Raw genomic sequence first — 50,080 nt, forward strand, 5'->3', positions numbered from 1 at the left:
CTGTTTATTGGTGGCCGCTGGCGTAGAGGTTCGGCGAGTGGTGATGTGTATGCTGCTAATACGCCAGCCTCAGCTAGGGCGACCAGCATCATGAACAGGGTGCGCCAGCTCGAAAAGGCCGCAAAATAACGCTGCGAATTTACAGGTAAGCGCGGTTAACCATTGTTGCGCTTAACAATTTCCCTCAGACATATCCGATTGAAAGATAAAAAAACATTTCACTTCCCAAAGTTTTTTATATACTGTGAATATATACAGTATTGTTGTGAGGGGGGGATTATGATTCTGGAAGATTCAAGTCGTGCGCATAAGTGGGCCTGCGTGCAGTTCATTGCCGAAGTATCGTTGTTAGCCAATTGCAAACCGTCCGATCTAAAGTTGGCGCTGAGCCTTATCGCCGATTTAGCTCATCAAGAAAATGAAGAAACGGAAAGCAATATTTTTTACGAAGCAAAATGAGATAAGCCCATGAATAACAAAACTTAAGTTTTGATTTTCATGGGGTTGAACAACGAGCGAAGCGAGGCGTTAGTTATGGGATTTCCTAGCCCGGCACAGGACTATGTAGAGACTGTCCTGACTCCAAACAGCTTATGCGGCATCACAGCTAACAGTCGTATTATTGAAACATCAGCAGGTTATGCGGTGATTAACCCCGCATTAAAATGCCCGCCTGGTGCGGACGTTCTGATCCAGGCATTCGGGCGTACGCATTTCGCAAAAGTTGCCGGTCACTCTTTTATAACATCCGACGGCGAAGCGCTGGAAGGTGAAGCACTGGACGATGTGGTTGTTTTAGGCAGGGTTACGCACCTCATCAACCGCACAATCAGCGATGATAACTGCCCTGTGATCTGATGGTTTTATCATTGCCGCGCCGTTCACGCGGTTGTGCATGTCTATGGTGCATGAAAATGAAGGATCGTTAGAGGATCGTTTATGCCCCGGCCCGCCAGTTCTGACGGGCTTTTTCATATCTCATGCACCTGCATGAAAACTATTACATAAAGCGCGCAGGCGTGGCGGGGCTACGAGCGCGCGCTTTGAGGTTAAAGCGGGGTCAGAAGGCCATTTTTGACCCCGGCAGGCATGCCGGGAAGGGGGCAATTCGTGCGCGTGCGGGCCGCTGTGGGTTGCAGCGAAGCGAAGCGCTGCGGAGGAGATGCCAAAAATAGAGTCGCTCAGAGGGCCTTAGAAGCGTGCTGAGTGGGTCAGCACCTGAGGAGGCAGGTCGTTTAAGGATTGAAAGCCAAAAAAAACCGCCCTGACGGGCGGTCTGCTGGGTTAGCTGGCGCTGTCGTCTCCCAGGTCCAGGCTGTACGGTTCCCAGCGGATCACCTGCTCCCCGATCCAGTCGTTCAGCTCTTCCATGCGCTTCTGCAATGGCAGCAGCTCGTTACGAACAAAGACGCGGGCGGCCTTCTCCACATCACCAAACCCGCCGGTGTTAGTCGGAATAATACCCATCAGCTGCGGCGGCACACGATGGGCGGCCAGCATGTCATCGCGGCTTACGTTCTTGATGTTCAGAAACTCATCCTTTGCCGCAACTTCTGACAGCGGGATGATCTGAATGCCGTCTTTCTTCCCGTTCGGGCTGTACATAAACAGGTTGCGGAAGTTGCCCGGCCCTTTCGATTTTTTCAGCGCCTCGCGGATATTATCCACGTCCTGCTGGTTAGCCGCGGGATCTGACATGTACATGATAAAGCCCGCGTGGCTTCCGTTCAGGTAATATTTCCGGCGGAACATGGTCGCGGACTCGTTCAGCAGTGTGGACGGGATGGCGGACAGGTAATCCGGCAGGCCGTAAATCTCCTGGTTCAGATCAGCCTCCATCAGGTGAAAAACCCGGCCCGGCGCAAACTCATAGGGCTGCTTCTGGTAGCCGTACTGCACAAACCAGTAATGATCCGGGTCAATGCCGCGCCGGGTAAACTTGGCAAGCGAAGCCTCAAGCGTCAGCGTGTCGCCTAACCGGTTCACCCGCTTTTCAAGGTAGGCGTTACCAAAGACAAGAAAATCCTGGACGAAACGGCCAAATGCCTGCTTGGACAGCAGGCGGTGCGGCTTAAAAGTGCTGACCAGAATGTTACGTTTCACCTGTATTGCGCTGCTGTGATGGACTGCTGCGCGGTACGTTCGCGCCAGCCCGTCCAGGCTGATGGGCGGCTCGTACCACCTGTCGACCTGAACGCATTCCAGATAGTCCAGCAGTTCGCGGCGATCGAGCACTGGCACGGGGTCCCCGAATGAAAACGCCTCGGCATGAGCGCCGCCGGGCTGCTCGGTCATGGTCTGCGCGGCAGACTGGCGGTGCAGCTCCTGCGCGCGGGGCTTACGTTTACCCATCAGTAAATCTCCACAATAGTGCTGTTATTCGCCGTTGCGCCTTCCAGCGGTTCGTTAAAGAGTGCGTGCATGGTTGCCCAGGCCAGGTCTGCATGGCTGGCTTCCTCGCTGCGGCTGGCCTCATACGTTGGCCGGTTTCCGCTGGCCGTGGTGCTTTTGCGGATCGCCATGAATGACTGGGCTACGTCGGTCATGCCCGCGTCAAACTCCAGACGGCGACTCGCGATGATGTCGTAGGCTTTGAGCACCAGGGCATTCTTGACGTTGGGGTTGTAGACAAACTCACGGACACCGGGATAGAACGCCTTCACGTTCTCATAGACGCCGTGGCCCACGCCGGTCGAGTCGATGCCGATATAGGTCACGTTAAACTGCAGGGTAAGCTGCCGGATGGCTTCTGCCTGGGCGCGGAAGTCCATCCCGCGCCACTGGTAGCGCTGCAGGATGCGGAACTTGCCGCCCGGCACCAGAGGGGGCGCGATCACCACGCACCCGGCGCTGTCGCCGTTCGTTGTCCCTTTCGCCGGGTCATAGCCGATCCATACCGGGCGGTTAGCGAATGGGCGAATCATCAGCGGCTCAAAGTCGTCCCAGACTTCCCAGCTGTCCACCATGCAGCCCTGCATAAGGGCCAGATTGAATACAGACGCCAGATCGTCCATAAACACGCACATCAGCAGGTTCTGGTAATCTTCCGGGCTGTAGCGCTGGCGCAGCTGCTCCAGGTCGAAAAGGTCACAGCCACCGCGCACCGCATCTTCCACGGTGATGATCTGGCGATACTGGCCGTCAGCACAGAGTGCGCCCCGCGCCAGATGGCTGTGGGAGAGGTCGATCTCTATCCTGTCGTGCTTTGTCCGGCCCTTGTTAAACTGTGCACCGGACCAGAACGGATAGGCGCTGTGCGTCAGGCTGGACGGCGTGGAGAAGTAGGTTTCACGCCATTTTTTATGCAGCGCCATACCGGACGCCACTTTCTGCAGCTCCTGGAATTTTGGTATCCAGAAATATTCGTCCAGATAGAGGTTTCCGTGATAGCTCTGCGCGGTCCGGGCGTTGGTTCCGAGGAAATACAGCGTCGCCCCGTTCGGCAGTACCATCGGATCGCCGCGCAGCTCTACATCTACCTCTTTCGCAAACTCAACAATGTACTGCTTGAAAACGTGAGCCTGGGCTTTACTCGCTGAGAGGAAAATCTGGTTGCGGCCGGTGATGAGCGCATCAATCAGTGCCTCACGGGCAAAAAAGAACGTCGCCCCGATCTGGCGTGATTTCAGCAGGTTCCTGACGGCGTATTTATTCCCGGCTTCCCACCACTGGCGCTGGTAGTCGAACATGGTGGAGTGGAAAATTTCTTCCAGCTTCTCGATCTGGTTATCGCTGAAAACATTTTTCTCTGGCGGCCTGCGCGGGCCTTTGTTGCGGTTGGCTACCTTAGGATTGAGGTCGGCTTCGTTACCGCCGTCGTTAAATTTCCCGATCCGGGCGTGGCGTTCTGCCTGACGGGCCAGCAGGTCAATTTCCTTAAAATCTCGCCCCTCCTTTGCGGGCTTCATGATGAGCTGGCAATAGCGCGCCGCCGTGGTCAGCTGCATCTGATCCAAGGGGCCGATTTCGCTCCACTTGTCGCGCTTTTTCCAGCTGTGAACGGTTGCGGGTTTCTCTCCCAGCATTTCAGCAATGCGGGCGATGCGTATACCGCTGAAATACAGAAACATCGCCTGTTTTCGCGGGTCGAGGTCCGGGTTAATCGTCGTCATGTTCATGGCGTCAGACTACGGCCCCGCGTTCACCTGCGCCGCTTCGCCCTGTTGTGCCATTTTTCCCACAATGGCCGCGCGTTGTTTCTCCCTCCCCTGAAACGCAAACATAAAGCCTCTCGACACGTCCAGAACAACCGGAGCCGGACAGATGGCAAAAAAATCAAAGCGTTTTCGTATTGGGGTGGAAGGTGCCACCACTGACGGGCGCACCATTGATCGCGTATGGCTGACCCAGATGGCAGCGAATTACAGCCAGCAGGTCTACACCGCTGTAGTCAATATGGAGCACATCAAGGGCTATACGCCTGACAGCGCTTTCCGCCGTTTCGGCATCGTGGAAGCGCTGGAAGCGGAGGAAATTAGTGAAGGTCCGCTGAAAGGCAAGATGGCGTTATACGCCTGGATTGTCCCGACCGACGAGCTGGTTTCCATGACCGCGAAGCTGCAGAAACTCTTCACCTCAATGGAGGTAAACCCGAAATTTTCCGACACCGGGGAAGCCTATCTGGTCGGCCTGGCTGTCACTGACGATCCGGCCAGCCTGGGCACGGAAATGCTGCAGTTCAGCGCCAGCGCTGAGGCTAATCCGCTGGCGCGTCGCAAACAGGATCGCGACAACCTTTTCACCGCTGCCGAAGAAACTCTCTTCGAATTTGAAGACCTGCCGGAAGAAAAGCCGAGCTTTTTCGCCAGCATCAAGGCGCTGCTTTCCCGTAAATCCGCTGACGACGCCGCCCGTTTTGCTGATGTGCATCAGGCCGTTGAAGAGGTCGCGGGAGCGCACCAGTCGCTGTCTGAATCTGTCGCTGAGTTCGGACAAAGCCTCGGCGATCTGAAACGTGATTTTTCACAGCGCCTTGATGGCATGCAGCAAAAGCTGTCCACGGCAGAAACGGAGCTTTCTACCCTGCGCGAGAAGTTATCCGAGGAAGACAGCCGCAGCGATCGCCGTCCGTTCTCTTCCGGCGGTAACGGCAGTTCAGAACAATTAACCACCTGCTGACGGAGCACAAAACCCGATGAAAAAGAAAACCCGCTTTGCCTTTAACGCTTACCTGCAGCAGCTGGCGAAGCTTAACGGAATCGACGTAGGCGATATTGGCTCTAAGTACACCGCTGAGCCATCGATCGCGCAGACGCTGGAAACTAAAATCCAGGAGTCGTCCGCGTTCCTGACGCGTATCAATATCGTGCCGGTGGATGAGCAGTCCGGTGAGCGTCTGGGTCTGGGCATCGGCTCGACGGTGGCCGGAACCACGGACACTACCAAAAAAGAGCGCGAGCCGACCGATCCGACCTATATCGACGGCGAAGGCTACAAGTGCACCCAGACTAACTTTGATACCGCTCTGGGCTATGAAAAGCTGGACCTGTGGGCGAAGTTTGAAGACTTCCAGATCCGCATCCGTGACGCGATTATCAAGCGTCAGGCGCTTGACCGCATCATGATCGGCTTTAACGGTGAGCGCCGGGAAAAGACCTCTGATCGCCTGACCTATCCACTCTTGCAGGACGTGAATATCGGCTGGCTGGAGAAAATCCGCCGTGAAGCGCCGGTGCGCGTACTGAACCGGATTGTGGGCAGCGATGGCACCGTTATTTCTCAGACGGTGCGTATCGGCAAGGGCGGCGATTTTAAAAATCTCGACGCACTGGTTATGGGCGCGGTCAGCGAGAAAATCGAGCCGTGGTACCAGGACGATACTGAGCTGGTCGTTATCTGTGGCCGTTCGCTGATGGCCGATAAATATTTCCCTATCGTCAACCGTGACCAGCCTAACAGCGAGGCGCTGGCCGCCGATCTGATTATCAGCCAGAAGCGTATCGGCGGCCTGCCCGCTGTGCAGGCTCCTTTCTTCCCGGCTAACGCCATCCTGATCACCCGTCTGGATAACCTGTCGATTTACTGGCAGGACGGCACCCGCCGCCGCGCGGTTATCGATAATCCGAAGCGCGATCGCATTGAAAACTTCGAATCTGTCAACGAGGCGTACGTGATTGAGGATTACGACTGCGTGGCGCTGATTGAAAACATCGAGGTGCTGGAAAACGAAGACGCACCGGCGCAGCAGACTGCAGCGGCGGATATGTCAGATGAGCAACTTGCGCGCATCGTGGCAATGGCGGCGACCGTCGTGCAGAGCATGAACGCATCGACAGCACCGCAGGCGGCTGAGGATCCGGCAGGCGGCGGGGCATAACCATGAACCCATTCCGCGCACATACGCGCTTTGTCCAGGCACAGGAGGCCGCCCGTCCGGGCGGCAGTGCTGCCGGGGCCAGCGGCTATGAAAAAATGCTGATGCAGCTCGGCGAGCACATGCGCCGCCTGAAAACGGTGCAGGGAACGGAACGCAAGATTGCCCTGAAACGTGAGTTTCTGCCTGTCTATGACGCCTGGATTGCCGGGGTGCTGGCGGCGGACTCTGCACGGCAGGACGATGTGGCGATGTTCGTTCTGATCTGGCGCATCGATACCGGTAATTACACCGGTGCGATGGAGATTGCCCGCCACGCCCTGCGGCATGGCTGGGTACTGCCGCAGCGATTCAACCGCACCACGGCGACTGCCATTGCAGAAGAGTTTGCCGATGCCGCTATGCGGGCGTTTGCAGGAGGTGAAACGTTCAGCGCTGCCCTGTTGACGCAGGCGCTGGAGCTGGTTGAGCCGCACGACATGCCGGATCAGTCCCGCGCCCGGATTTACAAGGCGCTGGGGTTTGCCCTGCGTGACAACGATCAGGCCGTCGCGGCGCTGAATCACCTTAAGCGTGCCCTGCAGCTGGATATGAACTGCGGCGTGAAAACAGAAATTAAGCAGCTGGAAGCCCGGCTGAAAAAAGCCGTCAACGGCGGCTAACCGAACGTGCCCACGCGCGGGGCGGCACGGGGTGGCGACAGGCTATAGGCCGCATCAAAACCCCGTCCACCGCCCACCCATCAGGGAGTAGTGAATGAACATGAAATTTGTTTCGCCGGAGCCGGTGAAAGAAAGCGCGCAGGACATTATCCAGAACACCTTTTTTTGGCCCGATCTCGATCTGGCAGAGTGCCGTCGTGAAATGCGCCTAGACGGAACGGTAACAACGGAGCGGCTGAGGCAGCAGGCACTGACCGCCGTTTCTGAGGTAAACGCGGAGCTGTTCAGTTTTCGCCAGAAACAAATGGACCGGGGCTGTGCTGTCCTGGCTGATGTTCCGGCGGAAAAAATCGATGGTGAAAGCGAGCGCGTGCAGCTGTACCGCCGCGCTGTCTGGTGCTGGACAAAGGCGCTGACGGTTGAGAAGTACCGGGATTTTGACAGCACGGCGGAAGGGAACAAAAAGGCGGACGAAATGGAAAGCGGCCTGGGTGAGTTGTGGCGCGATGCACGCTGGGCGATCGCCCGTCTGCAGGACCTGCCACACATGACGGTGGAGCTGATCTGATGAAAGTCCGGGCGCAGCAGTATGACACGGTAGACGCGATTTGCTGGCGTCACTACGGGCGTACGCTGGGTATGACAGAAGCGGTGCTGGCCGCCAATCCGGGGCTGGCCGCTGTTGGCCCCGTTCTGCCGCACGGTTTAGAGGTGGAGCTGCCTGAGCTGGTCAGCAGCCCCACGGCGCAGACCGTGCAGCTCTGGGAGTGAATATGACTATCGAACGGGTAACAGCGGCCATGACCTACTGGATAGCGGTTTTCCTCGCCTGGCTGGGTAACTGGGATATCCAGGACGTGGGAACCGTATTCGGAATGGTGCTGGGTACGGCGGCGCTGGGGATCACATGGTATTACCGGCGCAAGGCGTTTCAGTTGCTTGAGGCCGGAAAAATCAGCCGGGAGGCTTATGAGCGCGTCAATCGTTAAGCGTTGCCTGATTGGTGTGGTGCTGGCGATCGCTGCCACGCTGCCACAGTTTGAGCTGCTGAAAACCTCCCCGCAGGGTCTGCAGCTGATTGCAGATTATGAGGGCTGTCGCCTGACGCCGTACCAGTGCGACGCCGGGGTGTGGACTAACGGGATCGGGCATACCGCCGGAGTGGTGCCAGGCAAAACCATCAACGAGCACCAGGCGGCCAGCAACCTGATCGGCGATGTGCTCAACGTTGAGCGCAGGCTGGCAGTCTGTGTGCCGGTAGCCATGCCGCAGCAGGTTTATGACAGCCTTGTGAGCCTGGCGTTTAACGTCGGTACGGGTGCGGTGTGTAAATCAACAATGGCGGCGTTCATTAGGCGCGGTCAATGGCTGCAGGCGTGCAATCAGCTTCCACGCTGGGTGTACGTCAGCGGAATAAAAAACAGCGGGCTGGAAAACCGCCGCGCGCGGGAACTGGCATGGTGCGTAAAAGGGGTGACACTGTGAAAACCAAACTGATTGCATGGGTGGTTCATGTTCTGTTTCTGGGAGCACTGGCATGGGGGCTTTTTCAACCGGAGAGCGTGGTAATGAGTGCGGCGGCCTGCTTCGTTTACTTACGGTCGCTTGCCTCCGCCGGTCTGCTGATGCTTGGCCTTTTCGGCTATGTCATTTATGCGTTCTGTGAGCGCGACGTGGTCAGGCCAGGCAGCGAATCAATGCCGCCAATCCTCTGCAAAATGTTCGGACTGGATAAGCCGTCGTCGGGCTGGGCGGAGGTAAGGTGGGTTAACAATCTTGTGTTTGTAGTCGCGGCCCTGCTCCAATCCGGCTGGTTTGCAACCGCAGTCGTTTACCTGATTAGCGTGGTCCTGGTCAGCTGTATGCGCTGGATGCTGGCTGAGCTGCTGAAAGACTGGCGTGAAGGTGCGCAACCATGCCCCGCAGCGTAACGATCACCGGTGTGTTGTTACTGGCCCTGACGCTTTGGCTGGGCTGGCAGTTACGGGAGGCCCGGCGGGATATCAGCGACAGGGATCGTGATATTGCCGGGCTAAATGTGGATCTGGGCCGCGCCCGTAGCCAGCTGGCTGCGGTTGACCTGATGGCCAGGGCAAACGACAGCTTTCAGCTGGCCTATCAGCAGGAACAGGATGCAATCACTCTCGCTGCAGTGGCGCGGGCTGAACAGATTAAGAGGCTGACCAATGAAAACCCTGACGTTAAAAAGTGGGCTGACACTCCTTTGCCTGCTGATGTTATCCGGCTGCAACAGCGCCCGGCAATTACCGGAGCGGCCGGTTATCGCGCTTTCCTGTCCGAAGGTGACGCGCTGCCAGCTGCCAGCGAGCGGGCCGACCAATAACGGCGAGCTGCTTGCCGCTAAAGAGGCGGCGGAAACGGGCTGGGCGCAGTGTGCGGCCAGGGTGGATATGATTGTTGACTGTCAGGAAAACCATGAACAAACCCTCATCCCTGCGATCGGCGCTGAATAGCATCCCTTACCTGAGTGCTAACCCGGACGCGCTGCATCTGTTCGTTGACGACGGAAAGGTTGTGAGCACAGGCGTGCCGGGGCTTGGCTGGGAGTATCAGTACACACTGAATATGGTCGTTACTGATTTCAGTGGCGATCAGAACCTGCTGACGGCGGTGGTGCTGCAGTGGCTGACGGAAAACCAGCCGGACGCCCTGCATAACCCGGAGCTGCGCGAACGGCTGTTTCGTTTTGAGGTGGAAATACTGAAAAACGATCTGGTTGATATCAGCATTTATCTGGCTCTGACGGAGCGTGTGCTGGTTACGGTCCGTGATGGTGTGGCAACGGTGGAGGCAGTGGCGGAGCCGGACGGCCCTGCCAGCCACGATGAGCACTGGTTAGCGCATCATGGCTGAGCTGAAACAGATGGATGACTGGCTGAACGCACTGATTAGCCAGCTGGGAACGGCGCAGCGGCGAAAGCTGATGCGTGATGTGGCCGTGCAGCTGCGACAGCAGCAGCAGCAAAATATAAAGCTGCAGCGCAACCCGGACGGCAGCGCCTACGAACCCCGGAAAGCGAAAGGCCGGGCGAAGTCGGGCCGCATCCGTCGGCAGATGTTCAGCAAGCTGCGGACAGCCCGCTACCTCAAAACCCGGACCACAAACGACGCTGCAGAGGTGGCCTTTGAAGGCAGGGTGCAGCGTATAGCCCGCGTCCATCACTATGGCCTGCGCGATCGTGTCAGGAAGTACGGGCCCGAAGTTACCTATGCCCGCCGTGAACTGCTCGGCATAACCGACGCATCTGAAGAGATGGTGCGCGATCTCATCATGGAACACCTGTCCCGCTGACGGCACATTGTCTGGCGCATCGCACAACGCCCGCGACTCATCACCCGGCGGCAAAAATGGAAAACTGACCCCATGAAAAATCCCGAATTTAACCTTGCTGAGCTGTACCGCCTGCTGCTGAACCTGGTCAGAACCGGGGTGGTGATCGAGGTGGACGCTGAAAACTGGCAGTGCCGCGTGCAGACCGGCGAACTGCAGACGACGTGGCTTAACTGGCTGACGATGCGCGCTGGCCGGTCCAGAACATGGTGGCGGCCGTCCGTGGGTGAGCAGGTTGTTTTGCTGTCCATCGGCGGCGATCTCACCACGGCGTTTGTGTTACCGGCGATTTACTCAAACGACAACCCGCCGCCCTCTGTATCAGAGGATGCACAGGTAACGACGTTCCCGGACGGCGGCTGGATTGAGTACGAGCCGGAAACCGGGCGCTACCTGCTAAAAGCCGGGGCAAAGATTGTTTTAGAAGCACCGGAAAGCATCCAGGTAAAAACGGGTGAGTTTGTCGTTGAAGCCGCCCGGACGAGTATCAACAGCGAGGTCGTGATCAACGGTGAGGTTACGCAGTCCGGCGGGGCGATGAGTTCAAACGGCGTTGTAGTGCACAGCCACAAACACAACGGCGTTCAGAGTGGCGGCAGTTTAACGGGAGGGCCAGCTTGATGATGTATCTGGGTATGAACGCGCAGACAGGCGGCGCGCTGACGGACGTTGAGCACATCCGTCAGTCTGTGCGCGATATTCTGGTGACGCCGGTTGGTTCGCGTCTGGCGCGCCGGGAATATGGCTCGCTGATGGCTGAACTGATAGACCAGCCGCAGAACGCCGTTACCCGGCTGCAGGTTATGGCGGCAACATACAGCGCCCTGTGCCGCTGGGAACCGCGTATCAGGCTGACGGGCGTGACTACGGAAACGAGCATGGACGGCAAAATGGTTGTTAACCTGACGGGCTACCGTGCAGATAACGCCCCTCTCAGCCTCTCGGTAGACGTGGGGGCTGTCGTATGAGTTCCGTCGATCTCTCCCAGCTTCCCGCCCCGGAAATTGTTGATGTGCCGGATTTTGAAACCCTGCTGGCCGTGCGTAAGGCGGCGTTTATCGCCCTTTATCCGGCTGACGAACAGGACGCCGTGCGGCGCACGCTGGCGCTGGAGTCCGATCCGGTGGTGAAGCTGCTGCAGGAAAATACCTACCGGGAAATTCTCTTACGCCAGCGCATCAACGAGGCCGCCCAGGCTGTCATGGTGGCCTATGCGCTTGGCAGCGATCTGGATCAGCTGGCAGCTAACTATGGCGTCGGGCGTATGGTCGTCACGCCTGCAGATGATAACGCCGTGCCGCCGGTTGCGGCGGCGATGGAAACCGACGACGAGTTACGGCTGCGTGTACCGCAGGCATTTGAGGGCCTGTCCGTGGCCGGACCTACAGCGGCTTATGAGTTTCATGCGCGCAGCGCAGACGGGCGAGTTGCTGATGTGTCGGCAACCAGCCCCACCCCTGCAACGGTGGTTATCACTGTGCTGAGCCGCGACGGGAACGGCGCTGCACCTGCCGATCTGCTGGCCGTCGTGGATGCGGCGCTGAACGATGAAAGTATTCGACCCGTGGCGGACCGCGTGACGGTGCAGAGTGCGGCGATCGTGCCCTATGAGATTAACGCCACGCTGTATTTCTATCCCGGACCAGAAGCGGAGCCAATTCTTGCGGCCGCGCGCGCGCGGCTTGAAAAGTATATCGCCAGCCAGACACGGCTGGGCCGTGATATCCGGCGCAGCGCTATCTTTGCTGCCCTGCACGTCGAGGGTGTACAGCGCGTGGAGCTGGCAAGCCCGGCGCAGGATGTGGTGCTGGATAAAACGCAGGCCGCATGGTGCGAAAGCTGGTCTGTGCTGAAAGGTGGTACGGATGAATAGCCTGTTACCGCCGGGGTCGTCCGCGCTGGAGCGCCGCCTTGCCGCCGCGTGCAGTGATATCACCGGGCTGAATGTGCCGCTGCGTGACCTGTGGAACCCTGCCACGTGCCCGGTAAAGTTTCTGCCTTATCTGGCCTGGGCGTTCTCTGTTGACCGCTGGGACGAAAGCTGGGTGGAGGACGTGAAAAGGCAGGTAGTCCGGGATGCATTTTTTATTCATCAGCATAAAGGAACTATCAGCGCTGTGCGCCGGGCTGTGCAACCGTTCGGTTTCCTGATCCGTGTTATCGAATGGTGGAAAACCGGAGAGGCGCCGGGCACGTTCCGGCTGGATATTGGCGTGCAGGACCAGGGCATAACGGAAGAAACCTATCTGGAGCTGGAGCGGCTGATTAGTGATGCCAAACCGTGCAGTCGTCATCTGGTGGGGATGTCCATAAACCTTCAGACCAGCGGTGATCTTTGGGTGGGCGCTGCCACCTATACGGGCGAAGAAATCACGGTTTATCCGTACATCAACGAAACCATTATTTCCGGCGGTACCGCCTATGAGGGCGGTGCGGTCCATGTTATTGATACTGTGAGAGTGAATTCATGAGCGCAAAATTTTATACCCTGCTGACGGAGATCGGCGCGGCGAAACTGGCAAGCGCCGCCGCGCTCGGTGTCCCGCTGAAAATTACTAAGATGGCGGTGGGAGATGGCGGCGGCGTGCTGCCGACCCCGGACGCAAAACAAACGGTCCTGGTTAATGAAAAACGCCGCGCTGACCTCAACATGTTGTATATCGACCCGCAGAACAGCAGTCAGATTATTGCTGAGCAGGTGATCCCCGAAACGGAGGGCGGGTGGTGGATTCGAGAGGTTGGGCTTTTCGATGACACCGGTGCGCTGATTGCCCTCGGTAACTGCCCGGAGAGTTACAAGCCGCAGCTGGCTGAGGGAAGCGGCCGCACACAGACGGTGCGCATGGTGCTTATCACAAGTAGCACTGAAAACGTCACCCTGAAAATTGATCCGGCAGTAGTGCTGGCAACCCGCAAATATGTGGATGACAAGGTGCTGGAGCTAAAGGTGTATGTAGATGACCTGATGGCAAAACACCTTGCTGCAGTGGACCCTCACACTCAGTATGCGCCAAAAGAAAGCCCTACGCTGACCGGCACGCCGAAAGCGCCAACTGCAGCGGCAGGAAATAACTCAACCCAGATTGCTAATACGGCCTTTGTGCAGGCGCTGGTAACGGCGTTAAACAATGCGCTGGCGCTTAAGGCCCCTCTGGCAAGTCCTGGCCTGACCGGAACGCCAACAGCACCGACAGCTGTGCAAACTGCCAATAATACCCAGATTGCTACCACGGCGTTTGTAAAATCAGCTATTGCTGCACTGGTCGCATCATCTCCGGCGGCACTGGATACCCTCAGCGAGCTGGCGGCGGCCCTGGGTAACGATCCAAATTTCTCTACCACCGTACTGAATGCGCTGGCTGGTAAACAGGCAGCAGACGCAACACTGACCGCGCTGGCTGGCTTGCTAACGGGCGCTAATAAGCTTCCGTATTTTACTGGTGTGGACACTGTAGCCCAGACCGATTTAACCCAGACAGGCAGGGATATCATCGGCAAGGGCGGCATTGCTGACGTTCTCGAATACCTTGGTTTAGGAGGAGCTAAATTTGTAACGAGTCGAGGCAGGAACGCAAACGGTGTATGGGTGATATGGTCTGATGGTGCCATTGAGATGATGGGATCTGGTGTAGCCATAGATAATGGCTTAGCCACAGTTAATTACCCCATAGAGTTACCTGATTTGACGCGTTATATCAGCATCGCTGAGCGCCTTTCTGGGGATCCTGGTGCTACGGTCAATCTTGCTCATACATCTATGGTCATTGATCCATTAACAACAAAAGCTGGCTTCAAAGCCCGTTGCACTATGTCCGCAACGGGTAGTCCATCAAATTCAGGTTTCTCCTGGAGAGTTTATTATGCGCCTGTTTAATCCGATAACGTTGACCGAAGTTATTCCAGGCTTTCATGACATCACTGATGCAACTGAACTGCCGGATGATAACTGGTTTTTCAAAACAACTGAAATACCTGCAGGAAAAATGCTCGCCGCCAATGAGAAAGGCGAGCCTGTTTTGATTGATGTTACTGTAAGGGAGAAATAGGCCTGTCGATATCTGGCGCTCTGGAAGTACTTACAGCCTCCAGGGCATTGGATAGTGGCTGGCCTGCGCAACCAGAATCATGATGATCGCCCCGCAATGCGGGGCTTTTTTCTGTCTTCTGGTAACGGCACGCACGGTTAATTCTGACCGTGCCGGCCATCAACCGTAGCACGGTCAGAAGTGACAATACCCGATACAATCTTTACGCGTTTTTCCTCCTGCTGTTGTGCGAAACACCATACAACCCCCCCCGACTGACCTGACGGCGCGATGCCTGCAACATGGTCCTGACCCATTCTCTGGAGAAACTTTATGGCTCAGGATTCATATCATCACGGCGTCCGCGTGCAGGAGATTAACGAAGGCACGCGCACGATCAGCACTGTCAGCACGGCTATTGTCGGGATGGTCTGTACAGCAGACGACGCTGACCCCGCCGCGTTTCCGCTGAATAAGCCCGTTCTGTTAACTGACGTACTGACGGCCAGCGGCAAGGCAGGCGAAAGCGGCACGCTGGCCCGCGCGCTGGACGCTATCGGCGATCAGTCAAAGCCGGTAACGGTCGTTGTCCGCGTCCCCCAGGGCGAAACAGAAGCGGAAACCACCTCTAACATTATCGGCGGCGTGACCGCAGAGGGCCGCCGTACTGGCATGAAAGCCCTGTTGGCTGCACAAAGCCAGCTTGGCGTTAAGCCCCGCATTCTCGGCGTGCCGGGCCATGACACTAAAGCGGTCGCCACGGAGCTGCTGAGCGTGGCGCAGTCCCTGCGCGGCTTTGCCTACCTCACTGCATACGGCTGCAAAACCATCGAAGAGGCGATTGCCTATCGCGCCAATTTCAGCCAGCGCGAGGGAATGCTGATCTGGCCTGATTTTGTCAGCTGGGACACCACCACGAACGCAGAGGCGACGGCATACGCCACCGCCCGCGCCCTCGGCCTGCGCGCCAAAATCGACAACGATACGGGCTGGCACAAATCCCTGTCTAACGTTGGCGTAAATGGCGTGACGGGTATTTCTGCGGACGTGTTCTGGGATCTGCAGGACCCGGCAACCGATGCGGGCCTGCTGAACCAGAACGATATCACCACGCTGATCCGCCGTGATGGTTTCCGCTTCTGGGGTTCCCGCTGTCTGAGCGACGATCCGCTTTTCGCGTTTGAGAACTACACCCGCACCGCCCAGGTGCTGATGGACACAATGGCAGAAGGCCAGATGTGGGCGGTAGATAAGCCGCTGACCCCTTCACTGGCCCGCGACATTATCGAAGGTATCCGCGCCAAAATTCGCAACCTGGTGAATCAGGGTTATCTGCTCGGCGGCGATTGCTGGCTGGATGATTCGGTGAACGATAAAGACACCCTCAAGGCCGGTCAGCTGATGCTGGACTATGACTACACGCCAGTCCCGCCGCTGGAAAACCTGATGCTGCGCCAGCGCATCACCGATCGTTATCTGATGGACTTTTCAAGCCAGGTAAAAGGCTAAGGGGAAAAAATGGCACTGCCACGCAAACTTAAATACCTGAACCTGTTTAACGACGGGGAAAACTACATGGGTCTTGTGGAGTCCCTGACCCTGCCGAAATTCACGCAGAAGTTTGAAAAATACCGTGGCGGCGGTATGCCGGGCGCGGTGGATGTCAACATGGGCCTGGACGATGGCGCGCTTGATACTGAGTTTGAGATCGGGGGCACTGAGGCCCTGCTCTTTAAACAGCTGAAAGCAACCACTGTCGACGGCGTGCAGCTGCGCTTCGCAGAGTCCATCCAGCGCGATGATACCGGTGAAGTGCAGGCGGTGGAGCTGGTTGTACGTGGCCGCCACAAGGAGCTGGATTCCGGCACGCATAAGCAGGGCGACAGCAGCACCACAAAAGTCAGCAGCACCAACAGTTACGCAAAGCTGAGTATCAATGGCGAGGTCATCTATGAAGTGGACCTGGTGAACATGGTGCACATCGTGGACGGCGTGGATCTGATGGAAGCGCACCGCGCCGCCATCGGCCTGTAATGTATGGCGCGGGTAGCCGCGCCTTCTCTTAACTCTTTTTTAACGCGGACTCATCATGAAAAACGAAAAAAACGAACTGCCAGAAAACGCACAGCCTGAAATTAAAAACGAAGCCACCGTAACGCTGGATGCGCCGGTTGTGCGCGGCAAGTCGGAAATTACAGAAATCGTTGTGCGTAAACCTAATTCCGGGGCGCTGCGTGGCGCACGTCTGCAGGCGCTGATGGATATGGATGTGGATTCGATGATGCTGGTACTCCCCCGCGTCACCACCCCGGCGCTGACCCGTGCAGAGGTAATGATGCTGGAGCCGGGCGATCTGCTGCAGCTGTCGCTGGAGCTGGTCAGTTTTTTGTTGCCGAAGTCGGCGATGTCAGCTTTCCCGCAGAGCTGACCATAGAGGACCTGGTGGCGGATATCGCCACCGTGTTTCACTGGCCGCCCTCCGCCACGGCTGATATGACGCTGACGGAACTTCTGGAGTGGCGGCACAAAGCCATTTTGAGAAGCGGGGCATCAGATGAGTGATCGTAACCTGCGCCTGCAGGTTGTTTTAAACGCGGTGGACAAGCTCACCCGTCCTTTCAAACAGGCGCGCGCCAGCACTCAGGAGCTGGCCGCCGCCGTCAAAAAATCCCGCGACGCCCTCAAACAAATTAACCAGACCAGCTCGCAGCTGGACGGATACCGCAAGCTGCAGGCAGAGAGCCAGAAGCTGGGCGATCGGCTGAGCTATGCCCGTCAGCGCGCCAGCATGCTGAGCAATGAGCTGGGCCAGATGGGGCCGCCGTCACAGCGGCAGATTGTGGCGCTTGAACGCCAGCGGCTGGCAGTACAGCGGCTTGAAGAGCGCCACGGCAGGCTGCAGCAAAAAGCCGGGCAGGTTCGCGCAGAACTGTACCGGGTCGGGATATCTGCTAACGACGGGGCCAGCGCCACGGCACGCATTACCCGCGAAACCGAAAAATATAACCGCCAGCTGGCTGATCAGGAAGCCCGGCTGCGGCGCGTTGGTGAGCAGCAGCGGAAAATGAACGCTGTCCGCGAGCAGTACGGCAAAACGCTGGAAGTGCGCGACAGGGTGGCAGGTGCAGGTGCTGCAATGACTGCTGCCGGGGTTGGCATGGGTGCGCCGGTTGTGGCGGCGGTTAAGAGCTATGCCAGCCTGGAAGACGCCATGAAAGGCGTGGCAAAACAGGTGAACGGACTGCGGGACGATAACGGAAACCGCACCGCACAATTTTACGAACTGCAGGCAGCCATTAAAACGGCCAGTGAACAGCTACCGCTGCAGAACGGTGCCGTCGATTATGCCGCCCTGGTTGAAGGCGGCGCACGTATGGGGGTGGGAGAAAACGCCAAAACGTGGGCGGAGCTGAAAAAGGAGCTGCTTGATTTTGCATCTGTGTCTGCAAAAGCGGCAACCGCTTTTGAGCTGCCCGCCGATCAGCTGGCTGAGGATTTAGGGAAAATTGCCGGGCTGTATAAGGTCCCGACCAGCGAGATAGAGCGCCTGGGCGATGTGATCAACTACCTCGACGATAACGCGAAATCGAAAGGCGCGGACATTATCAACGTGATGCAGCGTATGGGTGGCGTTGCCGATAAGCTCGACTTCCGCAAAGCGGCAGCGCTGGGTTCAACGTTCCTGACCCTGGGCGCAGCGCCGGAGGTGGCCGCGACCGCATCAAATGCGATGGTGCGTGAGCTGGCGATTGCCAGCATGCAGAGCGATCGCTTTATGGATGGCATGGATGCGCTGAAATTAAAGCCTGCGCAGCTTGAAAAGGACATGGCAAAAGACTCTATGGGAACCATTCTCAGGGTGCTGGAAATGGTAAACCGTCTGCCAAAATATAAGCAAATGAACGTCCTGACCCAGCTATTTGGCAAGGAGTACGGGGGCGCAGCAGGAAAGCTGGCTAACAATATGGGGGAGCTGTATCGCCAGTTAGGTCTGGTTAAGGGAGCTGCATCAGCCGGATCCATGCAGAAAGAATCCGATATCAATAAAGACTCGCTTTCAGCGCAATGGATGCTGACTAAGGCGGGGATGCAGAACGTGATGAGCGGGCTTGGGGAAACCCTGCGCACGCCTTTGCTTGAAATCATGGCCTCTGTGCGCCAGGTAACTGGCGTAGTGCGCCGCTGGGTGGAACAAAACCCGGAGCTGGCTGGAGCACTGATAAAGGTAGCCGCCGCAGTAGCTGCGGTGACGGTGGTAATGGGTACGCTGATGGTCGCCGTGGCGGCAATTATTGGGCCGCTTGCCGTGGTCCGTCTCAGCATGAGCATGCTGGGAATTCGTATTCTGCCGGGTGTGCTCAGCTCTGCGCAGGGGCTGGGGAACGGTCTGCTTTGGCTGGCTAAATCCCCTCTCACGCTGCTATCAGGCGGATTTGCGCGTAACGCCAGCGCATCACGTGCGCTGTCAGGTCCGCTCTCATCGCTGGGATCGTCTCTGTCCATCTTGGGGGGCGCTGCATCCCGCGTAGTTTCCGGCCCGCTGGCGCTGCTGCGTGCTGGGGTGTGGGCCATGCTCAATCCGCTGGCCGCCGGTCGGGCTGCGTTAACCGGGCTGGGCCGCTCTCTGCTATGGCTGGTCACGTCTCCGCTGGCGCTGCTTCGTACCGGATTAATGTTTATTTCCGGTGCGCTGACCGTGCTGTTAAGTCCGATCGGTCTGGTTGTTGCGGCGCTGGCCGGGGTGGCGCTGGTTGTCTGGAAATACTGGGAGCCGATAAAGGCGTTTCTGGGTGGCGTGGTTGAAGGCTTTAAGGCTGCAGCCGCACCGATTAGTGAAGCCTTTGAGCCGCTGCGGCCAATGTTCCAGTGGATAGGCGATAAGGTGCAGGCGCTGTGGGGATGGTTCACTGACCTTCTGACGCCGGTTAAATCAACATCACAGGAGCTGCAAAGCGCGGCGGGTATGGGGCGGCAGTTTGGTGAGGCGTTGGCTGGCGGTCTGAATATGGTTATGCACCCACTGGAAACGCTGAAATCCGGCGTTTCATGGTTACTGGAAAAGCTGGGGATCGTCAGCAAAGAGGCGGCAAAAGCGAAGTTGCCTGAGCAGATTACCCGGCAGCAGCCAGCCACGGTAAGCAGTGATGGCCGGGTTAATCTTCCCGCCGGAGGTTCACCGTATGCCGGTTACGGAATGCCTGGGTTTGCAGGCTTCCATGATAATGGTGGCATGATCCCTCGCGGTCAGTGGGGCGTGGTGGGTGAGAATGGCCCGGAGATCGTAAACGGTCCCGCCAGAATAACCAGCCGCCGCCGTACTGCTGCACTTGCTGCTGCAGCTGCCTTTGCATTTAGCGGCGCAGCACAACCCGCTGCGGCGGCCATGACGCCATTTATTGAAACACCTGTCAGTGAATATCGCGTTCAGCCCCCTCCGCGTGCCGTTGAGCTGGCAGGCGTAACGGCCTCTACACGGAGAGCATTGCCGCAGCCAGCAGAGCTATTAACACGTTACGCGCCTGAACTACCGGAGCAGGATGCAGCGCCCCGGCGGGCTGAATCACTGACTAATGCGGCGTCACTGGCATTCGGTAATCTTTCCCGTGTGCAGGAGCCGAAGCCGCTGCACCCGTTAAGCCTGCCAGCAGTGGAATACCGGGAGGAAATACCGCGCCGTGTGTCTGCGCCTGTGGTCACTCAGCCCGTCAGTATTCACGCGCCCATCAGCATTTACGCCCAGCCAGGGCAAAGCGCAACCGACATAGCCCGCGAGGTGGCGCGGCAACTTGATGAGCGGGAACGCCGGGCCGGTGCGCGCACGCGGAGTAATTTTTCAGACAGGGGAGACTTCGAATGATGATGGTGCTGGGGTTATTCGTTTTCACACTGAAAACAATCCCGTATCAGGAACTGCAGCTGCAGCGCCAGTGGCGGCATGCCAGTAATAGCCGGGTGAAAGCCCGGCCAGTGCTGCAGTTTGTTGGGCCCGATACGGACACTATCACGCTGAACGGCACACTAATGCCCGCCATCACTGGCGGCAATCTCTCGATGCTGACGCTGGACCAGATGGCGGAGACGGGCAAAGCCTGGCCTCTGATTGAGGGCAGCGGCACGATTTACGGCATGTTTGTTATAGAAAGTATCAGCCAGACTAAACGCGAATTTTTCAGTGATGGCGCAGCGCGACAGATTGAATTCACGATCACCCTGAAAAGGGTGGATGAGTCGCTGAATGAAATGCTGGGCGATCTTTCGGGTCAGCTAACCCAGCTTAAGGATTCTGCAATTTCGATGGCCGGGGGGTTATTGTCATGACGGGTTATTCCTGGATGGAAGGGGCCGGACTGATACCGGCTTTCCGCGTCACGCTCGAAAGTGAGGACATAACAACCACGATTGAATCGCGGCTGATATCACTGACGCACACGGACAATCGGGGGTTTGAGGCTGACCAGTTGGATCTGGAACTGGATGATGCTGACGGAAAGTTAATGATGCCACGCCGTGGTGCGGTGCTGTCACTGGCAATCGGCTGGCAGGGCGAACCGCTCTATGTAAAGGGGCAATTTACGGTAGACGAAATCGAGCACTCAGGTGCGCCGGACAGGTTAACTATCCGCGCACGTTCGGCTGACTTTCGCAACACGCTGAACATCAAGCGGGAAAAGTCATGGCATAACACCACTGTGGGGGTGGTCGTCAGCGAGATGGCCGCCAGGCACAAGCTGCAGCAGGCAATTGGCGACGATATGGCAAAGCAGCCGGTGGACCATATCGATCAGACCAATGAGTCAGACGGGTCGTTTCTGATGAGGCTGGCCCGCCAGTATGGCGCTATTGCGTCAGTAAAAAACGGCAACCTCATGTTTATTCGCCAGGGGCAGGGCGTGACGGCCAGCGGTAAGCCGCTGCCTGTTATGACTATCACCCGTTCAAGCGGTGACGGCCACCGGTTCAGCATGGCCGATCGCGGAGCCTATACGGGCGTGGTTGCCAGCTGGCTGCATACCAAAGAACCAAAGAAAAAGCAGGAGGTAAAAGTCAAACGCCGCCGCCGTCGTAAAGCTGCCGCCAGGCCTACTAAGGCCCCGGAGCCTAAACAGGGTGAATATCTGATCGGGACCGATGAGAACGTAAAGGTTCTGAGCCGTACCTATGCCAACAAAGCCAATGCCGAACGGGCCACCAAAATGACATGGGAGCGAATACAGCGCGGGGCGGCAACGTTTTCTATCAACCTGGCTAAGGGGCGCGGCGATCTGTTCCCGGAACTGCCGGTAAGGGTCAGCGGATTTAAGAGGCCGATAGACGAGGCAGAATGGACGATCACAACCGTTACCAACACTATCGGGGAGAGCGGCTTCACAACATCGCTGGAGCTGGAAGTAAAAATCGCAGATCTGGATATGGAATAGCGAGGCGGCAGTTTAAAAATGAAACAAAAAAGGTTAACATATCTTGCAAATTTAAGATGAGGCCTAAAGAAAATGATGAATTGTCCGCTATGCGGTAATGCTGCCCATACACGAAGCTCGTTCCAGGTCTCAAAAACAACGAAGGAGCGTTACAACCAGTGCCAGAATATTGAGTGCAGTCATACGTTCGTGACGCATGAAACTTTTGTCAGATCGATAACGTGTCCCGGTAAGGTTATCGCCGCCCCGCCCCATCCTGCGAAAGGCGGACAAAGCCACATGAATTTTTGAATCAGCCCACCTTATGGTGGGCTTTTTTGTGGGCAAATATGGGCACTGTCCATTATTTGGTGGGCATTTGGTGGACACAAGGCCAAAAAAAAGGGGCTGGAAAATTCCAACCCCTTGTTTCTACAAGACTAATTCGGATGTCGCGACAGCGAACCTTAGTTAAGACGCTCTTTGATACGAGCAGACTTACCGGTACGCTCACGCAGGTAGTACAGTTTAGCTTTACGTACAGCACCACGACGTTTAACAGCAATGCTGTCAACTACCGGAGAGTGAGTCTGGAAGACACGCTCAACGCCTTCGCCGTTGGAAATTTTGCGAACAGTGAATGCAGAGTGCAGACCGCGGTTACGAATAGCGATAACCACGCCCTCGAATGCCTGCAGACGTTTTTTGGAACCTTCAACAACCCATACTTTCACTTCCACGGTATCACCCGGACGGAAGGAAGGTACGTCCTGCTTCATCTGCTCTTGTTCAATTTGCTTAATGATGTTGCTCATAATTTAATCTCTTATCCTGGGTAAACTGATATTTGGAGGCTTACGCCATCCCATCATGTATTTGCTGCTGTTGTGCGTGCTCTTTTCGGAACTCCGCCAGCAGCTTTGCTTGCTCTTCAGTCAGAGCCAGGTTTTCCAGAAGTTCAGGTCTTCTAAGCCAGGTGCGGCCCAGCGACTGTTTCAAACGCCAGCGACGTATCTCGGCATGGTTACCCGACAGCAGAACCGCCGGCACCTCCATGCCTTCTAACACCTCAGGACGGGTATAGTGTGGACAGTCCAGCAACCCATCGGCAAAGGAATCTTCCGTTGCCGAGGCTTCATGGCCCAGTACGCCTGGAATAAACCGGGCAACCGAGTCAATCAGCGTCATTGCCGGTAACTCACCACCGCTGAGCACGTAATCGCCGATAGACCACTCTTCGTCGACTTCGGTTTGGATCACACGCTCATCAACCCCTTCGTAGCGCCCGCACACCAGAATCATTTTCTGATTCGCTGCCAGTTCGCTGACGCCCGCTTGATCAAGCTTGCGTCCCTGAGGTGACAGATAGATCACCTTTGCGCCTTCACCCGCCGCGGCTTTCGCTGCGTGGATGGCATCCCGCAAGGGCTGAACCATCATGAGCATCCCCGGTCCGCCGCCGTAAGGACGATCGTCCACGGTACGGTGCCGGTCATGAGCGAAGTCACGCGGACTCCAGCTCTGGATGCTCAGCAGGCCATTTTTAACGGCCCGGCCAGTTACCCCGTAATCGGTAATGGCGCGAAACATGTCAGGAAACAGGCTAACTATACCAATGAACACAAGCCAATCCCCATCGTGCCGTGCCTACCGTTTATCCGGAGGTTTAAAAACCAGGATCCCAATCTACTTCGATTGTACGAGTAGTGAGATCGACATTCTTGATAACCTGCCCATCGAGGAACGGAACCAGCCGCTCCTTGATACCGAACGCATCTTTCAGGTTCGCCTTGATGACGAGAACGTCATTTGACCCGGTTTCCATCATGTCGATGACTTTACCCAGGCCATACCCTTCGGTGGTCACTACCTGGCAGCCAATAAGGTCTTTCCAGTAGTAGTCACCCTCGGTGAGGGCCGGCAGCTGCGTGGTATCTACCATAATTTCGCAATTAGTGAGTAGATTGGCAGCATCGCGATCGTCAACGCCTTTCAGCTTGATGATCAGATCCTGATTGTGGTGCTTCCAGCCTTCCAGCTGTACCTGCTCCCACTTACCGGCCCGTTGGATAAACCAGGGCTGGTAATCGAAAATGCTTTCGGCGTCTTCGGTGGAGGAGAACACTCTGAGCCAACCACGGATCCCGTAGGAAGAACCCATTTTCCCCAGAACGACCGGTTCAACAGGAACTTGTGCGGCGTGTTGCTTGCTCATCATGACCACCGTGACAGATTAAGCTGCTTTGTTTGCTTCTTTGATCAGCGTAGCAACGCGATCGGAAACGGTAGCGCCCTGGCCAACCCAGTGAGCGATGCGATCCAGATCCAGGCGGGTGCCTTCTTCTTTTTCGCTAGCGATCGGGTTGAAGAAACCAACGCGCTCAATGAAGCGACCGTTGCGTGCATTACGGCTGTCAGTAACAACAACCTGGTAGAACGGACGCTTTTTAGCGCCGTGACGAGCTAAACGAATAGTTACCATAACATCCTCTTGTGTGAATAAAACACCAGGCCCCGTCGAGGAACGGAGCCCGGTGTCATATTAAAAGCCCGAAAATTTTACTCGTTTCCCGGCAAAAAGCAATCAATACATCGAAATCGCAGGTAGGTAGCCTAAGGCCGTATCAGCGCTTCGGGAAACCGGCGGGCGGCATCATCCCCTTCATGCTACGCATCATTTTTGCCATCCCGCCCTTCTTCATCTTTTTCATCATGCGCTGCATGTCATCGAACTGCTTCAGCAGACGGTTCACGTCCTGCACCTGCATGCCGCAGCCCGCCGCGATACGGCGCTTGCGCGAGCCTTTGATGATGTCCGGGTTGGCGCGCTCTTTCAGCGTCATTGAGTTGATGATCGCCTCCATACGCACCAGAATCTTGTCATCCATCTGGGATTTGACGTTGTCCGGCAGCTGGCCCATGCCCGGCAGCTTGCCCATCAGGCTGGCCATGCCGCCCATGTTCTTCATCTGCTTCAGCTGCTCAAGGAAGTCGGTGAGGTCAAAGCCATCGCCCTTCTTCAGCTTGTTCGCCAGCTTCTCTGCCTGAGCGCGGTCTACCTTACTCTCGATATCTTCGATCAGCGACAGCACGTCACCCATGCCGAGGATACGCGAGGCGATACGGTCCGGGTGGAACGGCTCCAGGGCCTCGGTTTTCTCACCCACGCCGAGGAACTTGATCGGCTTGCCGGTGATATGACGAATAGAGAGGGCCGCACCGCCGCGGGCGTCGCCGTCGACCTTGGTCAGCACCACGCCGGTCAGCGGCAGCGCTTCGTTGAACGCCTTCGCCGTATTGGCGGCGTCCTGGCCGGTCATGGCATCGACCACAAACAGCGTCTCTACCGGATTAATGGCGGCGTGGACGTGTTTGATCTCGTCCATCATCGCTTCGTCAACGTGCAGACGACCGGCGGTATCCACCAGCAGCACGTCGTAGAACTTCAGCTTCGCCTCTCTCAGCGCCGCGTTAACGATATCAACCGGCTTCTGGGCGACGTCAGAGGGGAAGAAGTCGACGCCAACCTGCTGGGCCAGAGTCTCAAGCTGCTTGATCGCCGCCGGGCGATAGACGTCGGCGGAGACCACCAGCACCTTCTTCTTGTGCTTCTCGCGCAGGAACTTACCCAGCTTCCCGACGCTGGTGGTTTTACCCGCACCCTGCAGGCCCGCCATCAGCACCACCGCAGGCGGCTGCGCGGCCAGGTTAAGCACCTGGTTCTCTTCGCCCATCGCCGCAACCAGCTCGCCGCGTACGATTTTGACGAACTCCTGACCCGGAGTCAGGCTCTTATTCACTTCATGGCCAACCGATTTTTCTTTTACGCGGTTAATGAACTCGCGTACAACCGGCAGGGCGACGTCCGCTTCCAGCAGTGCCATTCGCACTTCACGCAGCGTCTCTTTGATGTTCTCTTCGGTGAGGCGTCCACGGCCACTGATATTGCGCAACGTGCGCGACAAACGATCGGTTAAATTATCAAACATTGTCTTTCACCTGGGGTGGAAACGGTTGGCCGCCTGAGCGACCCATAAATACGATTTTGCGGCAGTATAACATGAAGCCGCTGTTCTTGTGATGTCAGGGTTGTGATGTAAGGGTTATGAGGCAAGGGTTGGAGGCAAGGTCACGTAACGCTATACTGCTTCTCTTTCATCTACTGCAACTATCGACATCACTATGCCCGTTTTTGCCCTGCTTGCGCTTATTGCTTACTCCGTCAGTCTGGCGCTGATTATTCCCGGCCTGCTGCAAAAAAACAGCGGCTGGCGGCGGATGGCTATCATCTCTGCGGTCATCGCCCTGGTAAGCCATGCGCTGGCGCTGGAGGCGCGCATCTTTCCCGACGGCGATACGGGACAAAACCTGAGCCTGCTTAATGTCGGCTCGCTGGTCAGCCTGATGATCTGTACGGTAATGACTATCGTGGCCTCGAAGAATCGCGGCTGGCTGCTGCTGCCTATCGTCTATGCCTTCGCGCTGATCAACCTGGCTTTCGCCACCTTTGTGCCTAACGAATTCGTCACTCATCTTGAGGCGACGCCGGGCATGATGGTGCACATAGGCCTGTCGCTGTTTGCCTATGCAACGCTGATTATCGCCGCCATGTATGCCCTGCAGCTGGCGTGGATCGACTACCAGCTGAAGAACAAGCGGCTGGCCTTTAGCAGCGAGATGCCACCGCTAATGAGCATCGAGCGCAAGATGTTCCACATCACTCAGATCGGCGTGGTGCTGCTCACCCTGACGCTCTGCACCGGCCTGTTCTATATGCGTAATCTGTTCAGCATGGAGAACATCGACAAGGCGGTGCTCTCAATCATTGCCTGGTTTGTCTATATCGTTCTGCTGTGGGGGCACTATCATAAAGGATGGCGCGGCCGCCCGGTGGTCTGGTTTAACGTGGCGGGCGCAGCCCTTCTCACGCTGGCCTACTTTGGTAGCCGCGTTGTTCAGCAGTTTGCTGGCTAAGCATAAACGTTAAGCACGTAAGGAACTCTCTTGGAACACATCTCCACCACCACGCTGATTATCACGCTGATCGTCATGGTGGTGATCTCCGCCTACTTCTCCGGCTCCGAAACCGGCATGATGACGCTGAACCGCTACCGGCTGCGTCACATGGCGAAGCAGGGCAACCGCGCAGCAAAGCGCGTAGAAAAATTGCTGCGCAAACCCGACCGTCTCATCAGCCTGGTGCTGATCGGCAACAACCTGGTTAACATTCTCGCCTCCGCTATCGGTACCATCGTTGGGATGCGCCTCTACGGCAACGCCGGGGTGGCGATTGCCACCGGGGTGCTGACCTTTGTGGTGCTGGTCTTTGCCGAGGTACTGCCGAAGACCATCGCTGCGCTCTACCCGGAAAAGGTTGCCTTTCCGAGCAGCGTTCTGCTCGGGCCGCTGCAGATCGTCATGATGCCGCTGGTGTGGCTGCTTAATACTGTGACCCGCCTGCTGATGCGTATGGTCGGCATCAAGGCCGACGTCGTAGTAAGCAGCGCCCTGAGCAAAGAGGAGCTGCGCACCATCGTGCATGAATCCCGTTCGCAGATGTCGCGTCGTAATCAAGACATGCTGCTGTCGGTGCTGGATCTGGAGAAGGTCAGCGTTAACGACATCATGGTGCCGCGCAATGAGATTGTCGGCATCGATATTAATGACGACTGGAAATCGATTGTTCGCCAGCTTACCCACTCCCCGCACGGGCGCATCGTGCTCTACCGCGAATCGCTGGACGATACCATCAGCATGCTGCGGGTGCGCGAAGCCTACCGCCTGATGACCGAGAAGCAGGAGTTTACCAAAGAGATGCTGCTGCGGGCGGCGGATGAGATCTACTACATCCCCGAAGGTACGCCGCTCAACGTGCAGCTGGTGAAATTCCAGCGTAACAAGAAAAAGGTGGGGCTGGTGGTGGACGAGTACGGCGACGTGCAGGGTCTGCTGACGGTGGAGGATATTCTCGAAGAGATCGTCGGCGACTTTACCACCTCGATGTCCCCTACCCTCGCAGAAGAGGTCACCCCGCAGAACGACGGGTCGGTGATCATCGACGGCACTGCCAACGTGCGCGAGCTGAATAAAGCCTTTAACTGGCAGCTGCCGGAAGAGGAGGCGCGCACCATCAACGGCATGCTGCTGGAGGCGTTAGAGGAGATCCCGGCCGCAGGTACGCGCGTGCGCATTGCCCAGTACGACATCGATATTCTCGACGTGCAGGACAACATGATTAAGCAGGTGAAGGTGCTGCCGGTTAAACCGCTGCGGGAGAGCGTGACAGAGTAGTAGGCCGGGCAAACGCAGTGCCGCCCGGCATAGCAGCCTCAGCACAGCAACGCCCGGTGGCGCTTCGCTTACCGGGCCTACAAATTACAGCGTGCTTACTGTGGTGCTGATTAGCCCTTCGCTTTCGCGACGGTGACCATCGCGGCGCGCAGGGTGCGACCGTTCAGGGTATAGCCTTTCTGCATCACGCCCAGCACGTTGCCTGCTGCAACCTCTTCAGATTCAACCATCGCAATGGCCTGGTGAACGTTTGGATCCAGCGGCACGTTGGTATCGGCAACCACGTCAACACCAAACTTGCGCACGACGTCCAGCATCGACTTCATGGTCAGCTCGATACCTTCCACCATCGGTGCCAGCTCTGGGTTAGCTTTATCCGCCACTTCCAGCGCGCGATCCAGGCTGTCGATGACCGGCAGCAGCTCATTGATAAACTTCTCCAGCGCAAACTTGTGCGCCTTCTCAATGTCCAGCTCGGTACGGCGACGCAGGTTCTCCATCTCGGCTTTAATGCGCAGGACACCGTCACGCTCGCGATTCTGCGCCTCGACTAACTGCGCCTCGAGGTTCGCAATTTTCTCATCGCGCGGATCCACCTGCTCAACAGAAGCGTCAGACTCTACTGCCTCAACCTCTTCATGCTGCTCCGTGATAATTTCTTCCGGGGCTTGCCCCTCAGGCGTTTTCTGTTCTTTACTACTCATGAATTTCTCCGCGTTTTTTTGCATTGATCTCGCTAACTTCGCTTATTATGGGGATCAGTTTTCCGGTTTCAAGAGAAGCCTTAATATTGTCACCCTTCATTCGGCAAAAGGACTCCAGATAATGAGTACTCATTTCACGTGTATTGGGATTGTCGGCCACCCGCGTCACCCTACGGCGCTGACCACACATGAGATGCTCTGGCGCTGGCTGTCCGGCCGGGGATACGACGTTATCGTTGAGCAGCAGATTGCCCAGGAGCTAAAACTCACCAACGTGCGTACCGGCACGCTGGCGGAGATTGGCCAGCAGGCCGACCTGGCGGTGGTGGTGGGCGGCGATGGCAATATGCTCGGCGCGGCCCGCACCCTGGCGCGTTACGATATTAAGGTCATCGGTATTAACCGTGGCAACCTCGGCTTTCTTACCGATCTCGATCCGGACAACGCCCAGCAGCAGCTGGCGGACGTACTTGAAGGGCACTACATCACTGAAAAGCGCTTTTTACTCGAGGCCCAGGTGTGCCAGCACGACTGTCAGAAGCGGATCAGCACGGCCATCAATGAGGTGGTTCTCCATCCCGGCAAGGTGGCGCATATGATCGAATTTGAGGTCTATATCGATGAGGTATTTGCCTTCTCCCAGCGTTCGGATGGCCTGATTATCTCCACCCCTACCGGCTCCACGGCCTATTCGCTGTCGGCGGGCGGTCCAATTCTGACCCCATCGCTGGACGCCATCACCCTGGTGCCGATGTTCCCGCATACGCTGTCGGCTCGCCCGCTGGTGATCAACAGCAGCAGCACGATCCGCCTGCGTTTCTCGCACCGGCGTAGCGATCTGGAGATCAGCTGCGACAGCCAGATTGCTCTCCCAATCCAGGAGGGCGAGGATGTGTTAATCCGCCGCTGTGACTACCATCTCAACCTGATCCATCCGAAAGATTACAGCTATTTTAATACCCTAAGCTCCAAGCTCGGCTGGTCAAAAAAATTGTTCTGAAATCGACGGCGGGTGCTTTACTGGATATAAAACCTGTTTATACTGTACGAAAACACAGTTATGGTTTTTCATACAGGAAAGCGGCTATGCTGGCACAACTGACCATCAGTAATTTTGCAATTGTTCGCGAGCTGGAAATTGATTTTCACAGCGGCATGACCGCCATTACTGGCGAAACCGGCGCGGGTAAATCCATTGCCATTGATGCGCTCGGGCTGTGCCTCGGCGGGCGTGCAGAAGCCGACATGGTTCGCACCGACGCCGCACGCGCCGATCTCTGCGCCCGCTTTTCCCTGAAAGACACCCCTGCTGCCCAGCGCTGGCTGGAAGAGAACCAGCTTGAAGATGGCCGTGAGTGTCTGCTGCGTCGCGTCATCAGCAGCGATGGCCGCTCCCGTGGCTTTATTAACGGCACGGCGGTGCCGCTCTCCCAGCTTCGTGAACTGGGGCAGCTTCTCATTCAGATCCACGGCCAGCACGCGCACCAGCTGCTGACTAAATCCGATCACCAGAAGACCCTGCTCGACGGCTATGCCGGTGAGTATGCCCTCACCCAGCAGATGGCAGAGCACTACCGCCTGTGGAACCACAGCTGCCGCGAGCTGGCCCAGCATCAGCAGCAGAGCCAGGAGCGCAGCGCGCGCGCCGAGCTGCTGCACTACCAGCTGAAAGAGCTGAACGACTTCAGTCCGCAGCCGGGCGAGTTTGAGCGCATCGACGAAGAGTACAAGCGCCTTGCCAACAGCGGCCAGCTGCTGAGCACCAGCCAGCATGCCCTGACGCTGCTCGCCGACAGCGACGACGCTAACCTCCAGAGCCAGCTCTACACCGCGCGTCAGATGGTGACCGAGCTGGTGGGCATGGACAGCAAGCTCTCCAGCGTGCTCGATATGCTGGAAGAGGCCGCGATTCAGCTGAGCGAGGCCAGCGACGAGCTGCGCCACTACTGCGATCGTCTCGACCTCGATCCGAACCGCCTCTATGAGCTGGAGCAGCGCATCGCGAAGCAGATTTCGCTGGCGCGCAAGCACCACGTTACCCCGGAAGAGCTGCCGGCGCACTATCAGGCGCTGCTTGACGAGCAGCAGCAGCTTGACGATCAGGCCGACTCCCAGGAGACGCTCTCTCTGGCGGTGCAGAAGCACCATCAGCAGGCGCTGGCCACCGCGCAGCTGCTGCATGAACAGCGAGTGAAATACGCTCAGGAGCTGGGCGGGCTGATCACCGAAAGCATGCACGCTCTGTCGATGCCGCACGGTCGCTTCCATATTGATGTCAGCTTTGACGAGCGTCACCTGACGTTGGAAGGTGCGGACCGTATCGAGTTCCGCGTGACCACCAACCCGGGCCAGCCGATGCAGGCGATCTCGAAGGTGGCCTCCGGCGGTGAACTGTCGCGTATTGCTCTGGCAATCCAGGTGATTACCGCCCGTAAGATGGAAACCCCGGCGCTGATTTTCGATGAGGTTGACGTGGGTATCAGCGGTCCGACCGCAGCCGTAGTTGGCAAGCTGCTGCGCCAGCTGGGCGAGTCCACCCAGGTGATGTGCGTAACGCACCTGCCGCAGGTGGCGGGCTGTGGTCACCACCACTTCTACGTCAGCAAAGAGACCGATGGTGCCATGACCGAAACGCACATGCAGCCGCTGGATAAAAGAGCACGGCTGCAGGAGCTGGCGCGCCTGCTGGGCGGCAGCGAAGTCACCCGGAACACGCTGGCTAATGCGAAAGAACTACTCGCAGCCTAAACTTTTCGGCTAATTCCGGGTCATAGTGAGACATAAAATCGCCGCTGGATCCGATAGCAGAGGTTTCAAACTCGCTAAAGGTCTATTATTATCGGCATATTACAAATGAGCCGCGTACTACCAGGCCCGAAAAGGAACCAAATCACTATGCGCTGTAAAACGCTGACTGCTGCCGCAGCGGTTCTTCTGATGATGACTGCTGGCTGTTCCACTCTGGAGAAAGTGGTTTACCGCCCAGATATCAACCAGGGGAACTATCTGGCACCTAACGACATCTCTAAAATTCGTATCGGCATGACGCAACAGCAGGTTGCCTATGCGCTGGGTACCCCGATGATGAGCGATCCGTTTGGTACCAATACCTGGTTCTACGTGTTCCGCCAGCAGCCAGGCCATGAAGATGTCACGCAGCAGACGCTGACCCTGACCTTTAACAGCAGCGGTGTGCTGACCAATATTGATAACAAACCGGCCTTGACCAAGTAGGTCCCGCCCGGTAAAAAACAAAAAGCGCTCAATGAGCGCTTTTTTTGTTTCAGCCTGTGGCTATTCGTCGTCCGCTTTTTCTGCCCGCTTGCGCCGCAGCTCTTTCGGATCGGCGATCAGCGGGCGGTAGATCTCCACCCTGTCACCGTCCTGCACGGCGTCGGCAAGCTTCGCCGGACGACTGAAGATACCCACCTTGTTTTTCGCAAGATCGATATCCGAGCGTAGCTCCAGCAGGCCAGAGGCGTTAATTGCCTCCTCCACCGTTGCCCCTTCGCTCAGCGTCACGCGCTGCAGGTACTGCTTCTCCGGCAGGGCATAGGCCACTTCGACGCGAATATCACCCGGCACTGTATACCTCTTTGGCGCGATGGGTAAACGCCTGCACCATGTTTGAGGCCAGCTCTTTAAACACGTGACCAAAGGCTAGCTCAATCAGCTTGTTGGTGAATTCAAAGTCCAGATTGAACTCAATACGGCAGGCATCGGGACTCAGCGGCGTAAACCGCCAGCCGCCCATCAGCTGCTTAAAGGGACCGTCCACCAGCTGCATCAGAATGCTTTGGTTATTGGTAAGGGTGTTACGGGTGGTGAACGTCTTGCTGATGCCCGCCTTCGAGACATCAACGGCGGCCGTCATCTGCGTCGGGCTTGACTCCAGAACCCGGCTGCCGGTACAGCCTGGCAAAAATTCCGGGTAGGACTTTACGTCGTTCACTAATTGATACATCTGTTCTGCGCTGTAAGGCACTAAAGCAGTTCGGCTTATCTGCGGCATAGCGTTATCCTGAGGTCTACACCTCATAAATAATAACATTTCCTGTCCAGGAAAGGAAAACGCAAAGGCAAACTCATGCTAATATAACGCGTTACACCTCGCAGGATAGATGGGGTATTTTTCAACAGCTGATTACCGATGATTTACGATACTTATGACAAAGAAAAAAGCACATAAACCGGGTTCCGCTACCATTGCGCTCAACAAGCGCGCCCGTCACGAATATTTTATTGAAGAAGAGTTTGAAGCGGGCCTGTCTCTTCAGGGCTGGGAAGTGAAGTCCCTGCGCGCCGGGAAGGCCAACATCAGCGATAGCTATGTCATCCTGATTGAGGGTGAAGCCTACCTGTTCGGCGCCAACTTTACGCCGCTGACCGTCGCTTCCAGCCACGTTGTCTGCGACCCTACCCGTAACCGTAAGCTGCTGCTTAACCAGCGCGAGCTGGACACCCTCTATGGCCGCGTAAACCGCGAAGGCTATACCGTTGTCGCCCTGTCGCTCTACTGGAAAAACGCCTGGTGTAAGGTGAAGGTTGGCGTTGCCCGCGGTAAGAAACAGCATGACAAACGCTCCGATGTGAAAGAGCGCGAGTGGCAGGTTGATAAAGCCCGTATTATGAAAAACGCCGGGCGCTAATCGCTACATTCACAATGCCGTCTATAGCACCTCCCTCTCCGCAGGGGAGAGGGTGTGCCTGCCTTCTCTTACGATTGCCTAGCGCTCGCGCAGCGCCTCGTTGACCTTGTTCAGCGGCTTGATCAGGTAATCCATCACCGATTTCTGTCCGGTTTTAATCTCTACGTTTGCCACCATCCCCGGCAGGATCGGGAAGCGCTGGCCACTCTTGTTTTGCAGCTCGGCGCTCTTGGTCCGCACATAGACGCGGTAGTAGAACTGATCCCGACGCACCTCATCCTGCAGCGTATCCGGCGACACCACTTCCACCTGACCGGTGAGGTTCCCGTAGATCGACGAGTCGTAGGCCGTTACCTTTACCGTTGCCGGCAGGCCAGGACGGATGTAGGCGATATCCCGCGGGTTGATGCGCGTCTCGACTAAAAGCTGATCCTCCAGCGGGACGATCTCCATCAGCTTGCCCCCCGGCTGCAGGACGCCGCCGACGGTGGTGACCTGAATATCCTTGACGATGCCGCGCACCGGGGAGAAGAGCGTCGCCCTATCTACCTGATCCGCCTTACCGCTCATCGCCTGGATCTGCGCATCGAGATCGGCGTTGGTTTTCACCTGCTCCTCGCGGGCGCGCACCGCAAACTGGTTGCGCGCCTCGTCGATCTTACCCTGAAGCTCGGTCGCCTGGCGCTGAAGGCGGATCACCTCCACCTCGCTCGCTGCCCCCTTGGCCACCAGCGGCTGGGTCATACGCAGCTCTGACATCACCAGTTGATATGTTTTCTGCAGGTTAGCCACCGTCTCGTTCAGGTTACGCCGCCGGGATTCGTACAGCTGCCGCTCCCGCGCCACCAGCTCCGGCTCGCGCATTGACTCCTCGCTAAAGCGCAGCGGCTCGCCGGTCAGCTCCGAGCGCAGGCGCTCGCTGGAGGCCCGTAGCGCACGCACCCGGGCCGCCGATTCGCCGTAGTTAGATTGAAAGCGGGTGGGATCGAGACGGGCCAGCATCTGCCCGCGCTCGACAATATCCCCCTCGCGCACCAGCATCGCGCTAACGATACCGCCGTCGAGGCTCTCGATAACCTGGGCATGGCTTGACGGCGTGATCTTGCCGGTGCCCACTGTCACCTCATCCAGAATGGCCCACCATGCCCAAACCACGAAGATCAGCAGTCCTGCCAGCGTCAGCCAGATCACCGACGAGTAGAACCGCCCCTGGCGGGCAAGATCGTCCTGCATACTCAGTTGACTCATTGCTCGCTCCTTAGGCTACCGATGCCATGTTGCTGTTACGCGCCGCCTGCTGAAGCAGCGTGTCGCGCGGCCCGTCGGCAATCACCTTGCCGTTTTCCATCACCACAATCCGGTCCACCAGGTTCAGCAGCGCCGGGCGATGGGTCACCAGCACCAGCGTGCGTCCGGTGAGCCACTGCTGCAGCTGGCGGATCACCCACGCCTCGAGCTGCTCATCCATTGACGCGGTGGGTTCATCGAGCAACACAATTTGCGGGTTACGTACGATCAGGCGGCTGAGCAGCACCATCTGCCGCTGGCCGCCGGAGAGGCCGCGCCCGCCCTCGTTAATCAGCCGGTCGAGGCTGGCGGCATCCTGCTGCACCATGCCGATTGCGCCGCTGATGCGCAGGGCCTGGATCAGCTCCGCCTCGGTAGCGTGCGGATGGCCCAGCATCAGGTTTTGCCGCAGCGTGCCGAAAAAGAGGCGCGAATCCTGAGAGAGGTAGCCTACCTGACGGCGAACATCCATTGGGTCAATATGCGCCATATCGACGCCGTCGATAATCACCTTCCCCTTGCTGGCCTGCGCCTGCCCTGACAGCAGCTTCAGCAGGGTCGATTTACCCGCCCCGGTCTTGCCGAGGATTGCCACCCGCTCGCCGGGCTTGATCTCCAGGCCGTCGATCTGCGCTGCTTGATCGCCCTTCTCCGGATCGTAGCTGTACTGCACCTTCTGGACCTGATAGTGACCGGCCAGCACCGGGCAGTGGGCCATTTTCTGATCGGCGCTCTTATCCAGCGGCTTTTTAAGCAGATCGTCGAGGCCGTTCATCGCCATTTTGGCGTGCTGCCAGCGGGAGAAGACCATCGTCAACTGCATCAGCGGCGCGATAGTGCGCGATGAGAGCAGGCTACAGGCCACCAGCGTACCGGTTGTGATGTTTCCTTCCATTACCAGATAGCAGCCGAAGACCAGCATCCCGGCATAGGTGATCTGCTGGACGGTAGAGGCCCAGCCGCTCAGCCGTGCTCCCCAGACGCGCTGCTTCATGCCGATGTTAGCCCCCACGGCGTGGGTATGTTCCCATTGACGCTGGAAGTACGGCTCGGCCTGCAGGGCCTTGATATCTTCGACGCCCTCGATGGACTCCACCAGCACCGCGTTACGGATCGCGCTCTCACGCATCCCCTCTTTCGCCAGCTTCGCCATCGGCCACTGGACCAGGATCCCTGGGATCACAATCAGTGGAATGGCGATCAGCGGGATGATCACCAGCGGACCGCCCACCAGCGCCATAATGCCGAGGAAGAGCAGGACAAAGGGAATATCCATCGCCGCGCCGACGGTGGTCGAAGTGAGCAGCTCACGCACCTGGTCGATCTCACGCAGCTGGGAGATAAACGAGCCGGTGGATTTGGGTCGGGAATCGTTTTTGATCGCCATCGCCCGGGCAAAAAAGAGCGACGAGACGTTGAGATCGATATGCTTGCCCATGATGTCAGAGACATGGGTGCGCGCCAGGCGGATCATAAACTCCAGCAGGGCAGCAAACAGCACGCCGATAAACAGCACCCACAGGGTGGGGATCGACTGGGCGGGAATAACCCGATCATAGACCTGCATCGAGAAGAGGATCCCCGCCAGGGCCAGCACGTTGCCCAGCACCGAAGCCAGGGCGATCTCCGAGAGCTTGCGCTTGGCGTGGCGGAAGTGCCGCCAGAACCAGTGCTCCTCCCAGGGACGGGTAAAGTCGTCGATGCGGGAGTCGCGCCCGCGGGCGGCAATGCCGAGCATCACCACCTCCGGCTTAACGCGGGTGAGCAGCGTCTCCAGCGCCTCCTCGCGCACCAGATCGCCCCCCTCGCTCAGCCAGTAGGCCACCAGCCCGTCGGCGTCGATAGTCTCCAGCAGCATCAGCTCGCCGGACTCCAGCTGCACGATGACCGGCAGGTTTTGCGCGTTCCAGCGCATCTTCTCCAGCTCCACTACGCGCACCTGCAATCCCATCAGGCCGCTTAATCTCTCCAGCCGCGCATTAAGCGGCAAATTCTCAAACCAGCGCATCTGCTGGCGTACGGCAGGCGCATCCGCTGGCAGGCCAAACCGCCCTGCCGCACGCACCATGACATTGATCCAGCTCTCGGTATCCGGCTGTTGCATAACTACTCCTTGGCCGTTAGCGCTTAAAGTGATGGCAGGGTATCGCCGATGGTGCGGCTACGCTCAATGCCTAACATATCTAATAGGTTATCTGCGGCGGCGGCATAGCGCACCGCGGCATCCCAGGCGTCATAGCGGGCAGTAATCGACGCGGTATCGGCCTGGAACACATCCTGTTCAATGCTGAGCAGATCGTTAAGGCTGCGCTTGCTCAGGCGATACTCATCGCGATAGACCCCACGGGCGCGATCGGCGCTCAGGTACTGCGCGTCCCCTGCCCGCTGGCGCTGCTGGGCTCCGGTAAGATCGGCCCACGCGGTGGCGGCGCGCTGGTTCATATCCAGCTTGCTGGCCTCCACCTGCGCCCGGGCGCTGGCCCGATCCCCCTCGGCTGCATCGACACGGGCACCGACGGCACCGCCCTGATAGATAGGCGCATCGACCACCAGCTGCACCTGATCGTCCCAGTAGCTATCATCATCGTTCTGATAGCGCGTCCGGCCCGCCTGTACCGAGACCGTCGGCCAGTGCTGGGCCTGGGCCTGGCGAATGCGATCGTCCGCCGCCAGCTGTCTCGCCTGGGCGCTGCGCACCGCATTGCTGCGTTCGTAGGGGAGCGAGTTAAGGGTGATTTTCTGCTTCATCAGATCTTCAGGCAGATCGGGAAGCGTATCCGACATCACGCCGGTAAGTACGCTCAGCGCCGCCTGGGCGGAGCGGGTCTGGGCCTCGTACTGGGCGAGAGAGGCGTTCAGCCCGGCAATGCGCGTCTGGGCCTGCAACACATCGGACTGGGAGCTTAATCCGGCCTCGGCACGCAGATCTGCCATCTCCTGCACGCTCTGCAACGAGACAATGTTTTTGCGCGCCGCCTCGGCCAGTGCCTGGTAGCGCTTTACCTGCAGGTAGGTTTGCAGCGTCTCCATGCCGACCTCATTGAGGGAGTTATAGAGATCGTAGCGGTAGGCATCGGAAAGATTGTGCTGCTCATCAATGCTGCCGCCGGTTTTGCCAAAGTCGTAGATCAGCTGCTTCAGGCTGACGCCGCCGGAGCCGTTATTGTTGAGGGAGCCTGCCGAGTCGTTGCGGTGCGAACGCCCAACGTTACCCTGCAGGGATATCTGTGGAAACCAGGCGCTCTCCGCCTCGTCCAGATTCGCTTTTCCTACGTGGATCTGCGCCGCCGCCTGCGCAATTTTAGGGTTGCGGGCGAAGGCGCGTAAAATAGCTTCTTTGATTGTTAGTTGCGCCCGAAGTTGCTCTCCAGGTGCGGCCTGCCAGTTAAACTGCTCTTCTCCGTATGCTGTACTCATTACGCTCGCGCCGAGCGCAGCCAGCAGAACGACATACAATGCCTTTGCTTTCATCTATCCACCCTGACTGTCCCTGGTGATATTTTTATAATCTTTTATGCCTCATCCCTGAGGCATAAATGACAGGGATAAAGCTATACCATATTGACGTGCAGCCCTTGCTGGACCAGCACATCGCCTAACGTCGTGTTTTGCGCACTGTTGTGATAGACATCGAACTGCATCCCGTCCACTTCGCGCTGACCGCTAATAGCCCAGATGTCGTTCGCCCCATGTACCAGGTTCACCTGGTCGCCGTTACTGCCTTTAATGACCAGATCGTCTTCCGGCTTATCGGTCACCGTCAGCGCTTCGTTCAGGTCGAGCGTCAGGCTGTTAGTACCCGATTTACCGAGGTCGATGATCTCGACGTTGTGGACACGGCTCGCGGTATCAATAAGGTTAAGGATCATATTGACGCCATCCAGCACCAGGGTATCGGTGCCCGCCCCACCGTTGATATCAATAAAGCCCAGCGTTGAAAGGTGGATGGTGTCGCTACCCTCACTACCCTGCACGCTTTCACCGCTCTGCTGCGTCCCGTCGGCCAGGGTGATGCTCAGGCCGCCAATGGTGAAGGCATCGTCAGCCGTTGCACTCAGCACGCTGTCGTCAGCGGTGTTCTCTTCACTCGTGGTAGCCGCAACATGACTCACGGCGGCAGGCGTTGTGCTGCTCTCCTCCGTGGTCTGCTGGGTGGTATCGCTGCTCTCTACCGCGCTGGCTGTCAGCAGCGAGAAGCTGGTGGCTTCTGCCGCGAGAGTTTGCGTCCCGACTGGCGGTGTGGTGGTGGGGTTGCTGCCGTTGAGGCCAACGTTCAGATATCCCACGTTCCCTGCTGCATCTGCGGCATAGAGATTGAGGACGGTGCTTAGCGACAAAATCTTCGCTAAATCAAGCCCTACATCTAGCGTAGTTGACCATCTGCCGTCTGCACCGGTTATTGCCGTCGCCTGCGCAAGATTCAACAGGTTGAGGTGCACCAGCGCCCCTTGTCCCAGGTTGTTGGAAGTGCCGCTGATGGTCAATTTCGCTGAACCGAGCAGGCCAGTGAGTACGCCCCCTATTACGCCCAGCAGGTTGGTGACCGGGTTAATTGCCAGCGTCGGCTGGGTCAGCTTAACGTTGACGTCCGCCTCGGTCGCCGTGGTGTTACCTACCCGGTCGGTAACCGCTACGCCCACCTTCAGCGCGCCGGTAGCGAGGTTTTGCAGCACCGAGTTGCTGACCGTAGCCGTCCAGTTGCCTGCGGCATCAACGAGCGCATTAATCGGCGTTCCACCCAGGGTGACGACAACTGACGCCCCCGCCGGTACGCCGCCGATTTTGCCGCCGATGACCTGGCCCGACGCCGCCTCGTTAATGTTGAGGTAGCCGTCGTTACCAAACAGCGAGGTCAGCGAGATGGTCGGCAGGTTATGGGTGATCACATCCACCAGCGAGGTGGCGGTAGCGTTTTTTCCTGCCGGGTTAACCAGGCTGGCGTTAACCGTCAGGGTGCCGTCCAGCAGCGCTGCAAGATCGGTTTTCGGTACCGAGACCGACCAGTTGCCGTTGGCCGCCACCGTTGACTGGTAGGTTTTACCGCCAAGGGAGACGTTGATCAGCGAGCCGGCGGCGTTGGTACTGGTCCCGGTGATCGCCTGCGCGCTGAGGATCTCTGCCGCGTTCAGACCGTTGCCGCCAAACAGGGTATTGATCAGCAGCGAAGGTGCCTGCTGGATAGCGACCGTCAGATCCTGCGCGGTGTTGGCGACGTTGCCCGCCACATCGCGGGCGGTGGCGGTAACCTGCAACAGGCCGTCCGCCAGCCCTTGTAAGGAGACAGTCGGAACCGCCAGCTGCCAGGTTCCGTTCGCGCCAACGGTAGTGGTCAGGCTTAGCGGGCCGATGTTAACGTCAACGACGGTCCCGACGGCCAGGTTAGTACTGGTTCCCGACAGCAGCGGCGTAGAGAGCAGATCGCCCAGGTCCAGCGTGCCGTTGCCAAACAGCGGGTTGAGACCCAGCGTCGGCAGGTTCTGTACGATGGCATTGACCACCTGGTTGCCGGTCACGATGTTACCGACGGTATCCACTACGCTGGCGGTTACGCTCAGCGCGCCGTTGACCACGCTACCGGCTAATGCACCCGCGGGCACCGTTACCGACCAGACGCCATCAACTACGTTGCCCGTGAAGGGCTGACCCGCCACGTTGACGGTGACGAGACCCGAAGCAAGACCTGCTGCCGTACCGCTGATGGTCTGTGCTACCCCCAGGTCGGCAAGGTTAATGTAGCCGTCGTTGCCGAACAGGGAGTTGATCACCACCGTCGGCAGGTTAGCCAGACCTACCCGTACTTCGACCGGGGCGGCGATCTGCGCGCTGTTGCCGTCCGGGGTGACGATCGTTACCTGCGGCTGGAAGGCACCGTCCAGCAGGCCGGTCAGATCGGATGGCGCCAGATTGATTGAGAACAAACCGCCCGCATCGACCGCGCCGAGGAAGGTTTTACCTGCCACCTGCACTTCGACGCGGGAGCCTACCGGGGCGTTACCCACCACGCCGCTGATGGTCTGGTTCAGCAGCGAGTCGGCCACGTTAAGCACGTTATCGGTAAATACCGCCAGGCTATTGAGCACCGGCGCCACCAGATCCACCCGAATGCTAGCCGTCTGGCTCGCCGGGTTGCCGTACTGGTCGAAGGCGCTGACGGTGACCGGCACCTCCCCCGTGCCGATGCCCTGCAGCAGAGCCTGTACCGCCGCCGGCAGGTTCACGGCCCAGCGGCCGCTACCGTCGACGTTGGTGGTAAAGGCCTCTGCGTCACCGATCTGGATAGTCAGCTGCTGTCCAGCCAGGCGGGTTGAGGTGCCGCTCAGGGCGGAACCCAGCAGCTCAGGAATGCTCAGCACGCCGTCGCTAAACAGCGGATCAAGCCCAATGGTCGGCAGCGCACGTGCGACGTTAAAGCTGGCGCTGGTGTTAATGACGTTGCCAAAGGCGTCGGTAATGGCCAGGCCAACGTTCGCCTGGCCGTCCGGCAGGGTATTAAGCAACGTATCTGGCAGTACCGCAGACCAGGCGCCGGTGACGGTATCCACCACCGCATTAATCGCCTGACCACCAAAGTTGACCACCATTCCCGTGACGTTCGCCGCATTGTCGAGCGTCCCGCTCAGGGTCTGGGCAACGCCGCTCTCCACGCTGTTAAGCACGTTATCCGCCGTCATCAGGATCTCGCCCACTACCGGCAGGTCGGTCAGCGCCAGGCCCACATCAACAATCTCCTGACGGGTGTTACCGTTGGCGTCGATGACGTCAAACTGCAGCGCCACGGTGTCAGTGAGTAGCCCCTGCCACAGGCTTGGCGGCAGGTTGACGGAGAAGCTGCCGTCCGGCCCGACCAGCAGATCGTTGATGGTGACGTCCGTGCCCACCAGCGTCAGGTTGACCTTCGCCCCGCGATAGTCGCCGCTGACCTGGCCCGTCAGGGTCTGGGTAACCAGCGACTCGGCCACGTTCAGGATGCCATCGCCAAAGAAGAGCGAATCAAAGAGCAGGCCCAGGGTTGGGTTGAGCGCCACGTTCAGCGCGACGTTGTTGGTGGAGACGTTACCTGCGCTATCCCGCGAAGAGATGCTGATCACCTGCGCGCCATCGGTCAGGGTCGTCAGATCGATATTCGGGAAGTCATAGCGCCAGTTGCCCTGCTCATCGACCTGCCCGGTCCAGCTGATCGGCCCAAGCTGAATGGTCACCTCGTTGCCCGGATCGCCGGTCCCCTGCAGCAGCAGACCCGACGCTGCACTGACGGTGTTGAGCACCGCCGGCACGCCCAGCGCATCGACGTAGAGCAGCGGCGCGCTGGCATCTACCGTCACCGTCTGGGTGGTGCTTTGCGGGTTGCCTGCCGCATCGGTAATAGAGGCGGTCAGCGGATAGGTGCCGTCGGTAAGCCCTGCAACGTCGCTCTGCGGAACGGTGACTGTCCACTCACCCTGAGGACTAACCGTTGCATAGTAGGTTTTGCCGTTGAGCGTCACCTGAACATCGCGGCCCGGCTCGCTGGCGGTCCCGCTGATGGTCTGGCTCACCCCTTTCTCATCAATATTGACAACGTTGTCACCGGCAAAGCTGTTCAGCGTGATGGTCGGCACAGCGGTATCGACGACAAACGCCTGCCCCGAGGTAAACTCAGGTGCGTTAAGGCTGGCCACGCCCAGCGTATGCGGCCCTTCACCCAGCAGCTCACGCGGTACGTTAAAGGTCCAGCTACCGTCAGGTCCAATAGTCGTATTGCCAATAACGTTGCCGTCGAGGAATACATTAATCGGCCCGGTCACGTTAACGGCCCGACCAGCGATCGGCAGAGTATCGCCCGTAAGTTCGCTGGCATTAACAACGTTATCGCCTGCGATCACGTCCAGAGTCAGGAAGGCTGGCGGCGGGGTCAGATCGACCGCCAGCGTGCCGCCGTCGATCGACACCAGGTTGCCCGCGCGATCCGTGGCCTGAACGGTGATGGTGCCCGCCGTTAGCCCTGCCATATCCGCAGGCGTCAGCTGCAGCGTCCAGCTGCCGTCCGCTTGAATAGTGGTATTGAAGGTGCGTCCGTCAGGGAAGGTGACCAGCAACGGCTGCCCGGCTTCCAGGTTAGTTGAGGTCCCGGCGATGGTCTGCACCGTCTGACTCTCGTCGTAGGTCAGGACGTTATCGCCCGCAAACGGCGTTGTAACCTGCAGCGTCGGCACATCGATCAGGATAGTGACCGGGGCGCTGGTGCTGTTGGCGTTGCCCGCGCCGTCGGTTACCGTGACCTGCACGCTCTGATCCCCTCGCGCCACGCCCGCCCAGTCGGCGTCGGTCAGCGTCAGAGACCAGGTAGTACCGTTTACCGGCACGTTAGTAAAGAGCTTGCCGCCCACCGTCACGTCAACGCGGCTTCCCACCGGGTAAGTCGTGGTAAAGCTACCGGCGATGGTATTGGTGCCGCTCGCCTCCTCCACGCTGACCACGTTATCGCCAAACAGCGGCGTAGTGATGGTCACGTTTGGCGGGGTCAGCGCCACCTGGTACGGTACCGGAACGGTAGCGCTGTTGCCGTACTGATCCTCGGCATAGATCACCAGCTGGTGCGGCCCCTGGGTCAGCGACTGCAGCGAGCCTGCCGGCAGGTTAATGGTCCATGTGCCATCCTCCAGCACGTTAGCCGTATACGGCGTGCCGTTCACGTCAACGCGGATAGTCACATACTGGTTAGGTCCGAGCACCTGGGTAGAGCCGGTGATCTGCGCCGCGCCAGCCGCTTCGTTGATATTGAGAATATTATCGCCAAACAGATCGTTAGCGACCGGCGCAGGCAGCGCGGTACGTACCTGGAAGCTGCCCGGATCGGTATCGGTATTGCCAGCCCGATCGCGGACGGTCACCTCAAAGGTCGGCGTGGTGTTGTTAGCCAACGTTCGCAGATCGGTAGCAGGCAGCGTAATCGCCCAGTCGCCGTTCTCCTGCACCGGCCCGGTATAGATCTGACCGGTGCTCAAGGTAACGCTGACGGTCTGCCCCGGCCCGGTCACTCCGGTATTGCCGCGCAGCACCTGATCGCTCTGCGACTCAACATAGTTCAGGGTGCCATCGCCAAACGGCGTGACAAACTGCGCCTGCGGCAGCGCATCGACAATCGCCTCAAAGCTGCCCTGACCGGTGATCTGATTACCGGCAACATCGGTGACGGTAATGTTCACGCTCAGCACGCCATCCGGCAGCGCCTGCAGCTGTGCGGCGGTCAGCGGTAGCGTCCAGGTTGCGCCCTCTACCGTCGCGGCGATGGCTGGACCATTGTTGATACTGACCAGTACGCTGCCCACCTGGCCTGCCGGCACGCCCGTTGACCCGGTAAGTGCGGAGTCAGCCAGCGTTTCGGCGGCGCTCAGGAAGCCATCCGTGAAGGCGGTAGCCAGCGTCGGCGGCGTCAGCGCATCGGTACGGACGATAAACGTCTGCTCCGGCGAGGTAGAGACGTTACCCGCGCGATCGGTAACGGTTACCGTCATAGTGTGGGTGGCGTCGGTAAAGGCGTTAAGCTGCTGCGGTGTTAGCGGCACCGTCCAGTTGCCGTTGACGTCTACCGTACCGTTATACTCCTGGCCATCAATGACGATCCTCACCTGCTGGTTTGGCCCAGCCTGACCGGTAGAGCCGGTAATTTGCGCCCCGGTATTGGCCTCCGCCTGGTTGAGGTAGCCATCACCAAACAGCGCCGGAGGCAGCTCCGCCACGGGTCCAAAACGCACGACGTCGAGGCTAGCGCTGGCCGTCGCCGGATTACCAAAGGTATCAAGCGCGGTTACCGTCACAGGTAAGATGCCGTTACCGGTCAGTTCACCACCTGCTACGGTTACGGCCCAGGTGGTGCCGGTAACGGTGCCAAAGAAGTTTTGCGTACCAATAGTTACCGTAACCTGTGTACCGGTTGGCACACCGTTAACCGTCCCGGTCAGCGTAGTCCCCGCTGCCAGCTCCTGCGCGCTGACGATATTATCGCCAAAGGCCGCATTGAGCGTAATAGACGGCGCATTCTGGGTGTTAACGTTAATCGGCACCGCTACCGGCTGGCTGTTGCCCTGCGGATCGGTGACGCTGAAGTTTAGCTGCGAGGTACCCTGCGGCAGCAACTGCAGATCTGCCGCCGGAATAGTCATGCTCCAGCTACCGTTCTCGCCAATGACGGCCGCAATGGTTTTGCCGTTGATAGGCAGCAGCACCGTCAGGCCCGGCGTACCGGTTCCAGTGATGGTTTGATCCAGCAGCGACTCAGCGATATTGACCCGGTTATCTTCCAGGAAGGTGCCTGCCGTCTGTACGGTGAGCAGCGGCGGCGTCAGGTCGACGCCAACGGTATGCGTAGCCTGCGCGTTATTTTGAGCAGCATCTACTGCCGTGGCGGTAACGGTATAGGTGATACCGTCAGCCAGGTTCTGCACCACCGGCTGTGGCACAGTAAACTGCCAGCTGCCGTTGCTGCCAATGGTCGCGCTGTAAGGCGCGCCAGCAAAGGTGACGCTGACCACCGTACCCGCCGCCAGATTGGTCGACGAGCCGCTGATCACCAGGTCACGGCCCTGCTCCTGAATATTGACGATGTCATCCTGCGCCACGGTATTGACGGTCAGGGTTGGCTGAGAAGCCGGGGTGGCAGCAAAGGTAACGTTCTGCGCGCCGGTCGCCACGTTGCCGGCGAGATCGGTAACCTGCACGCTAATGGTTTGTGCCCCGTCAGCCACTGCCGCCAGCGCCTCAGGCTGAATATCCAGCGTCCAGCTGCCGTCGGCAGCGACCTGAGCGGTATAGGTCTGGCCGCTCAGTGTCACCGTGACGGTCCGCCCCTCCTCTACGCGCGTGGTGGTGCCGCTGACCGTCAGCGGGCTCTGCGCCTCCAGCGCATTAATAAAGTTGTCGGCCGACACGGTGTTCACCGCAATCAGCGGAGCATTCAGCGGCGAAGCATCAAGGGTGAAACTGCCTGGGATAGTAGTAGAGTTCCCTGCTGGATCGGTGATCCGCGCTGAGATAGCGACTGGACCGTCAGCAACGTTAGCCAGCGCGCCGGCTGGCAGCGTAATGCTCCAGGTCCCGTCCGGCTGCAGGATCGCATCGTAGTTCTGGCCGTTCACCAGCACGATCACCGCCTGCACGTTCTGGGCATCGTATGGCCCGCCGGTACCACTAATGACAACCGCCCCGCTGGCTTCGCTGCTGTTAACGGTGTTATCTGCCGTCACGCTATTGATAGTCAGCAGCGGCGGCACGGTATCGACATTCAGCGGTGCGATCTGCGTATTCTGGTTGCCCGCCGCATCGGCAACGGTCACCGTTACCGTATGGGACCCCTGGGCCAGCACACTGATTTGCGCTGGCGTCAGCGGCAGCGTCCAGTTGCCGTTGGCATCCACCGTGCCGCTTATCGGCGCACCGTTATCCACTTGAACGGTGACGCTCTGGCCTGCGCCCCGGCTGCCGGTGGTGCCGGTCAGCGCTCCGCCTGCCGCCGCTTCCAGGGCATTGATGGTCCCGTCGCCAAATGGCGTGTTAATGGTCGCCAGCGGCAGCTGCTGGGTGATGATCAAGAACTGCTGCTCGCTGGTAAGCGGTACGCCGTTAACATCGACCGAGGAGACAGTCACGGTTGCCGTACCGTCGCCGATCAGCGCGGCAGCGCTATTCGGTACGGTCACGGTCCAGAAGCCGCCTGCGTTAACCACCCCCTGATACTGCTGCCCGTTGAGGGTGACGGTAACCGGGGTGCCTTCCGGTATGCGGACCGACGATCCGCTAACGGTGATCCCATCGCTGATATCCGCCAGGCTGATGGCGTTATCCCCCTCTACCGGATTAATCAGCAGCGCGCTGGCGGTGGAGTCAACGGTGAAATCAACGTTCAGCGGCGCCGAGGCGTTGCCCGCGCTGTCCGTGACCGTCACCGTAAGCTGCTGCGGGCCGTCGCCGAGGCCGCTGAGAGCCGTAGCCGACACCGGCACTGCCCAACTGCCGTCGGCGTTAACCACCGCGCTGAGGGGCTGGCCGTTAACGGTAAGGGCCACCGTTGCGCCTGGATCGGCAGGGACGGTGCGCCCGGTCAGGGTAAAGCCGTTTGCCAGTTCGGCAGGGTCAAGCACGTTGTCGCGGGTAACCGGATCGACCACCACGTTCGGCGCTGTGGCATCCAGGTTAACGCCCCGGGTAAGGGTCGTTGCGTTGCCTGCCGCATCGGTCACGGTCACGGTATAGGCGACCTGTCCGTCAGGCAGGGCAGCCAGCGCACCGGCAGGTAGCGTCACCACCCAGCTACCCGGCGTGGCGCCCGGCAGCGCCGTGTAGCCTGTACCGTTGACGTTCACGATAACCTGGGCGGCATCCGGCGAGATAACATTGATAGCCTGGTTGCTCTGCACCTCCGCGGCGTTGAGCGTATCCGTACCGTTGATCGGCTGGACGGTCACCTCCGGCGGCACCTTATCCACGCTAAACGGGATAGTCTGGGACGCGTCGTTGCCTGCAGCATCGGTGACGGTCACGTCGAACGATCCCGCGCCGTCCGGCAGGGTTGTCATCGCCCCGGCTGGCAGCACAACCGACCAGCTACCGTCGGCAGCAACGGTACCGGTGTACTGCTGCCCGTTGAGGGTGGCAACAACCGTCTGCCCTGGGCCGGTAACACCGGTATTGCCGGTCACAAACTGATCCCGCTCGGATTCGATCAGGTTCACAACGCCATCACCAAACGGCGTATTGACCACGGCCTGGGGCAGATCGTTAATAATCACCGTAAAGGTATGGCTGTCGATAACAACGCCGTTAGGGCCGGTTGCGGTGGCGGTCACTACGGCAGAGCCATCGTTCAGCGCCAGCAGATCGGCTGAGCCTACCGTTACCTGCCATGCACCGTTTGCTGCAATCTCGCCAATATAGCTTTGTCCGTTCAGCGTTACGGTTACGACGGTACCGACCGGCAGCCCGGCGCTGTTGCCGTTGATCACCAGATCGCTGTTCGCCTCATCAAAATTCAGGTAGTCATCGCTGGAGATAATGCTGATCGCCACCGCATCAACGGTGGTATCCACGGTAAAGGTGTGATCAACCGAGGTCGTCTGGCCGTAACCGTCGGTCACGCTAACGTTCAGGGTGTTGGTGCCGTCAGAGAGCTTTTGCAGCTCCACGGCAGGGAGAGTGACGCGCCAGCTGCCGCCCGCATCCACACTGCCCTGATAGCTGCCCGAACCGAGAGTAACGGTAATTACGCTACCCGGCTCGGCATTGGTTACCGTTCCCTGGAGGATCTGGTCGACCCTGAGCTCTGCCGCATCCAGATCGTTACCGTCGGTCAGCGCCTGGACGTTAAGAGCAGGTAGAGCGGTTTTCACATCGATATTCTGCGTTACGGTCTGCGTGTTACCGGCCGTATCGGTTAGCGTTACCGTCAGCGGATAGCTGCCCTGACTCAGCTGCAAAAGGTCAGCTGCTGGAAGCGGCAGCTGCCAGTTGCCATCCGTTCCCACCGTAGTGGTGTAGGTTTTGCCGTTCAGAACGACCGTCACCGGCTGACCGCGTTCGGCAACCGAGCTGATGCCGCTCAGAACCTGATCCTGCCCTAGCTCCTGGCCGTTGAGTTTGCCGTCCGCCGTCAGCGGCAGCAGGCTAAGCGCTGGCAGAGTGGTATCAACCTGTGCGGTGCTGGTCAGCGGCGCACTGTTGCCTGCGGCATCAATGACATTGACGTTGATGGTCAGCAGCCCGTCTGGGATCGTCTGCATATCGCTGGCGGGAACGACCGCACGCCAGTTGCCGTCGCCATCCACCAGCGCCTGGTAGGTTTTGCCCGCCAACTGCACGCTCACGCTCTGACCACTACCGGAAACGCCGGTGTTACCACTCAGCACCTGATCCAGCCCCTTTTCCACGCTGTTAAGGTAGCCGTCACCAAACGGTGCATCGATTGTGGGGATCGGCAGATAGTGGATCTGCACGTTCAGCGTGTGGGTGTCGCCTGCTGACTGAGGCCCTTGGGTAACTATCGCTTCAACGGTGTTCGCACCGTCAGGCAGGAGCAGCAGATCGGCAGAAGGGATCTGTACGCTCCAGTTACCTGCAGCATCAATGGCGGTGACGGCATACTCTTTGCCGTTAAAGCGCACCACGATACCGACGTCCGGCCCGGTCACCGTGGTTACGCCACGCACCTCCAGCGGACTTAGCGCCTCGCTGGCGTTGAGGTAGTCATCGGTTGAGAGGATCGCGATGGCGATGCCGGTCTGAGAGCCATCGACGTTAATGGTTTCGGTGCGCTCCACCGGCGTGCCGTTGGCATCATTTACCGAGACGGTGAGCGGATTATCGCCCTGTGCCAGCGAAGCGAGATCGCCCGCTGGCAGGGTGGTTTTCCAGCTGCCGTCACCCATCACCTGTGCATAGTAGGTTTTCGTCCCCAGCGTAATCGTCACCACCTGCCCCGCCGGGATATTCACGGTTTGGCCGGAGAGCGTCTGGTTCAGCTGCAGCTCGGCGGTATTGAGGACGTTATCCCCCGTGACCGGATCGACAATCACCTGTGGACTGGTGAAGTTAGTGCTGAAGTCCGCCTGGCCGGTTGTCACGTTGCCCGCCAGATCGACGATCTGATACTCCACGGTATAGGGTTGACCATCCTGCAGCTGCTGGATATCGGTCTGAGGAATACTCAACTGCCAGCGGCCAAGGTTATCCACTGCGGTGGTATAGCTCTTACCGTTGAGCGTCACCGTCACCACGCTACCCTGATCTTCGCTGGCGGAAAAACCACGTACGATCTTGTCAGCGCTGAGCTGGGAGGCATCAAGAATGTCGTTTGGTACGAAGGGGGTCAGCTGGAGCGCGGGCGGAACGGTATCAACCGTGAAATCCAGTGAGGAGGTAACGGTACGGCCGGCATTATCAACCAGCAGGACCGAGAGCGAGTTCGCTCCCTGTGCCAGAGACTGTAAAACATCAGCCGGTATTTCAAGGCTCCAGCTGCCATCGTTATTAACGATGGTTTGCCATGTGTTACTGCCCAGGGTCACAGTAATCTGGCTCCCTGCGTTAACCGCATCGGTTCTTCCCACCAGAACCTGAGCCGTGCCAACCTCTTGCTGGTTTACTATGTTGTCGCCTGTCAATGGGTCGATCAGCAGAGTTGATACAGGGGGAGTAGGCTCCTCTCCATCATCCGGCGGCGTGGTGCCGCCATCGTCCGGCGGCGTAGTTCCGCCATCGTCCGGCGGCGTGGTTCCGCCATCGTCCGGCGGCGTGGTTCCGCCATCGTCCGGCGGCGTGGTGCCGCCATCGTCCGGCGGCGTGGTGCCGCCATCGTCCGGCGGCGTAGTTCCGCCGTCGTCCGGCGGCGTGGTACTGCCATCGTCCGGCGGCGTGGTACTGCCATCGTCCG

49 protein-coding genes and 1 pseudogene (1 of these 50 cut by a window edge) are annotated in these 50,080 nt (G+C 58.5%); 36 read left to right on the top strand and 14 right to left on the bottom strand.

Going from position 1 to position 50,080, the window contains the following annotated elements:
- The 3 genes from RTX96_RS17090 to RTX96_RS17100 form a co-directional block, all read left to right on the top strand.
- A protein-coding gene (locus RTX96_RS17090; protein WP_312671620.1) for a replication endonuclease crosses the window boundary here: on the top strand, nucleotides 1-129 show its 3' portion. 2,079 nt of this gene lie to the left of the window's left edge; only the last 129 of its 2,208 coding nucleotides appear in the window; its start codon lies off the left edge, out of view; it ends in the stop codon at nucleotides 127-129.
- 150 nt (nucleotides 130-279) lie between these two features.
- Nucleotides 280-459, top strand: coding sequence for a hypothetical protein (locus RTX96_RS17095; protein WP_088475197.1), 180 nt, complete (start codon nucleotides 280-282; stop codon nucleotides 457-459).
- A gap of 75 nt (nucleotides 460-534) precedes the next feature.
- Nucleotides 535-858, top strand: a complete 324-nt coding sequence (locus tag RTX96_RS17100; RefSeq protein ID WP_312414061.1) for a hypothetical protein — start codon at nucleotides 535-537, stop codon at nucleotides 856-858.
- Nucleotides 859-1,284: 426 nt separating this feature from the next.
- On the opposite strand, the gene RTX96_RS17105 is transcribed toward RTX96_RS17100, so the two are convergent.
- Complete coding sequence (locus RTX96_RS17105; protein ID WP_312671621.1) at nucleotides 1,285-2,352, bottom strand: phage portal protein; 1,068 nt, start codon at nucleotides 2,350-2,352, stop codon at nucleotides 1,285-1,287.
- Nucleotides 2,352-4,118, bottom strand: a complete 1,767-nt coding sequence (locus RTX96_RS17110; RefSeq protein WP_312671622.1) for a terminase ATPase subunit family protein — start codon at nucleotides 4,116-4,118, stop codon at nucleotides 2,352-2,354. Before RTX96_RS17110 ends, RTX96_RS17105 begins: the two co-directional genes overlap by 1 nt.
- Nucleotides 4,119-4,263: 145 nt before the next feature.
- On the opposite strand from RTX96_RS17110, the gene RTX96_RS17115 reads away from it, so the two are divergent.
- The 26 genes and pseudogenes from RTX96_RS17115 (at nucleotide 4,264) to RTX96_RS17240 (ending at nucleotide 22,061) form a co-directional block, all read left to right on the top strand.
- The gene (locus RTX96_RS17115; protein ID WP_312671623.1) at nucleotides 4,264-5,118 is read left to right on the top strand and encodes a GPO family capsid scaffolding protein; all 855 of its coding nucleotides are present in this window, start codon (nucleotides 4,264-4,266) and stop codon (nucleotides 5,116-5,118) included.
- A 16-nt stretch (nucleotides 5,119-5,134) separates the two neighbouring features.
- Complete coding sequence (locus RTX96_RS17120; RefSeq protein ID WP_312671624.1) at nucleotides 5,135-6,316, top strand: phage major capsid protein, P2 family; 1,182 nt, start codon at nucleotides 5,135-5,137, stop codon at nucleotides 6,314-6,316.
- A gap of 2 nt (nucleotides 6,317-6,318) precedes the next feature.
- Nucleotides 6,319-6,975, top strand: coding sequence for a phage terminase small subunit (gene gpM / locus RTX96_RS17125; protein WP_312671625.1), 657 nt, complete (start codon nucleotides 6,319-6,321; stop codon nucleotides 6,973-6,975).
- A gap of 100 nt (nucleotides 6,976-7,075) precedes the next feature.
- Entirely contained in the window at nucleotides 7,076-7,543 is a 468-nt protein-coding gene (locus tag RTX96_RS17130) for a head completion/stabilization protein (RefSeq protein ID WP_312671647.1), read from the top strand.
- A complete protein-coding gene (locus RTX96_RS17135; protein ID WP_088475203.1) occupies nucleotides 7,543-7,746 on the top strand; it encodes a tail protein X in 204 nt (67 codons plus the stop codon). The genes RTX96_RS17130 and RTX96_RS17135 overlap by 1 nt, the downstream gene beginning before the upstream one ends.
- 2 nt (nucleotides 7,747-7,748) lie before the next feature.
- A complete protein-coding gene (locus RTX96_RS17140; RefSeq protein ID WP_088475204.1) occupies nucleotides 7,749-7,964 on the top strand; it encodes an HP1 family phage holin in 216 nt (71 codons plus the stop codon).
- A complete protein-coding gene (locus tag RTX96_RS17145; protein WP_312671626.1) occupies nucleotides 7,945-8,460 on the top strand; it encodes a lysozyme in 516 nt (171 codons plus the stop codon). The genes RTX96_RS17140 and RTX96_RS17145 overlap by 20 nt, the downstream gene beginning before the upstream one ends.
- On the top strand, nucleotides 8,457-8,906 hold the full coding sequence (locus RTX96_RS17150; protein WP_312671627.1) for a hypothetical protein: 450 nt from the start codon (nucleotides 8,457-8,459) through the stop codon (nucleotides 8,904-8,906). Before RTX96_RS17145 ends, RTX96_RS17150 begins: the two co-directional genes overlap by 4 nt.
- Complete coding sequence (lysB, locus tag RTX96_RS17155) at nucleotides 8,891-9,319, top strand: Rz-like lysis system protein LysB (protein WP_312671628.1); 429 nt, start codon at nucleotides 8,891-8,893, stop codon at nucleotides 9,317-9,319. Before RTX96_RS17150 ends, lysB begins: the two co-directional genes overlap by 16 nt.
- Entirely contained in the window at nucleotides 9,210-9,449 is a 240-nt protein-coding gene (gene lysC, locus RTX96_RS17160; protein ID WP_312671629.1) for an Rz1-like lysis system protein LysC, read from the top strand. The genes lysB and lysC overlap by 110 nt, the downstream gene beginning before the upstream one ends.
- Complete coding sequence (locus RTX96_RS17165; protein ID WP_312671630.1) at nucleotides 9,412-9,849, top strand: phage tail protein; 438 nt, start codon at nucleotides 9,412-9,414, stop codon at nucleotides 9,847-9,849. The genes lysC and RTX96_RS17165 overlap by 38 nt, the downstream gene beginning before the upstream one ends.
- The gene (locus tag RTX96_RS17170; RefSeq protein ID WP_312671631.1) at nucleotides 9,842-10,288 is read left to right on the top strand and encodes a phage virion morphogenesis protein; all 447 of its coding nucleotides are present in this window, start codon (nucleotides 9,842-9,844) and stop codon (nucleotides 10,286-10,288) included. The genes RTX96_RS17165 and RTX96_RS17170 overlap by 8 nt, the downstream gene beginning before the upstream one ends.
- A 72-nt stretch (nucleotides 10,289-10,360) precedes the next feature.
- Nucleotides 10,361-10,948 carry a phage baseplate assembly protein V gene (locus RTX96_RS17175; RefSeq protein WP_312671632.1) on the top strand — a complete coding sequence of 196 codons (588 nt, stop codon included), beginning with the start codon at nucleotides 10,361-10,363 and terminating at the stop codon, nucleotides 10,946-10,948.
- Entirely contained in the window at nucleotides 10,945-11,295 is a 351-nt protein-coding gene (locus tag RTX96_RS17180; RefSeq protein ID WP_312400624.1) for a GPW/gp25 family protein, read from the top strand. Before RTX96_RS17175 ends, RTX96_RS17180 begins: the two co-directional genes overlap by 4 nt.
- Nucleotides 11,292-12,200 carry a baseplate assembly protein gene (locus RTX96_RS17185; protein ID WP_312671633.1) on the top strand — a complete coding sequence of 303 codons (909 nt, stop codon included), beginning with the start codon at nucleotides 11,292-11,294 and terminating at the stop codon, nucleotides 12,198-12,200. The genes RTX96_RS17180 and RTX96_RS17185 overlap by 4 nt, the downstream gene beginning before the upstream one ends.
- Nucleotides 12,193-12,798, top strand: a complete 606-nt coding sequence (locus RTX96_RS17190) for a phage tail protein I (protein WP_312671634.1) — start codon at nucleotides 12,193-12,195, stop codon at nucleotides 12,796-12,798. The genes RTX96_RS17185 and RTX96_RS17190 overlap by 8 nt, the downstream gene beginning before the upstream one ends.
- Nucleotides 12,795-14,201, top strand: a complete 1,407-nt coding sequence (locus RTX96_RS17195) for a phage tail protein (protein ID WP_312671635.1) — start codon at nucleotides 12,795-12,797, stop codon at nucleotides 14,199-14,201. Before RTX96_RS17190 ends, RTX96_RS17195 begins: the two co-directional genes overlap by 4 nt.
- Nucleotides 14,188-14,373 carry a hypothetical protein gene (locus RTX96_RS17200; RefSeq protein ID WP_312671636.1) on the top strand — a complete coding sequence of 62 codons (186 nt, stop codon included), beginning with the start codon at nucleotides 14,188-14,190 and terminating at the stop codon, nucleotides 14,371-14,373. The genes RTX96_RS17195 and RTX96_RS17200 overlap by 14 nt, the downstream gene beginning before the upstream one ends.
- Nucleotides 14,374-14,685: 312 nt before the next feature.
- The gene (locus tag RTX96_RS17205) at nucleotides 14,686-15,861 is read left to right on the top strand and encodes a phage tail sheath protein (RefSeq protein ID WP_312671637.1); all 1,176 of its coding nucleotides are present in this window, start codon (nucleotides 14,686-14,688) and stop codon (nucleotides 15,859-15,861) included.
- 9 nt (nucleotides 15,862-15,870) lie between these two features.
- Nucleotides 15,871-16,386: a phage major tail tube protein gene (locus RTX96_RS17210; protein WP_312671638.1), complete on the top strand. Its 516-nt coding sequence runs from the start codon at nucleotides 15,871-15,873 to the stop codon at nucleotides 16,384-16,386.
- A 55-nt stretch (nucleotides 16,387-16,441) separates the two neighbouring features.
- Nucleotides 16,442-16,780, top strand: coding sequence for a phage tail assembly protein (locus RTX96_RS17215; protein ID WP_103821774.1), 339 nt, complete (start codon nucleotides 16,442-16,444; stop codon nucleotides 16,778-16,780).
- Nucleotides 16,781-16,794: 14 nt separating this feature from the next.
- On the top strand, nucleotides 16,795-16,914 hold the full coding sequence (locus RTX96_RS17220; protein ID WP_103821773.1) for a GpE family phage tail protein: 120 nt from the start codon (nucleotides 16,795-16,797) through the stop codon (nucleotides 16,912-16,914).
- Nucleotides 16,907-19,918 (top strand): annotated as a pseudogene (locus RTX96_RS17225) (phage tail tape measure protein); the annotation flags it as partial. The gene RTX96_RS17220 and the pseudogene RTX96_RS17225, both read left to right, overlap by 8 nt.
- 287 nt (nucleotides 19,919-20,205) lie before the next feature.
- Nucleotides 20,206-20,670, top strand: a complete 465-nt coding sequence (locus RTX96_RS17230) for a phage tail protein (protein ID WP_088475222.1) — start codon at nucleotides 20,206-20,208, stop codon at nucleotides 20,668-20,670.
- Nucleotides 20,667-21,770, top strand: a complete 1,104-nt coding sequence (locus RTX96_RS17235; RefSeq protein WP_312671640.1) for a phage late control D family protein — start codon at nucleotides 20,667-20,669, stop codon at nucleotides 21,768-21,770. Before RTX96_RS17230 ends, RTX96_RS17235 begins: the two co-directional genes overlap by 4 nt.
- A gap of 72 nt (nucleotides 21,771-21,842) precedes the next feature.
- Nucleotides 21,843-22,061 carry an ogr/Delta-like zinc finger family protein gene (locus tag RTX96_RS17240; RefSeq protein ID WP_088475224.1) on the top strand — a complete coding sequence of 73 codons (219 nt, stop codon included), beginning with the start codon at nucleotides 21,843-21,845 and terminating at the stop codon, nucleotides 22,059-22,061.
- 155 nt (nucleotides 22,062-22,216) lie between these two features.
- Here RTX96_RS17240 and rplS read toward each other — a convergent pair whose 3' ends face one another.
- The 5 genes from rplS to ffh form a co-directional block, all read right to left on the bottom strand.
- Nucleotides 22,217-22,564, bottom strand: a complete 348-nt coding sequence (gene rplS, locus RTX96_RS17245; protein WP_006178051.1) for a 50S ribosomal protein L19 — start codon at nucleotides 22,562-22,564, stop codon at nucleotides 22,217-22,219.
- A gap of 40 nt (nucleotides 22,565-22,604) precedes the next feature.
- Entirely contained in the window at nucleotides 22,605-23,372 is a 768-nt protein-coding gene (gene trmD / locus RTX96_RS17250) for a tRNA (guanosine(37)-N1)-methyltransferase TrmD (protein ID WP_312269715.1), read from the bottom strand.
- Between the two features lie 43 nt (nucleotides 23,373-23,415).
- On the bottom strand, nucleotides 23,416-23,964 hold the full coding sequence (rimM, locus tag RTX96_RS17255; RefSeq protein ID WP_103818772.1) for a ribosome maturation factor RimM: 549 nt from the start codon (nucleotides 23,962-23,964) through the stop codon (nucleotides 23,416-23,418).
- Nucleotides 23,965-23,982: 18 nt separating this feature from the next.
- Complete coding sequence (rpsP, locus tag RTX96_RS17260; protein WP_042387512.1) at nucleotides 23,983-24,231, bottom strand: 30S ribosomal protein S16; 249 nt, start codon at nucleotides 24,229-24,231, stop codon at nucleotides 23,983-23,985.
- 142 nt (nucleotides 24,232-24,373) lie between these two features.
- Nucleotides 24,374-25,738: a signal recognition particle protein gene (gene ffh, locus RTX96_RS17265; protein ID WP_103818164.1), complete on the bottom strand. Its 1,365-nt coding sequence runs from the start codon at nucleotides 25,736-25,738 to the stop codon at nucleotides 24,374-24,376.
- A 193-nt stretch (nucleotides 25,739-25,931) separates the two neighbouring features.
- Between ffh and RTX96_RS17270 the strand changes: the two genes are divergently transcribed.
- Together RTX96_RS17270 and RTX96_RS17275 are read left to right on the top strand one after the other, a co-directional pair.
- Nucleotides 25,932-26,723: an inner membrane protein YpjD gene (locus tag RTX96_RS17270; RefSeq protein ID WP_312671641.1), complete on the top strand. Its 792-nt coding sequence runs from the start codon at nucleotides 25,932-25,934 to the stop codon at nucleotides 26,721-26,723.
- Between the two features lie 30 nt (nucleotides 26,724-26,753).
- The gene (locus RTX96_RS17275; RefSeq protein ID WP_103818166.1) at nucleotides 26,754-28,040 is read left to right on the top strand and encodes an HlyC/CorC family transporter; all 1,287 of its coding nucleotides are present in this window, start codon (nucleotides 26,754-26,756) and stop codon (nucleotides 28,038-28,040) included.
- Nucleotides 28,041-28,150: 110 nt separating this feature from the next.
- Here the strand turns inward: RTX96_RS17275 and grpE are convergent, their stop codons facing one another.
- Entirely contained in the window at nucleotides 28,151-28,744 is a 594-nt protein-coding gene (grpE, locus tag RTX96_RS17280) for a nucleotide exchange factor GrpE (RefSeq protein WP_141092899.1), read from the bottom strand.
- A gap of 121 nt (nucleotides 28,745-28,865) precedes the next feature.
- Between grpE and nadK the strand changes: the two genes are divergently transcribed.
- From nadK to bamE, 3 genes are all read left to right on the top strand, one after another.
- Nucleotides 28,866-29,744 carry an NAD(+) kinase gene (gene nadK / locus RTX96_RS17285; protein WP_103818168.1) on the top strand — a complete coding sequence of 293 codons (879 nt, stop codon included), beginning with the start codon at nucleotides 28,866-28,868 and terminating at the stop codon, nucleotides 29,742-29,744.
- Nucleotides 29,745-29,830: 86 nt separating this feature from the next.
- Complete coding sequence (recN, locus tag RTX96_RS17290; protein WP_312671642.1) at nucleotides 29,831-31,492, top strand: DNA repair protein RecN; 1,662 nt, start codon at nucleotides 29,831-29,833, stop codon at nucleotides 31,490-31,492.
- A 147-nt stretch (nucleotides 31,493-31,639) separates the two neighbouring features.
- Nucleotides 31,640-31,978, top strand: coding sequence for an outer membrane protein assembly factor BamE (bamE, locus tag RTX96_RS17295; RefSeq protein WP_103818170.1), 339 nt, complete (start codon nucleotides 31,640-31,642; stop codon nucleotides 31,976-31,978).
- A gap of 60 nt (nucleotides 31,979-32,038) precedes the next feature.
- On the opposite strand, the gene RTX96_RS17300 is transcribed toward bamE, so the two are convergent.
- On the bottom strand, nucleotides 32,039-32,329 hold the full coding sequence (locus RTX96_RS17300) for an RnfH family protein (RefSeq protein ID WP_103818171.1): 291 nt from the start codon (nucleotides 32,327-32,329) through the stop codon (nucleotides 32,039-32,041).
- On the bottom strand, nucleotides 32,319-32,756 hold the full coding sequence (locus RTX96_RS17305) for a type II toxin-antitoxin system RatA family toxin (RefSeq protein WP_219817864.1): 438 nt from the start codon (nucleotides 32,754-32,756) through the stop codon (nucleotides 32,319-32,321). The genes RTX96_RS17300 and RTX96_RS17305 overlap by 11 nt, the downstream gene beginning before the upstream one ends.
- A 154-nt stretch (nucleotides 32,757-32,910) precedes the next feature.
- Here RTX96_RS17305 and smpB point away from each other — a divergent pair, with 154 nt between their 5' ends.
- Entirely contained in the window at nucleotides 32,911-33,393 is a 483-nt protein-coding gene (smpB, locus tag RTX96_RS17310) for an SsrA-binding protein SmpB (RefSeq protein WP_268107023.1), read from the top strand.
- Between the two features lie 78 nt (nucleotides 33,394-33,471).
- Here the strand turns inward: smpB and RTX96_RS17315 are convergent, their stop codons facing one another.
- From RTX96_RS17315 to RTX96_RS17330, 4 genes are all read right to left on the bottom strand, one after another.
- A complete protein-coding gene (locus RTX96_RS17315) occupies nucleotides 33,472-34,641 on the bottom strand; it encodes an HlyD family efflux transporter periplasmic adaptor subunit (RefSeq protein ID WP_103818174.1) in 1,170 nt (389 codons plus the stop codon).
- A gap of 10 nt (nucleotides 34,642-34,651) precedes the next feature.
- On the bottom strand, nucleotides 34,652-36,784 hold the full coding sequence (locus tag RTX96_RS17320; protein ID WP_312671643.1) for a type I secretion system permease/ATPase: 2,133 nt from the start codon (nucleotides 36,782-36,784) through the stop codon (nucleotides 34,652-34,654).
- Between the two features lie 23 nt (nucleotides 36,785-36,807).
- A complete protein-coding gene (locus RTX96_RS17325) occupies nucleotides 36,808-38,097 on the bottom strand; it encodes a TolC family outer membrane protein (RefSeq protein ID WP_286140670.1) in 1,290 nt (429 codons plus the stop codon).
- Between the two features lie 134 nt (nucleotides 38,098-38,231).
- Nucleotides 38,232-49,811 carry an Ig-like domain-containing protein gene (locus RTX96_RS17330; protein WP_312671644.1) on the bottom strand — a complete coding sequence of 3,860 codons (11,580 nt, stop codon included), beginning with the start codon at nucleotides 49,809-49,811 and terminating at the stop codon, nucleotides 38,232-38,234.
- On the opposite strand from RTX96_RS17330, the gene RTX96_RS17335 reads away from it, so the two are divergent.
- Nucleotides 49,795-50,080, top strand: a 286-nt coding sequence (locus RTX96_RS17335) for a hypothetical protein (protein ID WP_312671648.1), incomplete at its 3' end; no start/stop codon positions are given. The two genes, RTX96_RS17330 and RTX96_RS17335, sit on opposite strands and share 17 nt — an antisense overlap.

Origin of the sequence: Pseudescherichia sp. (genome assembly GCF_032052675.1) — a bacterium.
In the GTDB taxonomy this organism is placed as follows: domain Bacteria; phylum Pseudomonadota; class Gammaproteobacteria; order Enterobacterales; family Enterobacteriaceae; genus Pseudescherichia.

Excerpts from the sequence above, each read along its gene's own strand:
- RTX96_RS17215 (WP_103821774.1), top strand. The coding sequence starts at position 16,442 with ATGAAAAACGAAAAAAACGAACTGCCAGAAAACGCACAGCCTGAAATT.
- rimM (WP_103818772.1), bottom strand. The coding sequence starts at position 23,964 with ATGAGCAAGCAACACGCCGCACAAGTTCCTGTTGAACCGGTCGTTCTG.
- grpE (WP_141092899.1), bottom strand. The coding sequence starts at position 28,744 with ATGAGTAGTAAAGAACAGAAAACGCCTGAGGGGCAAGCCCCGGAAGAA.
- RTX96_RS17320 (WP_312671643.1), bottom strand. The coding sequence starts at position 36,784 with ATGCAACAGCCGGATACCGAGAGCTGGATCAATGTCATGGTGCGTGCG.
- RTX96_RS17210 (WP_312671638.1), top strand. The coding sequence starts at position 15,871 with ATGGCACTGCCACGCAAACTTAAATACCTGAACCTGTTTAACGACGGG.
- RTX96_RS17200 (WP_312671636.1), top strand. The coding sequence starts at position 14,188 with ATGCGCCTGTTTAATCCGATAACGTTGACCGAAGTTATTCCAGGCTTT.
- RTX96_RS17175 (WP_312671632.1), top strand. The coding sequence starts at position 10,361 with ATGAAAAATCCCGAATTTAACCTTGCTGAGCTGTACCGCCTGCTGCTG.
- RTX96_RS17185 (WP_312671633.1), top strand. The coding sequence starts at position 11,292 with ATGAGTTCCGTCGATCTCTCCCAGCTTCCCGCCCCGGAAATTGTTGAT.
- RTX96_RS17195 (WP_312671635.1), top strand. The coding sequence starts at position 12,795 with ATGAGCGCAAAATTTTATACCCTGCTGACGGAGATCGGCGCGGCGAAA.
- rplS (WP_006178051.1), bottom strand. The coding sequence starts at position 22,564 with ATGAGCAACATCATTAAGCAAATTGAACAAGAGCAGATGAAGCAGGAC.
- RTX96_RS17105 (WP_312671621.1), bottom strand. The coding sequence starts at position 2,352 with ATGGGTAAACGTAAGCCCCGCGCGCAGGAGCTGCACCGCCAGTCTGCC.
- RTX96_RS17170 (WP_312671631.1), top strand. The coding sequence starts at position 9,842 with ATGGCTGAGCTGAAACAGATGGATGACTGGCTGAACGCACTGATTAGC.
- RTX96_RS17315 (WP_103818174.1), bottom strand. The coding sequence starts at position 34,641 with ATGAGTCAACTGAGTATGCAGGACGATCTTGCCCGCCAGGGGCGGTTC.
- RTX96_RS17100 (WP_312414061.1), top strand. The coding sequence starts at position 535 with ATGGGATTTCCTAGCCCGGCACAGGACTATGTAGAGACTGTCCTGACT.
- RTX96_RS17095 (WP_088475197.1), top strand. The coding sequence starts at position 280 with ATGATTCTGGAAGATTCAAGTCGTGCGCATAAGTGGGCCTGCGTGCAG.
- RTX96_RS17325 (WP_286140670.1), bottom strand. The coding sequence starts at position 38,097 with ATGAGTACAGCATACGGAGAAGAGCAGTTTAACTGGCAGGCCGCACCT.
- RTX96_RS17110 (WP_312671622.1), bottom strand. The coding sequence starts at position 4,118 with ATGAACATGACGACGATTAACCCGGACCTCGACCCGCGAAAACAGGCG.
- RTX96_RS17235 (WP_312671640.1), top strand. The coding sequence starts at position 20,667 with ATGACGGGTTATTCCTGGATGGAAGGGGCCGGACTGATACCGGCTTTC.
- RTX96_RS17205 (WP_312671637.1), top strand. The coding sequence starts at position 14,686 with ATGGCTCAGGATTCATATCATCACGGCGTCCGCGTGCAGGAGATTAAC.
- RTX96_RS17115 (WP_312671623.1), top strand. The coding sequence starts at position 4,264 with ATGGCAAAAAAATCAAAGCGTTTTCGTATTGGGGTGGAAGGTGCCACC.
- RTX96_RS17190 (WP_312671634.1), top strand. The coding sequence starts at position 12,193 with ATGAATAGCCTGTTACCGCCGGGGTCGTCCGCGCTGGAGCGCCGCCTT.
- ffh (WP_103818164.1), bottom strand. The coding sequence starts at position 25,738 with ATGTTTGATAATTTAACCGATCGTTTGTCGCGCACGTTGCGCAATATC.
- rpsP (WP_042387512.1), bottom strand. The coding sequence starts at position 24,231 with ATGGTAACTATTCGTTTAGCTCGTCACGGCGCTAAAAAGCGTCCGTTC.
- lysC (WP_312671629.1), top strand. The coding sequence starts at position 9,210 with ATGTTATCCGGCTGCAACAGCGCCCGGCAATTACCGGAGCGGCCGGTT.
- RTX96_RS17135 (WP_088475203.1), top strand. The coding sequence starts at position 7,543 with ATGAAAGTCCGGGCGCAGCAGTATGACACGGTAGACGCGATTTGCTGG.
- RTX96_RS17165 (WP_312671630.1), top strand. The coding sequence starts at position 9,412 with ATGAACAAACCCTCATCCCTGCGATCGGCGCTGAATAGCATCCCTTAC.
- RTX96_RS17305 (WP_219817864.1), bottom strand. The coding sequence starts at position 32,756 with ATGCCGCAGATAAGCCGAACTGCTTTAGTGCCTTACAGCGCAGAACAG.
- RTX96_RS17130 (WP_312671647.1), top strand. The coding sequence starts at position 7,076 with ATGAAATTTGTTTCGCCGGAGCCGGTGAAAGAAAGCGCGCAGGACATT.
- recN (WP_312671642.1), top strand. The coding sequence starts at position 29,831 with ATGCTGGCACAACTGACCATCAGTAATTTTGCAATTGTTCGCGAGCTG.
- smpB (WP_268107023.1), top strand. The coding sequence starts at position 32,911 with ATGACAAAGAAAAAAGCACATAAACCGGGTTCCGCTACCATTGCGCTC.
- RTX96_RS17270 (WP_312671641.1), top strand. The coding sequence starts at position 25,932 with ATGCCCGTTTTTGCCCTGCTTGCGCTTATTGCTTACTCCGTCAGTCTG.
- RTX96_RS17145 (WP_312671626.1), top strand. The coding sequence starts at position 7,945 with ATGAGCGCGTCAATCGTTAAGCGTTGCCTGATTGGTGTGGTGCTGGCG.
- RTX96_RS17140 (WP_088475204.1), top strand. The coding sequence starts at position 7,749 with ATGACTATCGAACGGGTAACAGCGGCCATGACCTACTGGATAGCGGTT.
- gpM (WP_312671625.1), top strand. The coding sequence starts at position 6,319 with ATGAACCCATTCCGCGCACATACGCGCTTTGTCCAGGCACAGGAGGCC.
- nadK (WP_103818168.1), top strand. The coding sequence starts at position 28,866 with ATGAGTACTCATTTCACGTGTATTGGGATTGTCGGCCACCCGCGTCAC.
- lysB (WP_312671628.1), top strand. The coding sequence starts at position 8,891 with ATGCCCCGCAGCGTAACGATCACCGGTGTGTTGTTACTGGCCCTGACG.
- RTX96_RS17120 (WP_312671624.1), top strand. The coding sequence starts at position 5,135 with ATGAAAAAGAAAACCCGCTTTGCCTTTAACGCTTACCTGCAGCAGCTG.
- RTX96_RS17230 (WP_088475222.1), top strand. The coding sequence starts at position 20,206 with ATGATGATGGTGCTGGGGTTATTCGTTTTCACACTGAAAACAATCCCG.
- RTX96_RS17240 (WP_088475224.1), top strand. The coding sequence starts at position 21,843 with ATGATGAATTGTCCGCTATGCGGTAATGCTGCCCATACACGAAGCTCG.
- bamE (WP_103818170.1), top strand. The coding sequence starts at position 31,640 with ATGCGCTGTAAAACGCTGACTGCTGCCGCAGCGGTTCTTCTGATGATG.